The following is a 56,762-nucleotide window of genomic DNA, read 5'->3' as shown; positions in this document are numbered from 1 at the left end:
TGATATATTTGGCTTGGGTAAGAAAATTATAAGAGAAATGGGGGAATTTACTTGTATAACGTGAGAAACGTATTGAATATGAAGAAGATTGTTAGTACAGTCATGGCTGTCGGTGTATTTGCCGGTGCTCCTGCTGCAGGTGTATTTGCGCACGGAGGTGGTTCTCAATCGGGAACGGTCCAGACGCAGAATGCTTGGGCGAATGTATTTTCTGACCAAGCCCTGAAGGGGAAAAACGGCACGGCAACACAAGAGAATCCAAACTCCTTGTTCTCCAGCCAAACAAAGGCGCCAAAATCCAAAGGCTCCCAAACACAAACGTATGGCGTGGACACAGTTCAGGGCCAAGTAACAAGCAAGCGCACCAAAGGTGCTGTGCTGAGCCAGGCAGCTGGAAATGATGCAACCCAGAACCAAAGCACGGCTGGAACCAATGACCAGCAGCAGACATATGGCGGCCAAGCAAACCAACAGCAGGGTGCAGCAGGCAAAAAGAATGTCCTGACGCAGGGCACAGCTAACAGCCAAGCGCAAGAGCAAACTGCGGAAGGTGTAAGAAACAGCCAGACGCAGGATGCGAATAACACAGGAATTCAGTTTCAGGATGTAAGCGGTGTAAAGAACAATTCCACACAGCAGGCTGATAATACAGGCAGCCAATCTCAGGGAGTGGAAGGCCGCGGCAACAGCCAGGCAAGCACAGCGAATAATGCACAGGAGCAAGTGCAGTGGGCTTCCGGCGCTAAAAGCATGCAATCACAGCAAGCGGGCTCTGACAGCACGCAGGCACAAGGTGCAAGCGGTGCAGGCAATGAGCAAGTGCAGTATGCAGGCGGTACAGACACAGCAGGCGGCTACGGCTATGGAGAGGAAATGCCAGGTGTACCGGCATATGTGCTTCAAACGCAGGATAGTGTAGCAGGCGGTGCTGCACAAGTACAAGATACGAACAAGACTGTTCTGCAAGGGCAGCTTGCAGAAGGCATCCATAATGAACAGCTTCAGGTGGAAGCGCAGCAGCAGACGCAAGATCAGCTTGCATTTGGTGCAGGTGAACAAGCACAGCAGGCTGTAAGCAACACAGCGCAAGGCAGCGCAGCTGTCGGGTTTGGCAATGGACAAGGACAGCTTGATGCAGGTGCTGTTTCCCAGACACAGACAACTGACTCCGCATCCCAAACGCAGACTGCTGCGAGCAATACAGCGCAAGGAACAGCTGCCCTGGGCATGGGAAATGCGCAAGGACAAGCTGAGGTTACTGTAGTGGGCCAATCCCAAGGAGCGTTGGAAGGCATCCAGACACAAAGTGTGGAGAGCGGCTTGCTGCAAGGATCCTTGGTAATCGGCGAAGAGAATTTCTCCGGCCAGGTTTCTGCGGATATGACAGGACAGACACAGAACGGCAACGGTCAGGAAGGATCTGCTTCCGGTGCTGAGCAAACACAGGCTGTCAGCAGCGGCACTGTGCAAGGAACAGCAGCGATTGGCGCTGGAAATGGGCAATTGCAGGCAGAAGGCAATGTAGTGGGTCAATCCCAGGAGGCACAGGCAGGCAGCCAGATACAAAGTGTGGAAAGCGGTTTGCTGCAGGGATCCTTGGCAGCAGGTTTGGACAACTCCTCCGCTCAAGCTTCTGTGAATATGGCAGGGCAGACACAATCCGGCAGCGTTCAGGAAGGGTCTTCCTCTGATGCGGCACAGCAAGCACAGGCCATCAGCAGCGGCACTTTGCAGGGAACAGCAGCAATTGGCGCTGGAAACGTGCAAGCGCAGGTCGGAGGCAATGTAGTGGGTCAGTCCCAGGAAGCACAATCCGGCACTCAAACACAAAGTGTGGAAAGCGGCTTGCTGCAAGGCTCCTTGGCAGCTGGTTTTGATAACTCTTCCACACAAGCTTCTGTTACTGTGGCAGGGCAGACACAATCCGGCGGCGTTCAGGAAGGACCGGCAGCCGGCGCTGTACAGCAAACACAAGCTGTCAGCAGCGAAACAGCACAGGGAACAGCAGCTGTCGGCGCTGATAACAGCCAAACTCAGGTGTCTGCAACGATGGCGGGACAAGCACAAAGCGGCACGGCTGAGCAGTACCAAGGAAACCTTGGACAGACAGCACAGGGGGCTGCAGCTGTGGGTGTGAACAACAGCCAAGAGCAGGTTTCCGGCAGCATGAATGTCCAATCTCAATCTGGCAATGCAGGCGCATCCCAAGGTCAGGTGAATATGGCGAATACAAGCCAAACAGCCGTTGTTCTGGGAGACAACAATACAACAGCACAAGGTGCAGTTACAGGTACAGAACAGGTACAGACTGCTTCCGGCAAAGCTGACCAAACGCAAGCAACCTCCACTGAGGTTTCCCAGGCTACAGCAGCAAAAGGTACAAACAACACACAAGTACAGCAGGCTGTGAACCTGATTTCCCAGGCACAGGCAGGCAGCGGCAAAGCTTTACAGACACAAATGGCGGGAACAAGCGTAAAGCAGACAGCTTCTGTAAAAGGAACAGGCAATGTGCAGACGCAATCCTCCTCCTTCGTGGTAGTACAAAAACAGAGCTAATGACGGCATAATATCCGGTTTCTGAAAAGGGACATGGATCTATGTGCACACCAGAAAGACCATAGCAATCACAGGACGGTAAAGGGATTCCCTTCTGCTTAGCGGAATTCCTTTACTGTTTTTTATTTTGAATACATCAATGTATTTGAAAATATTTCCTTTTGTGAAGAATCAAAGTATAATGGCATTTCTGGCAATATATATGTCTGACAGATAGGGAGGCGAGTGGATGAGGAGCATATATGGCCTGAAGAGCATAGCGATTGCTGCTTCTGTACTCATGTTGTGGGGATGCGCGAAGGAGGAGCCGAAGGAAGGAAAGCCGACAAATGCGCAAGCCTCTGTCAAGCAGGGGAAACAGGATGACCTGCTGAAGGACACACAAAAGGTTGGTACGCCTGAATACGGCTATGTATACGTGCCGAAGGATTGGGCCCATTTTAAAGATGTGGACGGCAATAACAGTCTGCAAATGAGCAAGGGGGACGGGTCGCAAATTCTTTCGCTCAATATTGTAAAGGGACCGGAAACGGCCTCCCTGCAGGATTATGCAAATTCCCTGGCCAAGGGCATGGAGGGCAAGGGCATTACTGATATAAAGGGAGCCAAAACAAAAATTAAGCAATATGACGCCCTGCAGCTATATGGCACCTACAAGAATGGCGCCAATTATCTCATCGTTTGGGTGTTCAAGCCGGAGGATGGGAAAGCGCACTATATTGCGCTGGAAGGCCCGAAGGATCAAATCATGCAGCAGGTCCGCCTGATTGAAGAGGGCGGTTGGTTTTCAAGCTGATAGAAGGCTGTCAAACTCGTGCTGGATCTGCTGCCCATATAGGCAACAGATCCAGCTTCTGTTTGCTGCTATGCCTCAATCCAAAGACTCCGGAAATCGGCCCAGCCAAAGCCATTCAGGTTGACGCCGTGCAGCGCATCCGGCAATACGCGTGTCTTTCGGACATGATAATTAAACAGCATGACATATTCCCGCTGCAGAAACAGTTCAATTCCGCGCATCAGCTGCTCCCGCTCTGCCAAATCATCTGTCACAAACAAAGGGGCGAGCAATTGATTTAATTCCTTGCGATGGGCGTCTGACATGAAACGGGAGATGAAGCAGCTGTCATTCTGAAATACTTGCATAAAAGAAAGCTCCGTATCCGTTGAGAACACCTCGCCCATCAGCAGCAGGTCTGTCTGGGTAAATAATTCCTCCCGATAGTAGTCCCTGAGCGTGAAGGGATGGAGTTCCACTTGAATGCCCACTCTGATACAGCGCTCCTGCAGCCAAAGTACATCCTCCAGGCCATCCGAAAAGCCCAAGTGGGAGATACGGATCGTCTCTCCTTGATAGGAGCTGAGCCGCAGGTGCTCCCTCGCTGCCTCCAGTGACTTAGATGCATGGCAGGTGCGGCTGATGGCCGGGAAGAAGCTGTGTGCGGGGCCGGTGCGTCTGCCGCCCAGCTCCCGGCAGAGCAGTTCACCGTCCACGATCTCTGCCAGCGCCCGGCGAAAGTGGAGATCCTGCAGAGGCCCGGGCTTTCTCAGGTTGAAGGCAGTATGCCGGCAGCCGATTTCCTCCATCCAATAGGTCTGCGCCTCACTGCCGGTCTGCGCCGGCAGCTCATAGTCAAATGCATACAGGGCATCCGAAGGGAGCAGCAGCAGTTCGATGCGGTCCAGGTGCGCCCGTTCCCGGAAATAGTCGGGAAATGCCTCCAGGACAAGCAGCTGCCCGGTATAATGCTTCATCATGAAAGGGCCGGTCCCTATCAATCTTGTTTCCGCAAACGGCACATCCTGCGGCAAAATAGCACAATTGGAGGTGGCCAAGAAATGCAGAAACAACCGGTTCGGCCGGCGCAGACGGAATGTCACCTGCAGCGGGGACACAGCTTCCACATGAAGCATTTCATCTATCATCCACCGGTTCACAACCGGCAAAGCGGGGTCCATCAGCCGCCGGAAGGTATGGACAACATCCTGGGCAGTCAGTGTCCGGCCGTGATGAAAGCGGACGCCCTTTCGCAGGAAGAAGGTCCAGACGGTCCCATGATCCTCCTGCCGCCAATAATGGGCCAGCTGCGGCTGGATGGTTTTTTGTTTCTCATTAAAATGGACGAGCGTATCAAAGATTTGGTGCAGCAGGTGGCTTTCCGCCGTAATGGATACAGAGGCGGGGTCCAGCTCGGTGAGCTTGCGCCGTATGGGAATGCGCAGCACATCCCGTGAGGCGTTGCCGGATTGATAGCCAAACAGGCTGTGCAGCTTGCCGGCCAGCTGCTCTTTGATCTGCTGCGGAAACGGCTCCCGCAGCAGAGCCGCCGCTTCCTCCAGCCTTCCCTGTTCAATCAGCAGCTCCCAGGCGGCATCCGCCGCCACGGCCAGCGGTTTGACAAACTGCAGCTGCGAGACATTTCCGCGCCCCCGTCCCCGTGTCCATACGAGCCAGCCCTCCTCTTCCATCCGCTTCAGCACCAGCTTGGCATTCTTCCCCGTACAGCAAAGCTGCGCCGCCAGCTCCTTTATGCTGATCTGCAGCTGCTCCTGATCCGGATCGGCAAGCCGCAGCTGCAGGTAATAATCTAATAGCCTCATAGAGTACCCTCCCAAAAGGGGAAATTCTTTTCTTAAGTTTACCCTTTTTCTTACCCTTTTGATAGGTAAAATGAGGAAAAGAGGGAGGGAGTTTCATGATGTTTCGTTCGCTTCACCGCAACATTCAAATTCGTATCATTACTTCATTTTTAACAAGGGCAGTCGGCTCAATGGTCTTCCCGTTCATGGCCATCTATTTTGCTGACAAAATGGGGAAATCCACGGCGGGCCTGCTGCTGTTCCTCAACGTGGTGGCAACGTTCATTACCAGCTTGTACGGCGGCTATGTCACAGACCGGATCGGCCGTAAAAAGGTGCTGGTTGCCGGGCAGTCCGTGCAGGTCCTGTCTTTTGCTTTCATGATTGTGGCGAACCTGCCGCAGGTGGACTCCGCCTGGCTGATGTTCTGGATGATGATGCTGAACGGCGTCAGCGGCGGGCTGACAAATCCGGCTGCCGAGGCGATGCTGATTGATGTCAGCACAAAGGAAACGCGGAAATTCATGTACAGCTTAAACTACTGGGCGATCAACCTGTCCATTATGATTGGCGCGCTGCTTGGGGGTCTTCTGTTCAAGACGCATCGGATGGAGCTGTTCATCGGCTTGACAGCGGTTTCCCTGCTGACAATGTATCTCATGGTGTTTCATATGACGGAGGTATTCAAGGCCGAGCCCAAGCGGGAGAAGAAAAATGTGTGGCGCGATATGCTCGACAACTACCGGGTTGTGATGAAGGACCGCCGTTTTCTGCTGTTCTCGCTGGCAACTGTGTTTATCCTGTCGCTTGAATTTCAAATGAACTCCTACATTGGCGTCCGCTTGCACGAGGAGTTCCAGACGGTCACCTTCCCACTGTGGGGCGGGAACAGCTTTACCCTGGACGGCATCCGCATGCTGAGCTGGATTACGACCGAAAATACCATGCTGATTGTATGCTTTACCGTGCTGATGAATCGCTGGATGGAGCGCTTCCCGGACCAGAAGGTGCTCTATATCGGCATCGCGATGCAAGCGTGCGCCTTTGCGGTCCACGGCTCCGCAAACCTTTGGATGCTTCTCTTATTTGCAGGCTTGTTCCAGACAGCCGGCGAAATGATGTATGTGCCGGTGCGGCAGTCCATTTTGGCTGACATTGTGGATGAGGACTCCCGCGGTTCCTATATGGCGGTGAACGGCCTCGTGTTCCAGACTGCCAAAATGGTGGGTACACTCGGCCTGACAGTGGGGGCGCTGATCGGCTCCTACGGCATGAGCCTGTTATATCTCCTATTAGGGATGATCAGCATTCTCCTTTTCAAGATTTCAGTGGGCTCCATGTTGCACGCTGTACCGGTGGAGCATAGACAGGAGGCAAGCCGATGATCTACCGAAGAAGAATATATGAAGTGAATCCTGAGAAGCTGGAGGCTTTTAACGATTTCTTTCACACGTTCCTGCTGCCGAACCAGCTGAAGCAAGGAGCCCGCCTTGTGGGAAGATGGGCAACGGCGGACCGGACAGAGGTGACGGCCATTTGGGAATATGCATCTCTGGAGGAGTATGAGCGGATTGAGGCTGCAGTGCGGCTTGATCCACTGCATGGGCTGGCGCAGCAGCACAAGCATGTGCTGGCCGGGGTAATTTTAGACAAACGGGAGGATTTCTTGGAGTCTACCGGTGTGTATGGCTTTCCGAAGCAAATTGTCTCTGTATCCGCCTGTGTTACGAACGATGCCGGAGAGGTGCTGCTCGTAAGGACCAACTGGCGCACTGACACCTGGGAGCTGCCCGGTGGTCAGGCGGAGCTCGGGGAATCGCTGGAGACCGCCGCAGTGCGCGAGGTGTTTGAGGAGACTGGCCTGAGAATTGAAGTGCGGGAGCTGAGCGGGATGTACCACAACCTGAACAGCAACATCCTGAACGTGGTGTACCATGCCCGGGTGTCCGGCGGGGCGCTCTGTCCGCAGCAGGGGGAAATTCTGGCTGCGGAGTTTGTGCCGCAAGCAGAGGCGGGAGCACGTGTCACCCGTCCGCAGCAGCTGGAGCGGATTTTGCATGCCATGCATGAAAGTGCGTTCCAGTACCAGGCTTTTCAGCTTCGTCCGTATGAAGTCATTTGTATCAGCAAGGGGTGAGTGTCATGCAATTTTTTATCGGAATTGTGCCGCACGCAGAGCAGGAGGAACGGATCATCTCATTTATGCGGCAGTATCACCCTGACTACAGCCTGCCGCATATTACGGTAAAAGCGCAGGGCGGCCTGGCGCCGGAGCGGGATTGGCTGGAGCGGGTTGAGGCTGTATGCCGTGCGTTCCCGGCCTTCCGGGTCGCGCTCGGTGCGCCGCAGTATTTTGGTAATAGGGTGCTGTATCTGGGCGTGGACGCGCCGGAAATCCATAATCTGCACCGGCAGCTGGTGGCGGCGGTGAACCCGCCGGAGGAGCTCATCGGGAAGTACTTTGAGCGGGAGCAATACGTGCCGCATCTGACGCTTGCGCAGGCAAAGCACGGTGTGGACTTACGGGAAATAGGCTGCAGGGCAGCTGAGGAGCTGCAGCCGTATCCGGCGTTTCAGGCGGAATTTGTCAGGGTCTATTGCCAGGAACGAGAAGGGGCGGCTTACCTGCTGCTTTGTGACATTCCGCTGCAGGTTTGATTGAGAGAGTGCGCGGAGTAACCAAGAGAAAACAGCATGAAATAAGAAACCGGCCTCATGAGGTGCCGGCTTCTTGCTTGTTCAGCCCGCAGGCTGCGTGGAAATCTGCCAAGTGATGCCGAACTGGTCTGTCAGCTGGCCGTAGCCTGGGCTGAAGAAGGTTGCCTGAAACGGCATCCGGACCTGTCCGTCCTCCTGCAGCTTGTCAAAGGCTGCCTTCGCAGCATCCGCCTCGCTGAAGGTCAGGGCAATCGTCACCTGAGAGCCAAGCTGGTACGGAGTCCCAGGGAAGGTGTCGGACAGCATGAGGTCCAGTCCCCCCACCTGCAGATGGGCATTCAGGACGCGCCCCTTCGCTTCCTCGGGCAGCGGGTTGTTCGGGTTCGGCGGCATATCGCCAAAGGTCTTAACTCCCAATACAGCAGCATGCAGTGCATGCTCGTAAAACTTGACCGCCTCTTGCCCGCGGCCGTCAAATACCAAATACGGATACATTCCAGTAATCATCTTGGCACCTCTTATGTAAAATTTTGTTACCCCTATTATATAAGAACGTTTGTTCCTTTTCAAGCTCATATCCTACTATTCATTCATTCGAACTTATGATAGCCTTAGAGAGGGAAATTATAACAGAAATGTGGGGGAGTTATGAAACGATTGGCGGTGTTTTTGGCAGCGGGGCTTTTGGTCGGCTGCGGCGATGGTACATATGATAAGGCGATGGAGCAGGGGAAGCTGGCTTTGGCTGACGGGCAGTATGAGAAAGCGATGGCCTCATTTGAACTGGCGCTGAAGGAGAAGCCGGGGGACAAGGAGGCCAAGGCATCCTATGAGGAGCTGTCCTTGCTTAACAAGGTAAAGGGCTATATGGGGGAGAAGAAGTGGGAGGATGCCCTGGCAAGCGCAAAGCAGCTGCAGGGTGAGAAGGACCTGCCGGTAAACGTAAAAAAGGCTGTAGAGGAATATATGAAAACAGCGGAGACAAATCAAAAGCAGCAAGCCGATGTGGCGGCGCAAGTCGAGAAGCTGAAGAGCCTGCAGGCGCAGAAGCAATATACAGAAGCGCTCGCTCTTATCAGCAGCTTGAGGCAGAATGCGGCGATGGGGGATGCGGTCGCTGCGTTTACATCCCAAATTGATGGGGTGGAGACGGCCATTAATCAGGAGCTGAGCAAGCAGCAGGAGGCTGAGCAGCAGGCGGCAAGTCTCAAGAATACATACAATCAGAAGCTGACAGAGGTGGAACGCAGTGTGACAACTCTGACGAACAATGCACCGAACAGGACGACTGTGGAAATCAAAGAGACTGTATCTGCAGCTTGGCAGAAATGGGATGCTTTGCTGAATGATATATACGGGGCGCTCAAGAAGCAGCTGCCGGCCAATGAAATGGAGCAGCTGAGAGGGGAACAGCGTGACTGGATCAAATATCGGGATGCGACAGCCAAACAGGAGTCGGCTGAGTTTGAAGGCGGCACCTTCGAAGGTGTTCAGTATCTCTCTACATTGGAGAGACTGACGAGAGAGCGGTGCTATCGTCTGGTGGAGCTGTACATGAAATAAGAGAGGCGGCTGCCTCTCTTATTTGTGTAGGAACTGCTTCCCAAACCAAGCCGCTGCCGCATCCACTTCACTGCGGGTCAGCTGATGGCCGTGGTATTCCCAATGAGTATGCACATGGGCGCCCGCCCCGATCAGCAGGGCTTCGAGGTCCAATGTCTCCTGTGCCGGACAGATGGGGTCATTGTGGCCGGCGCTGATGAACACCGGAAGCTCCCGTTGCGGAGGCAATTCGATGCCGCGGCGCGGCACCATCGGGTGGTGCAGGATGGCGCCTCTTAGGGCGTCCTCATAGTGGAACAGCAGGCTGGCGGCAATATTGGCGCCGTTGGAATAGCCGACAGCGACAATATTCCGGCGGTCAAACTCGTATTGGGCCGCTGCCCGGTCGAGGAAATTGGACAGCTCGCCAGTGCGGAACACCAAATCCTCCTCATCAAATACGCCTTCCGCAAGACGGCGGAAGAAGCGCGACATGCCATTTTCCAGAACATTTCCGCGCACGCTCAGCACGCTGGATTCCGGGGAAATCAGCTGCCCCAATGGCAGCAGGTCATGCTCAGTCCCGCCTGTGCCATGCAGCAGCAGCAGCACGGGCGCGCTGAGATTCGTTCCTTTTTGAAAAATGTGAATCATGCTTTATCCTCCTCCAACACCCGCACCTCTGCCGGCACCAGGATGTCTTCAATCTCCGTCCGCTTTGGCTCCAGCCAAGGCGGCAGTAATAGCTTCGACCCAAGCTCGTCAAAGGATTCATCACGCAGGAAGCCCGGCGGGTCAGTTGCAATCTCAAATAGGATGCCCCCATACTCGCGGAAATAAATCGCATTGAAATATTGCCGGTCGATGACCGGCGTAACGTGGTAGCCCGCCTGTCCAACGCGCTCGCGCCACGCTTCGTGGTCGTTGTAGTCATCCGCCCGCCAGGCAATATGATGGACTACGCCTGCCCCCATGCGTCCCATGGGCAGCGGCGTCTGCTTCAAGTCGATGATCTGTCCGAGGTCACCGTTGGCCCGGAAGCGGATGAAGTCTCCCTCCGCGCCGAAGCGGGCGAGTCCCATGACGTTCTCGAGGACATGGGCTGTCTTGTCCGGTGCCGCGCTGAACAGGATGGCGCCGCCGAAGCCCTTAATGGCATGCCGGGCAGGGACGCCGCCGAAGGACCACTTGCTGTCCGGGCCTTCCCCGCGTTCTGTCAGCTCCAGCAGCAACCCATGCGGATCCGCAAAATGCAGCGAAGTCTCGCCGAAGCGCACCTGCTTTTCATAATGGACGTCAAACTTTGCCAGACGCCCTTCCCAGAAGGAAAGGGAGCCTGGCGGGATGACAAAGGTGGTGACGCCGACCTGCCCGGAGCCGATGCGGCCGGGCCGGGCATCAGGCCACGGGAAGAAGGTCATGATCGTGCCAGGGCTGCCCTGTTCATTGCCGAAATACAAATGATACGTGCCCGGGTCGTCGAAATTGACCGTTTTTTTCAATAAGCGCAGTCCGAGCACACCGGCATAGAAGTCGATGTTCTCCTGCGGATGGCCGACAATGGCGGAAATATGATGAATGCCGGTCGTGTGCTTCATGGATTGTACACCTCACTCAGATATCTTGAATTCGAGATAATTATTTATAATAAAGTATACGCGCCTGGACCAATCAATGCAACGCCGATGACAACAGCAATTAAAACCACATTGTACTCAGAGCCGTTTTGCGTGACCCAATAGCCGTTCGGCGCATGCACCTTTGCAATGGCAACGAGCATTGTAGCGGCCAGCAGAATCGAGCCAACCCATGTCAGAATGCCTGCAGCGAACAAAAATCCTCCGACAAGCTCAGCCGCCCCTGCGATGAAGGCCATGGCCACACCCGGTTTTACGCCGATGGAATCAAGCCAGCCGCCTGTTCCCTTTAAGCCATAGCCGCCAAACCAGCCGAACAGCTTCTGTGCGCCATGCCCCATAAATGTAATCCCTACTACCAAACGAATGAGTAAAAGTCCCCAACTCATCAAATTCATCCTCCTTATAAATGTTATCAACTTACTTTATGTTAGTTATGATACACTTATTACTTACTTTTGTAAAGTTAATATAAAAGTATGTAATCAACTTATTTTACGTGAGGTCTGATATGCCATATACTTTTGTTTGTAAAGCTGCTATAGAAAAGTATGGATTGTTTCAAGCGGCAGCGGCACATATTAGAGTTGATAAGGAGGAATGAACATGAATGAAACATTTGCATCCCTGTTCCAGCCGTTTGCGCTTCGCTCAGGCGTAGAGCTGAAAAATCGCGTCCTGATGGCGCCAATGACAAACTTCGCTTCCAATGAGTATGGCACAGTATCAGAAGAAGAGCTGGCGTACTACAAGGAGCGCGCCGGCGGTGTAGGGGCCGTCATTACAGCGTGTACATACGTAACGCGTGACGGCAAGGGCTTCCACGGCGAGTTTGCCGCAGACACTGACGAGTTTATCCCAAGCCTGCGCCAGCTGGCGGAGACCATCCAGGGCGAAGGTGCGAAAGCCATCCTGCAAATCTTCCACGCGGGACGCATGGCGCCGCCTGAGGAGCTGCTCGATAACCAGCCGGTCAGCGCCAGCGCGGTTGCACCGGAGCGTGAAGGAGCTGTCACACCACGCGAGCTGACTGCCGAGGAAGTGGAGAATATCGTAAAAGCCTTCGGCGATGCGACAAGACGCGCCATCGAAGCGGGCTACGATGGTGTGGAAATTCACGGTGCGAACACGTACCTGATTCAGCAATTCTTCTCCCCGCATTCCAACCGCCGTACAGACAAATGGGGCGAGCGCACGGCGTTCCCGCTGGCAGTTGTGGCGTCTGTAAAAGCTGCGGTTGCCGCCCATGCGAAGGGGCCTTTCGTAGTCGGGTACCGTCTGTCCCCTGAGGAGCGCGAGAATCCAGGCATCACGATGGAGGACACCCTGCAGCTTGTAGACCTGCTGGCTGGCCAGGACCTGGACTACATCCATGTATCCACGCAAGACTTCTGGGCAGGATCCATGCGGGATGAGGACACTCGTTCGCGCACGCTGCTGATTCAAGAGCGTGTCGGCAGCCGCATCCCTGTGATTGGCGTCGGGTCCGTGCACACGCCGGAGGATGCCGTGAAGGTGCTGGAGACGGGAGTCCCGCTTGTGGCCCTGGGCCGCGAGCTCATCATGGAGCCGAAGTGGGTGCAGCTCGTGCAGGAAGGCCGTGAGTCCGAAATCCGCACCACGCTGTCCAAGCAAAGCAAGGAAGAGCTGGTCATCCCGAATTATCTGTGGGGTGCCATCATCAATTCGCCGGGCTGGTTCCCGGTTGTAGACTAAAGCAAAAGGGGATGACCTGCATAAGGGTCATCCTTTTTTATGTCCATGTGCACGGACATAGCGCCCAATTGCAGGAAACACAAAATGAATTGTAGGAAGGTCGCTCTGATTTGTGGGAAACCCTGTCTGACTGCCGGGAATCCACCGCTTTTTTCACGGCTGCGGAAGTGGATGGAAGCAAATGTGTGCGGTATGATAGAGGTAAGAAGTGGGCGGCATTGTCCCATACTAAGGAGTGAGAGTGCGTGAAAAACATTTTATTCGTTTGTACAGGCAATACGTGCCGCAGCCCGATGGCCGAGGCGGTGCTCCGGCATCAAAGCAAGGGCCGGTTTGAAGTGAAATCGGCAGGGGTGTTCGCGGCGGTGGGCAGCGATGCTTCCCAGCATGCGAAAAGCGCACTGGCCGAGCAGAGCATAGACATCAATCATACCTCCCGGCAGCTGACCGAAGAGCTGATCAAGTGGGCGGATCTTGTCCTTACTATGACACGAGGCCATAAGGAAATTGTGATGCAATCCTTCCCGGGAGCGGCCGATAAGGTGTTCACCCTGTACGAGTATGCCGGGGAAAGCGAAGAGGATGTAGCTGATCCGTACGGCGGTTCCCTGACAAGGTATCAGCGCACGCTGGATGAGCTTGTGCGGCTTGTGGGACAGCTCGTGAAAAAACTTGAGGACGAACAGCAATCGCTATAATGTTTCGTGTATAATGTAGAGTTGGATACAATACAGGGAGGAAGATACGATGAAGGTAGTAGTGGCATCCGACCATGGCGGCATCAATATTCGCCGGGAGATTACAGAACTGTTGGACGAGATGGGCATCCAGTACACAGACCTTGGCTGCAACTGTGAGGCCGGCTCTGTGGACTATCCTGACTTTGCATTCCCGGCAGCGGAAATGGTGGCAAGAGGCGAAGCGGACAAGGGCATTCTGATTTGTGGCACAGGCATCGGCATGAGCATTGCAGCGAACAAAGTCAAGGGCATCCGCTGTGCGTTGGTGCATGATACGTTCAGCGCCAAAGCAACGCGCGAGCACAACGACAGCAATATGCTGGCAATGGGCGAGCGTGTCATCGGACCTGGCTTGGCGCGTGAGGTAGCACGGGTATGGCTGACAACGGAATTTGCCGGCGGACGCCATGAAACACGGATCGGCAAGATCAAAACCTACGAAGCGGAGTAAGAATTTTGCCGCTCTCTGTAGGAAAAAGAGGGACAAATCTTACTTTTTAGCGTAATACAGGCATGATATAATGAATGGATCAACCCTGCGAAAGGAAGAATCGTAATGGATGATGTACAAAAGCTGAAGGAGCACATGCGTGAGGCCCTTTCCGATTTTCAGGAGCAAACGTCATTGGCGGCAGGCAAAATCTTTGTGGTGGGCTGCAGCACAAGCGAGGTCATTGGCGAGAGAATCGGCACATCCGGTACCATGGAGGTTGCTGAAGCGATTTTTAGAGAGCTGGAAGCGTTTCAAGGGCAGCATGGCCTTGCGTTGGCATTTCAGTGCTGTGAGCACCTGAACCGGGCTCTTGTAGTGGAGCGGGAGACAGCTGAGAAATATAACCTGGAGCTTGTAACGGTAACGCCGGTGCGGTCTGCGGGCGGCGCGCTGGCAACCTATGCGTACCATAATATGAAGGATGCGGTTGTGGTGGAGTTCATCAAGGCGGATGCCGGCATGGATATTGGCGACACCTTCATCGGCATGCACCTGAAGCATGTGGCTGTCCCGGTCCGCACGAAGGTGAAGCAAATCGGAGAAGCGCACATGACGATGGCAACCACGCGCCCGAAGCTGATCGGCGGCGCGCGGGCTGTATATGCGACGAAAAAAGAAACCGTTTCTTGTCAATAATCGACCATCCTGCGATGGTCTTTTTTGTTTTGTGTTTGGAAACGATTTATTGTCCTCCGGCTTTCGCTGTGTGCTATTTTAAGGAAAAGCCTCCCTCGTGACGATTTTTCTTGCTTTCACGTCCCCATACATTCATGTTAGAATAAAATTGACAAAAACATGAATGTTACCTGGAACGGTATGTTTAATTTTCGTGTTTTATGGATAAAAGCATAGTTTTGGACAAAGAAGGGGGATTTTCATGGAGCATTTGAAGCAGCAGGACGTAAAAGTATTTGAAGCGATTCAGGCAGAGCTCGGCAGACAGCGCGATAAAATTGAGCTGATTGCCTCCGAGAACTTTGTCAGCCAAGCGGTAATGGAAGCACAAGGGTCTGTTTTGACAAACAAATACGCGGAAGGCTACCCGGGCAAGCGCTACTATGGCGGCTGCGAGCACGTGGACGTGGCTGAGGATATCGCACGCGACCGCGCGAAGGAAATCTTCGGCGCTGAGCACGTGAACGTACAGCCTCACTCCGGTGCCCAAGCGAACATGGCAGTCTATTTCACTGTGCTGAAGCCAGGCGATACCGTGCTGGGGATGAACCTGTCCCATGGCGGCCACCTGACGCACGGCAGCCCGGTGAACTTCAGCGGCGTGCAGTACAACTTCGTGGAGTATGGTGTGGACCAAGAAACGCACCGCATCAACTATGAAGATGTGCGCCAAAAGGCATTGGAGCACAAGCCGAAGATGATCGTGGCAGGCGCAAGTGCTTACCCGCGTGAAATTGACTTTGCGAAGTTCCGTGAAATTGCAGATGAAGTTGGCGCATACCTGATGGTCGATATGGCCCACATTGCCGGCCTGGTCGCAGCTGGCCTGCATCCAAGCCCAGTTCCTCATGCCCACTTTGTCACAACAACTACTCATAAAACACTGCGCGGACCTCGCGGCGGCATGATTCTCTGCAAGGAAGAATTCGGCAAAGCCATCGACAAGTCCATCTTCCCTGGCATCCAGGGCGGCCCGCTGATGCACGTCATCGCAGCGAAGGCGGTATCCTTCGGCGAAGCGCTGCAGGACAGCTTCAAGGAATACGCGCAAAGCATCGTAAGCAATGCGCAGCGTTTGGCAGAAGGCCTGCAGAAGGAAGGCTTGACGCTCGTATCCGGCGGCACTGACAACCACCTGGTGCTGATCGACGTGCGCAACCTGAACCTCACAGGCAAAGTGGCGGAGCACGTGCTGGATGAAGTCGGCATTACAGTGAACAAAAACACGATTCCATTTGACCCGGCAAGCCCGTTCGTCACAAGCGGCGTCCGCATCGGCACGGCGGCTGTGACATCCCGCGGCTTTGGTCTCGAAGACATGGATGAGATTGCGTCCATCATCGCTTACACATTGAAAAACCATGACAACGAAGCAGCCCTGAAGGAAGCGGAAGCACGCGTCAGCGCCCTGACAGCGAAATTCACTCTCTATCCGGAGCTGTAAGAACAGCAGAGGGATGACTCCAAGTGGGTCATCCCTTTTCTGATTTGCGGGAAAGAGGCGGCGAATTGTAGGAAACGTCAACTGAATTGTAGGAAAAGCAATTTGAATTGTAGGAAAAGCCGCCCAATTGTGGGAAAGTGGTGGTGAATTGTAGGAAAAGCAATTTGAATTGTAGGAAAAGCAATTTGAATTGTAGGAAAAGCATTCTGATTTGCAGGAAACCTCGTTGGGCATTGTCTTGGTTGGAATTTCGGTTCTGACCTATCGTACCTTTTTGTTCAGCACCTTAACGTATACCTTCATCTATCTTCACATGCTCATTCTCCTTGTCGGCGGACCTATCGCGAAAATGATGACAGATGGCACTTTTACAGCATCTTGGACGATTTTACCAACTCCCAATTTGCCGGAGAAGTGCACTGCACAGACACACCATCGAATCGCGCAGAAGCTTTTGCGGATACGAACGAACAGCAATATACTTATTTGAAAAACAGTCTCCAATCAGGGCCGCTTCGGACTGTTGGCTATCATCCCGTTCCCCCCACGGCTAAAAAAGATAAAAATGGTATTTACAGGAAGGGGAAACCATGATATATTTTCTTCATTAAATAGTCAACGTTGATTATGTAACGTTGACTAAAGGGGGGTTGTATGTTGGAAGGATTCATTGAACGACAGTACTGGAAAGGGATGAGCAAGAAGGTGGAGGCGGGCATGCTGAAGGAGATGCAAAGCAGGTATCCGCGCATCCGCGAGGAGAACCAGCATTGGGCCACAGACCGCCCGACCGCCTTCAATCTGATGTTTGCCTCGCTGGTGCTGGCATCCTTTCAGGTCATGCGTGAAAGGGGAGTTGCCGACTGGGAGGACATTCTCCGCTACAGCCTGATTGAGCGCACACGCAAGCAGCAGCAGCTCTGGATGAAGCTGTACCTGCTGATCGACCGCAGCCCGTTTCGGCGCATCGTCTGGATTTCGAAAACAAAGCAGGTGAAGCATTACGGCAAGGAGCATTTTACCCATGAGATTGTGAAAGACACAGGTCGCAGCTATCATCTTCATATCAAAAAATGCTTCTTCTTCAGCTTTTTCCGTTCAAACCAGGCTCTTGAGGTGATGCCTTTGTTTTGCGCGATGGATGATGTGTGGGGCGTCCTGCTGAAGAGTGGGAAGCATGGAGTCAGCTTCCGCCGGCCGCAGCTGCTGTCAAAGGGAGATGCGCATTGCTTTTTTGAGTTTGAGAAGCTATAACGGGCTTTACAGCCTCAGCCTGTTTTTATTATAATAGTCAATGTTGAGTATATAAGGTTGAGGTGGGGACGATGACACGTTTAATGGTGCTGGGGCTGCTGCGGATGAAGCCGATGTCCGGCTATGAAATGCAGCAGCTGCTGCAAACAAGTGCAACAGACCGCTGGGCAGGGATCCTGCCGGGCTCTATCTATCATGCTTTGAAAAAGATGGATGGAGAGGGCCTGGTCAGAGTCGCTTCGGTCGAGACGACCGGACACCGGTCCAAAGCGATTTATGAAATTACAGAGGCGGGTCGGGAGGAATACGGCAGACTGCTGGTAGAGTCATTCCGGACGCCTTCCGTGCATTTGCCTGTCGGCTTGTATACAGGCTTGTCCCTGCTGTACATGTCGCCGGAGGCTGAGGGGATTGAGGAGGCATTGCAGGAGCAGCTGCAGGCGCTCATACAGCAGCGGGAAGCGCTGGAAGCAGGCTTCCGCATGAAGGCGGAACACATGCCGCCCAACCGCATGATGGAGCTGACGGTACAGAATATGCTGCAGCAATATGACCTGCAGATTGACTTTCTGCAGCAAATCCTGCTGGAGCCGGGGACAGACACTTGAATCTTGTCCCCATTTTCTATACAATCAGAAATAGTGTTTTAGAGTCCATTATGGAAAAGGAGCAATGCCCAATGAGTAAATTGTTCGTATTTGACCACCCATTAATTCAGCATAAGCTTACATACATCCGCGATAAGAATACCGGCACCAAGGAATTCCGCGAGCTTGTGGACGAGGTTGCGAGCCTGATGGCGTTTGAAGTCACGCGCGATCTGCCGCTGGAGGAAATTGAAACAGAGACGCCGGTGGCTGTGGCAAAGACAAAGGTATTGTCCGGCAAGAAGCTTGGCTTGATTCCCATTCTGCGCGCCGGCCTTGGCATGGTCGATGGCATCCTGAAATTGATTCCAGCTGCGAAGGTGGGGCATATCGGTCTGTACCGCGATCCGGAAACGCTGCAGCCGGTTGAATACTATGCGAAGCTGCCAAGCGATATTGAAGAGCGTGACTTCTTTGTTCTGGACCCAATGCTTGCGACAGGCGGTTCTGCTGCTGAAGCCATTGCTTCCCTGAAAAAGCGCGGTGCGAAGAATATCCGTCTGCTTTGCATCATTGCTGCGCCTGAGGGTGTGGAGTTCGTGCAGAAGGCGCACCCTGACGTGGACATTTATGTGGCGGCGCTGGACGAGAAGCTGAACGACCATGGCTACATCGTGCCGGGTCTTGGCGATGCGGGCGACCGTCTGTTTGGCACAAAATAAGGTGAGAGAGGACCATCATGTATGGTCCTTTTTGTATGGGAAAGGGGAGAGCTGTCTTGGATTACATTTCATATTTACGAAGTATGGTAGGCCACAGCAAGGTCATCATGCCGGTGGCCGGAGTCTTTGTGATGGATGGGGAAAACCGTGTCTTGCTGCAGCAGCGTGCGGATAATCAGGAATGGGGGCACCCGGGCGGATTCATGGAGCTGGGAGAGACCGTTGCGGAAACAGCCCGCCGCGAGATCTTTGAAGAAACCGGGCTCCGTCTCGGCCGGCTGGAGCTGCTCGGCATCTATTCCGGGCCGGAGCACGAGCGGGTGCTGCCGAACGGGGATGAAGTGGCATTAATTAAGATCATGTTCATTTGCCGGGAGTATGAAGGAATCCTGCATGCCCGTGACGGCGAATCTCTCGAGCTCAAATTTTTCCCGCTCGACCGGCTGCCGTCCGTCTGGCCCGCACAGAAGCAGGCTTTCGCAGATCTGGCCCATGCAGAGAACGCTCCATTCATTAAATAGGATATAAAAGGAAAGGAAGGACAGACTAAGGAAAAACAGGGAGGCATGAGCCATGCTTCGTGCTCTGACATTCTTAGGTTGTTTCCTTCTGGCAGTAGATGTGCAGGCTATGAGATTTCCGGAGCATCCCGCTCTTCCGGCAGATTATGAGAATGAACAGGAAATTGTTATTGTCGAGGTGGCTCCGGCACAGCTTCGACAGGTGCAAGCTACTATTCGACAAAAGTTTCCCGGCATTGTGGTGCGGCAGGTGTATGAAACGACGCTGTGCGGCCTCAGTGTAAAAGGGAAGAGATATGATTTGCGCCGGCTGGAGCAGCTGCCGGGGGTGCAAAGAATCACACCGGTATCTGTGTACAACCCCGAGGCAGAGAGCATTCCTTTCATTGGCGGGACAGAGGCGCGCGGCTACTTTGATGCAAAAGGGCGCCGCCTCATGGGCAGCGGTGTAAAGGTTGGCGTTATTGATACAGGCATTGATTACCAGCATCCGGACCTGCGGCGAAGCTATGCCGGCGGCTATGACACGGTGGACCGTGACCATGACCCGATGGAGTCGGTCAGTGTCGGGCCCACGCAGCACGGAACACATGTGGCCGGGATTATTGCGGCCAACGGTAAAATGCAGGGAGTTGCACCCGGTGCGCGCATTTATGCCTACCGCGCTCTCGGTCCGGGCGGCTCCGGCTCCACCGAAACTGTACTGGCGGCCATCGAACGGGCTGTGCGGGACAGGGTGGATGTGGTGAATCTTTCCCTGGGAAATGAAATTAATGGACCGGACTGGCCGACAAGCGTGGCGCTGAACAGGGCCGCTGAGAAAGGCGTGCTCTCTGTAGTGGCTTCCGGCAATTCAGGCCCGGACATTTGGTCTGTCGGATCTCCGGGAACAGCTTCAAAAGCCATTTCAGTCGGTGCTTCTTCCCCGCGTCTTCGCATTCCCTGCTTAACCTTGCAGGGCCGGGAACTGAAGCTTACACCGCTGGAGGGCAGTGCGGATTGGAGCATGCCGGGGGCGGAGCGCTGGGCCTTCGGCGGGCTCGGCAAGCCGGAAGAATTGCGGGATGTCCGTGGCAAAGTGGCGTTGCTGGAGCGCGGGGAACTGCCGTTTGCAGACAAAGTGCGCAATGCCGAGAAGGCGGGAGCGCGTGCTGTTGTTATCTATAACAATGAACCAGGCGCATTTTCCGGAAGCGCGGAAGGCGCTTTCATTCCGGTGGCCGGCATCTCCAGGGAGGAGGGGCTGTGGCTGCGGCAGCAGAAGGATTCGTTCCTGCGTTTTACGTTCCGGGAAGAGGCAGATACGATTGCTTCCTTCAGCTCGCGCGGACCCGTCATCTCAACCTGGGAAATCAAGCCGGATGTGGTCGCCCCGGGGGTGAGCATTCACAGCACGGTGCCGGGCGGCTATCTTTCCATGCAGGGAACAAGCATGGCGGCACCGCATGTGGCCGGGGCCGCAGCCTTGCTGAAGCAGGCGCATCCGGACTGGGGGCCGGAGCAAATCAAAGCCGCACTCATGAATACAGCAAAAACTCTATATATAGGAAGAAAGCCGTATCACATCTATGAACAGGGGGCGGGGCGCATCCAGCTGACGGAGGCATTGCAGCCAAGCTCGCTCGTGTATCCGGCCTCCTTGCCGCTTGGGCTCGTCCATAAAAAGGACAGCCATACGGTGCGGGAGCTGACTGTTACGGTAGACAACCAGACAAATAAGCCGCAAGCATACGTCTTTTCCCAGCCGCCGGCGGAACGGGGCATACAGTGGCATATGCCGCATACATTGTATATGGGTCCCCATGAAAAGAAGCATGTGAACATACAAGCAATCCTGAATCCATCGTTTTTAAAAAGCGGGATTCATGAAGGGTATATGCAGGTGCGGGATTATCATCGAACGATTCAGCTGCCATACTTATTTTTTGTGGAAGAACCGAATTATCCAAGAATCATGGGCTTCCAGTTTGGCAAGGGGAGTCAGCCTGGATTGTATAAATATGCGATCTATGTACCGGGCGGGGCGGATGAAATGGGGATTGTGCTGTATGATCCGGCCACTTTTCAGTATGTGGACTTCCTGGATTACCGTCAAAATGTGACAAGCGGCATGAAAAGGCAAACTATATTGGCAAAGCATTTCCTGCACGGGACCTATAAGGCACTTGTTTTTGTGAGAAAGGGGAAAAAGGAGGACACCATCGAAACAACTATTAAATTGGAATAGGTAATGCTTTCATTTCAAAATGTTCAATTCTTATGACGAAATTTTTCGCTTTTTTTCGCATTAGTCGTTGACACTTTTTAATACACTATTGTATGCTAACTAAGGGATAGATGGTAGGGCTTTCAGTTACATTTTTTGTCATATTTTCAAACTGCGAGGTAACATTCCTTATCTGTCTATGCCATACTCCGCAAAAGTACCTAATTTGCACATCACACTGTATATTCTGCATACACTCCTCGCCATCCGTTGTTTGGAGGGATAACATTTGCAGGGGAAACAACGTAACCCGATGCGGGCTTATGCCCTAATGACAGGCATTCTTTCCCAGTTGGTCGGTTCCATTCTCGTTGGAATCTTCTTGGGCAAATGGATTGACAGCAAGCTTGGCACATTTCCTTTATTTCTCATAATCGGGCTTTTGCTCGGCCTGGGTTCAGGCACCTACACCATGATTCGGCTCATTCGACATTTTGAATCAGGAGAACAGTAATGATCAGCATGAACGAACTCGTCCAGAGACAGAAGAAATACATGTACTATCTCCTGGCAGTGTTTGTCGTAGGCTGGGGCTTTACACCGTACCAACGGGTCTTTCTCGGACTCTTTCTGGGTGCGACTGTGAGCTTTTTCAGCTTGCGCCTTGTTGCGCGCAGGACGGACAAGCTGCTCGACAGAGTCGTGAAGGGAGACACAAAGGTCCGCTTGAAGGCCTCAGCTGTCAGCACATACCCGCGTCTGGCAATCATCGGTTTACTTATCATTTTTGCAGTGCGGTACGAACACCTCATTGAATTATGGGGGCTTGGCATTGGATTGATGACAGGTCAGCTTGTCATGATCATAGATTTTTTCTATTTACAGTACATTAATCGCAGGGAAGAGAGGTGAATTACTAGTGGAACACGGTAAGATGATTACGTTATTTGGCTTCTTGACATTTGATGTGTCCACCGTGCTGATGACTACAATCTCATCCATCATTGTGTTTGTGCTTGCAGTAGCAGCAACGCGTACATTGGCGCTGCGCCCGACAGGCATGCAGAACATCATGGAGTGGGTGGTTGATTTCGTAAAAGGAATCATCAACAGTACAATGGACTGGCAAACAGGAGGACGCTTCCTCACATTCGGCATGACCTTACTGATGTACATCTTTGTGTCTAACATGCTCGGTCTTCCGTTCATGGTCGGAACACACGGTGAAGAAGGTCACCTGACATGGTGGAAATCTCCGACGTCAGACCCGACTATTACTTTAACATTAGCCGTGATGGTAGTTGCCCTCACCCATTATTATGGTATTAAGATGAAGGGTACAAGCGGATATGTGAAAGGCTATTTCCAGCCAATGTCTTTCTTGTTCCCGTTGAAGATCATAGAGGAGTTCGCGAACACGCTGACGCTCGGTCTTCGTCTATTCGGTAACATTTATGCGGGTGAAATTTTGTTGGGCTTGCTTGCAGGCCTTGGAGCAAGCGGAGTCGGCGGCGCTCTTGGCGCGGCACTTCCAATGCTGGCCTGGCAGGGCTTCAGTATTTTCGTTGGCGGTATCCAAGCGTTTATTTTCACTATGTTAACAATGGTTTACATGGCTCACAAAGTCAGTGACGACCATTAATAATAATTTTAGTAAAAACTACTTTTCTAAATATGAGGGAGGACTATTAAAATGGGTTTAATCGCAGCTGCAATTGCAATTGGTTTGGCGGCACTGGGTGCTGGTATTGGTAACGGTTTGATCGTATCTCGTACAGTTGAGGGCACTGCCCGTCAACCGGAACTTCGCGGTGTTCTTCAAACAATCATGTTCATCGGTGTTGCGTTGGTAGAAGCACTTCCAATCATCGCGGTAGTTATCGCGTTCATCGTACTAAACAAATAAGGGCTCTTTCCCTTACAGCAATGGCGAAGATCGTGTGCAGCCTTCTTCGCCATTCGTTTATGAACAGAGTTTTTGTATAATCGGAGACTAGATTTTTGAAGGGAGTGAATCCTTGTGCTATTAGGAGAAATTGCATACGGCAATATTGTGTTTCAATTAGTGATGTTTATTATCCTGTTGGCCCTGCTTCGCAAGTACGCGTTCGGTCCGCTGATGGGCATGATGAAGCAGCGTGAAGAGCATATTGCAAACGAAATCGAAGCCGCTGAAAGAAACAACGCGGAAGCAAAGAAGCTTGCGGAAGAGCAGCGCGCATTCATCAAGCAATCCCGCGTGGAAGCGCAAGAATTGATCGAGAGAGCAAAGAAGCAAGCTGAAGATCAAAGAGAAGGCATTGTCGCCGCTGCGAAAGCAGAAGCCGAATCCATCAAGGAATCCGCTGTGAAGGAAATCCAGCGCGAGAAGGAGCAGGCAATCTCTGCATTGCAGGCACAAGTTGCGACTCTTTCCTTGCAAATTGCTTCCAAGGTAATTCAGAAGGAACTGAAGGAAGAAGACCAGGCAAGCCTCATCCGCGACTACATTAAAGAAGTAGGCGAAGTACGATGAGCATGGATATTGTAGCAAAGCGTTACGCAGTCGCTCTTTTCAAGCTGGCGAAAGAAAAGCACATGCTTGAAACGTTCGAAGAAGATCTGAAAGCAGTGCAAGAGGTGTTCACGTCCAACCAGACATTGAACACATTCCTCGCACAGCCCAATATCTCCAAGGAACAGAAGAAGAGCTTGGTCGGCCAGGCATTTGCTTCTGTATCCCAACCAATCTTGAATACATTGTTCCTATTAATTGACAATAAGCGTGAGAGCATCATTACAAGCCTCGCTGATGAATATTTCGCCCTTGCGAACGAAGAGCGCAATGTTGCAGATGCGATCGTGTACTCTGTCCGTCCGCTGACAGAAGACGAGAAGGCTGCTTTGGCGGAAGTATTCGCGAAGCGCGCCGGCAAAGATGCAATCCGCATTAAGAACGTAATAGATACTGATTTACTTGGCGGCGTAAAAGTCCGCATCGGCAACCGCATTTATGACGGAAGCCTGCAAGGCAAGCTGGCACGCATTCAGCGCGAACTTTTGAACAATAGATAGGGGTGAAACGCATGAGCATCAGAGCTGAAGAAATTAGCGCACTGATAAAGCAACAGATCGAGAACTATCAGTCTGAGATCGAAGTAAGTGATGTGGGTACAGTTATCCAGGTTGGTGACGGTATTGCACGTGCTCATGGTCTTGATAACGTAATGTCCGGAGAACTAGTAGAATTCTCCAACGGCGTTATGGGACTGGCGCAAAACTTGGAAGAAAACAACGTAGGTATCGTTATCCTCGGACCTTACACAGGCATCCGTGAAGGTGACGAAGTACGCCGTACAGGCCGTATCATGCAGGTTCCAGTAGGTCCTGAGATGATTGGCCGCGTTGTAAATCCGCTTGGACAGCCTGTTGACGGCCTTGGTCCAATCAACACAACAAAAACTCGTCCAATCGAGAGCCCGGCTCCTGGCGTAATGGATCGTAAATCCGTTCACGAGCCGCTGCAAACAGGTATCAAAGCGATCGACGCTCTTGTACCAATCGGCCGCGGCCAGCGTGAGCTGATCATCGGTGACCGCCAGACTGGTAAAACAGCGGTTGCGATCGACACAATCCTGAACCAAAAAGACCAAGATATGATTTGTATCTACGTTGCAATCGGACAGAAAGAGTCCACTGTACGTAACGTAGTTGAAACACTTCGTAAGTTTGGCGCACTTGAATATACAATCGTAGTAACAGCGTCTGCTTCCCAGCCGGCACCGCTTCTGTACCTGGCTCCTTACACAGGCGTAACAATGGGCGAAGAGTTCATGTACAACGGCAAGCACGTGCTTGTAGTGTATGATGACCTGTCCAAGCAAGCAGCAGCATACCGTGAACTTTCCTTGCTGCTTCGCCGTCCTCCAGGCCGTGAAGCATACCCTGGTGACGTATTCTACTTGCACTCCCGTTTGCTTGAGCGCGCAGCGAAGCTGAGCGACGCAAAGGGCGCAGGCTCCCTGACAGCACTTCCGTTCATCGAGACGCAAGCGGGTGACGTATCTGCTTATATCCCAACGAACGTTATCTCTATCACAGACGGCCAGATCTTCTTGCAATCTGACCTGTTCTTCTCCGGCGTACGTCCTGCAATCGATGCAGGTACATCCGTATCCCGTGTAGGTGGCGCAGCGCAGATCAAGGCGATGAGCAAGGTATCCGGTACACTTCGTCTGGACCTGGCTTCCTTCCGTGAATTGGAAGCATTCGCAGCGTTCGGTTCCGACCTGGACAAAGCAACACAAGCGAAGCTGAACCGCGGTGCCCGCACAGTAGAAGTACTGAAGCAGGACCTGCACAAGCCGCTTAAGGTTGAAAAGCAAGTTGTGATTCTGTACGCATTGACTCGCGGTCTGTTGGATGATATCCCAGTAGGCGACGTTCGCCGCTTCGAAGGCGAACTATTCGACTGGATGGATGCAAACCGTGCAGAAGTGCTGGACGAAATCCGCACAAAACGCCAGCTGCTTGACGATGCAGTCATGACTGGCGCAGTGAACGACTTCAAAAAGACATTCGTAGTGTCTGAATAATAGACGAAACATTGCGGGGAAGAGAGTAGTTCAGTCTATTCTCTTCTCATCATGCCTACTTTCGAATACAAGGTGGTGAGAACCTGTGGCATCTTTACGCGATATTAAAACAAAGATTGGCTCCACGAAGAAAACAAGCCAGATTACAAAGGCGATGGAGATGGTATCCGCTGCAAAGCTGAACCGTGCTGAGCAAAGCGCGAAATCCTTCGTTCCGTACATGGCAAAAATTCAAGAGGTAGTCGGAAGCATCGCAAGCGGCAGCAAGGGTGTAAACCATCCGATGCTGACATCCCGTCCTGTGAAGCGTACGGGCTATATTGTTATTACCTCTGACCGTGGATTGGCAGGTGCTTATAACAGCAACGTCCTCCGTGCGGTAAGCAAAACGATTCAGGAGCGCCATAACGCTGACCCGAATCAGTATGCGGTTATCGTAATTGGTAAAGTGGGACGTGACTATCTGAAGCGCCGCAAGTTCAACGTGATCGATGAGATTACCGGTCTTTCCGATCAGCCGGCATTTGCGGACATCAAGGATATTGCCTCCCGTGCAGTTTCCATGTTTGCAGATGGCGCGTTCGATGAACTGTATATGTACTACAACCACTTCATCAACAAAATCCAGCAGGAAGTAACGGAGACGAAGGTGCTTCCGATTACGGATGTGGCTGCTGGAAAAGCAACAACAATGTACGAGTTTGAGCCATCTGAAGAGGCGATTCTGAATGTCTTGCTTCCACAGTATGCGGAAAGCTTGGTATACGGTGCTCTGCTGGACGGTAAAGCAAGCGAGCACGCAGCGCGTATGACAGCCATGAAAAATGCGACAGACAACGCGCAAGAGGTCATCGACACGCTTACACTTTCTTACAACCGTGCACGTCAGGCAGCGATTACGCAGGAAATCACCGAAATCGTGGCCGGTGCTTCAGCACTATAATGGCATGAACTGCCTCTTGGCAGCTTCATAAATCGGGTTCTTAGAACAGGATGAAACGAGACTCTCATTTTCGTATGGGAGACAAATGAATAGGAGGGAAACCGATGAATAAAGGACGTGTTATCGCGATCATGGGTCCGGTTGTAGACGTGAAGTTTGAAGACGGCAAGCTTCCTGCGCTTTACAACGCCCTGCGCGTGCAGCATTCAGCAGCAAACAAAAACGAAACTAGCATCGATTTGACATTAGAAGTAGCCCTTCACCTGGGCGACGACACAGTTCGTACAGTAGCGATGGCTTCCACTGACGGTTTGGTACGCGGTATGGAAGCTGTTGACACAGACGGACCAATCTCCGTACCAGTTGGTTCCGCAACACTGGGCCGCGTATTTAACGTACTGGGCGACGCAATTGACTTGAACGAGCCAGTTGCGGCAGACGTGCGCCGTGATCCAATCCACCGTGCGGCTCCTTCATTCGAAGAGCTTTCTACAAAAGTAGAAATTCTTGAAACAGGCATCAAAGTAGTAGACTTGCTTGCTCCTTACATCAAGGGTGGTAAGATCGGTCTGTTCGGCGGTGCCGGTGTAGGTAAAACGGTACTGATCCAGGAATTGATCAACAACATCGCGCAAGAGCACGGCGGTATCTCCGTATTCGCAGGTGTTGGCGAGCGTACTCGTGAAGGTAATGACCTGTACCACGAGATGAGCGATTCCGGCGTTATCAGCAAAACAGCGATGGTATTCGGCCAGATGAACGAGCCGCCAGGTGCGCGTCAGCGTGTTGCCCTGACTGGTTTGACAATGGCGGAATTCTTCCGTGATGAGCAAGGACAGGACGTACTGTTCTTCATCGACAATATCTTCCGTTTCACGCAAGCAGGTTCCGAGGTATCCGCGTTGCTTGGCCGTATGCCATCCGCAGTAGGTTACCAACCGACACTTGCTACTGAAATGGGTCAATTGCAGGAGCGTATCACATCCACTAACAAAGGTTCCATTACTTCCATCCAGGCAGTATACGTACCGGCGGATGACTACACTGACCCGGCTCCGGCAACAACGTTCGCTCACTTGGATGCAACAACTAACCTGGAGCGCCGTCTGACACAGATGGGTATCTACCCTGCGGTGGATCCATTGGCTTCCACTTCCCGTGCGCTTTCTCCGGAAATCGTTGGCGAAGAGCACTACAATGTTGCACGTAAAGTACAGCAAACCCTGCAGCGTTACAAGGAATTGATGGACATCATCGCGATCCTTGGTATGGACGAGCTGTCTGAAGAAGACAAGCTGGTTGTACACCGCGCTCGCCGTATCCAATTCTTCTTGTCCCAGAACTTCCACGTAGCGGAGCAGTTCACAGGCCAAAAGGGATCTTACGTACCGGTTAAAGAAACAGTACAAGGCTTCAAGGAAATCCTTGAAGGCAAGTACGATGATCTTCCGGAAGATGCTTTCCGTCTGGTAGGCCGCATTGAAGAAGTCGTCGAAAAAGCGAAGACGCTAGCCTAATCAGGTCTAAGGAGGGCTACCCATGAAGACAGTTCCAGTGAGTATCGTAACACCTGACGGACCGGTTTACGAGAACAACGTGGAAATGGTAAGCGTGAAAGCAGAAAGCGGGGAAATGGGGATCCTGCCGGGCCACATTTCTACGGTAGCTCCGCTGCAGATCAGTGCCGTGCGCCTGAAAAACGGCAACAGCACTGACTATGTGGCAGTGAGCGGCGGCTTCATTGAAGTCCGCCCTGACAAGGTGACAATCCTTGCACCGTCCGCAGAGCTTGCGAACCATATTGACGCACACCGTGCAAACGAAGCGAAGCGCCGTGCTGAGCGCCGTCTGCAGGACCGTCAAACAAACGTTGACTTCAAGCGTGCTGAGCTTGCTTTGAAGCGTGCCATCAACCGCTTGAACGTAACTAATACGAAGTAATCGATAAGAGGATGATTCAAAAGACTGCCTGTGGGGCGGACTTCTGGGTCATCCTTTTTTATGTGTACTACTTGGAAGCACGCGCAATTGTAGAGAAGTGCAGCTGATTTGTAGGAAACACGTTCTGATTTGTAGGAAACACATTTTGAATTGTAGAAAGTCCGTTCTGAATTGCAGGAAAAGCAGCTAGACTGTCGGGAAACGTGCGCAATTGTAGAAAAGTGCAGCTGATTTGTAGGAAACACATTTTGAATTGTAGAAAGTCCGTTCTGAATTGTAGGAAAAGCAGCTAGACTGTCGGGAAACGTGCGCAATGACAGAAATGGAAGCGAGCAGGAAGCTTGTCCCAACGGCTTGCAGCCTTGGTCATATCCACAGCCGTACGCGAATATATTGAACTGTGCCTTGTCACAACTACACTGCAGGGAGGACACATATGACAGGTCAACTGAAGCGGGCGGCATTAGCATCTTTAAAGGGGAATTGGGGACTGGGGGTCGGGGCAGTCTTGCTGGCGCAAATTGTGGTCGGCGCCGGCTCGTCCATGGTGTATTTTCCGTTCATGATTGCCATGATGCCGTTCGTGGCAGCAGGTGCGGCAACAGAGGGCGACGAAACTATCAGCGCCATAGGGATCATCCTTATGCTGCTGTTGTATATTCTCTACATACTCGTCACCTTATTCCTATCAGGCATTATGGCGATGGGGCAATACCGAATATTTCTGACGCTGGCCAATGATGAGAAGGCGACTGTGGATGAGCTGTTTTCCTATTTCCGCGGCTGGAGCCGGATGTGGCAGGCCTGCAAGGCCGTGCTGCTGCCGTCTATTTATACGATGCTGTGGAGTCTGCTTTTGATTATTCCAGGGATTGTGAAAAGCTTCTCGTATGCGATGACCTATTTTATTTTGCTGGATCATCCGGATTATACAGTGAATCAGGCGATTACAGAAAGCCGCAGGCTGATGGACGGCCGCAAGAAGGACTTGTTCGTGCTGTACTTGAGCTTCATCGGCTGGTTCCTGCTCGGCGCGGTTACCTTTGGCTTGGCATTCCTCTGGATTGTCCCTTACATGACGACAGCCGCTGCCCATTTCTATCGAAAAGCGTTGGCAGAGGCGAGGGGCTGATAAGGCGGACCCAAGGGCAGTACAGACTCTTGGGTCCTTTACACTTTGAAGCTTTGGGCAAAGGGAACGCATTGCTCAGGCGGCAGCGGTTTGCTGAAATAGTAGCCTTGGATTTGCCGGCAGCCCTGCGCCAGCAGGAAGCGCAGCTGTTCCCTTGTTTCCACGCCTTCCGCAATGACAGATAAGTTCAAGGCATGGGCAAGCGAGAGAATGGCCGCTATAATCTCCATACCCTCCTCCTTGTGCTCAGCCATGACCACCAGCTCGCGGGCAATTTTCAGCTTGTCGATCGGATAGAGCGGCAGGTAGGACAGGGAGGAGTAGCCTGTCCCAAAATCATCAATCGAAAGCTTGACGCCTTGCTCCTTCAAATAGCGGAGCTTTTGCAGAGTGTCCTCTTCATTTTCCATGGCAATGCGCTCTGTCAGCTCCAGCTCCAGATAATGGGGCTCCAAGTCGGTTTCCTGTAAAATAGCAGACACGGACGCCAGAAAAGATGCTTCACGAAATTCCTTCACAGAGAGATTCACGGCCACATGCCAATCCCGATAGCCGAGGTCGCGCCAGATGGCCATTTGCCTGCAGGCGTGCCGAAGCACATATTGGCCCAGCTGTAAAATCAGCCCGGTTTCCTCCGCGACAGCAATGAATTCTCCCGGCGAAATCCAGCCCATTTCCGGATGCTGCCAGCGTACAAGCGCTTCCCAGCCGACAATAAGTCCGCCGGCTGCCTGTATTTGCGGCTGATACACGAGCGAGATTTCCTGGCGCTCCAAGGCCTGGTACAAATCCTTCTCAATCTGCAGATGCCGATGCCGCTGCTCGCTGATGCCCAAGCTGTACACAGCATAGTTGTTCTTGCTGCCGCTTTTGATGCTGTACATGGCCAAGTCCGCATGGCGCAGCAGCGTGGTGGCATCCTGGCCGGCCTCCGGATAGAGGGCAATGCCGATGCTTGGTGTGACCTGCAGACTCTGCCCCTGCAGCACAACAGGCTCCTGCAGGGCAGCCAGCAGCCTTCCTGCCGCAGCTTCCGCCTCGGCATAGGTGTGGCAGCCGGCTGGAATCACAACAAACTCGTCCCCGCCCAGGCGTGCCAGAATGGAGTCTGGCGGTACAGACTGCTTCAGCCGGTAAGCGACTTCGACCAGCACTTGGTCACCGGCATCATGCCCGAGCGTGTCATTGATGGTTTTGAAACGGTCCAAATCCAGGAACAGCAAAGCAAAGGGTTGTTTTCTTACGATAAAGACCTCCAGAGAGGCAGTAAAGCTGACCCGGTTGTACAGGCCGGTCAGGGAATCATGATAGGCCAAATATTGAACGCGCTCCTGCTGCATTTTCAGGCTGGTGATGTCCTTGACCATAAAATAGATGCCTTCCAGCTGCTCCTGCAGCAGAATGGGAACTGCCGTGACACTGAGATGGTAGATATGCCCGATCTTATGCTTGCCCCGGAGCTCTCTTGTGATGGCTTGTCCTTGCACTGCCAGCTCAAACATTTCGTGTGCCTTGTGCAGGTCTTCTTCATAGATGAAATATTCGTAGGGAATGCCCAAGAAATGGGACCCTTCATACCCCAGAAGGGTGGTTCCCGCCTGATTTGTCTGTACCAGCATACCGGTTAAGTCGATCACATAGATAGGATCAGGGTGGTGCTCAAACAAGGATTTAAAGCGCTGCTCACTGCTGAACAAAGCGGCGGTGCGCTGCTGAATGCCAAGCTCCAGGCGGGAGGCATTCTCTTCCTGCTCCTGCAGCAGCTGCTTGTTCAGCTGTTCTGTCAGGATGTGGCGGAGCAGCACAAAACCGAAGTTCAGGCAAAGGCCGACCACAAGCGGCCGCTTCATATCCGGCCGGAATAACACGAACAGCCCCAGCAGGATGGAGGCTGCGTACGGCAGCGCCCTCCGCATGTTCTCCTCAGTCCGGCGGCTGATCAGCTGCGGAATCTGAATGTGCTGCCCGGTTTCATTCCAGCTTCCGGCTATGGCAGTCAGCAGCAAGAAGATCTGGTACACAGGGTCCAGCAGCTGGACAGGAAGCTGCGGATGGTACAGACGCAGGTAGTCGTACATAAAGTCCGTGAGCGGAATTCCGATCATGACGAGAATGAGCAAATACAGCACATTCTTGGAAGCGAAGAACACAGGCCGGAAGTACATGCTTAAGCCGAGTAAAAGCAATACCAGGTCCGAAGCGGAATAGGACAATTGAGTCAGCCGGGAGAAGGTGGACACATGCTCCAGCGAGATAATCTTCTGGACAATGATGTAGTAGTGCAGAGTAGCGACGACAATGGTGACAATCGCCAGGTCGCAGAGAACAAACAGTCTGCCCCAAAAGTCATATTTATGCATCAGCTTGTGCGAAAAAGCCAGTGCATAGCAAAGCATGAATGCCAGAAAAAACAAGTCGTTCCCGTTTGTTTCCAGACTTTCATTGTACAAAATGGAGCGTTTGTAAAATAAAGTGGCATCCCCAAGCAGAAAAATGAAGCAGCCTGTGGTCAGCAGCAGCCAAAACAGCTTTTCGGCAGCGGGAGTGCTATACCAGGAAATGAATAAGCTGATAAAAACAACGATATCCACGGCCAGGTAGGAAAAGCTTGCGGCATCATCATCTTTCCAGGAGCTTGTATGCCAGTCGTACAGCCAGCCATAGTTGAAAGCGAGAAAGCCGGCCAGCAGGGCAAGCAAAAACATGGTTTTCACGTGAAAGGTTCGATTCATTGAAATATCACCTAATTTTCTTTTGCAGGAAAATAAACTGTCCCCGTCTGTCGTAAGATTATATCTACTATGTAAGTCTCTGTAGTATATGGAAAAGCTTTTGCAGTAATACTTTTGTGCGAAATATCACAGGAAGGCCCCTTCATCATTCAACAAGTTTCTTTTCCTTTCTGCAATAGGTCGACACGGCAAACGGGTATTTGTTATAATTGAGTACGGTTACATTATTTAGAAAAATAAAAAAATGATGTACGTATTTTTATGAGCAAACTGAACGACACAGGGGGGAGAAACTGATCATGTTCAATTTGTATCAGAACAACTACGTGATTGTGGTTGTCTTCTTGCTTCTCGGTATTTTGCTGCCGGCTGTCGCGCTGACGGCGGGGAAAATTCTTCGTCCGAATCGCCCGACTGAGGCAAAGCAGACTACGTACGAGAGCGGGATTGAGCCGTTTCATGAGGCGAACGTCCGATTCCACGCCCGCTATTATATCTTCGCTCTGTTATTCGTTATTTTTGACGTGGAAACAGTGTTTCTGTATCCGTGGGCAGTAGCGTATGAGAAGCTGGGCATCTTTGCACTGATTGAGATGCTGATTTTCGTCATCTTGCTGTTGATTGGACTTGTCTATGCTTGGAAGAAGAAGGTGCTAAAATGGCTATAAATTTCGAAGACATCCATCCAGACGAGCGGGCAGAGCTCGAGCAACATATTTTCTTCACGACTTTGGAGCAGGTAAAAGGCTGGGCGCGCAGCAATTCACTCTGGCCGATGACCTTCGGTTTGGCATGCTGTGCGATTGAGATGATGGGCGTCGGCTCTTCGCACTATGATGCGGACCGGTTCGGTTCCTTTTTCCGTACGTCGCCGCGGCAATCGGATGTCATGATTGTATCCGGCACGGTGACGAAAAAGATGGCACCCATCGTCAGACGTCTATACGACCAGATGCCTGAGCCGAAGTGGGTGATTGCCATGGGCTCCTGTGCAACAGCAGGCGGTCCGTATGTGAAATCGTATGCAGTGGTCAAAGGGGTAGACCAGATTGTGCCTGTCGATGTATACATTCCAGGCTGTCCGCCAAATCCGGCGGCACTTCTGTACGGCATTAACAAGCTGAAGGAAAAAATTCGTTACGAAGCTAAGACAGGGAAGCAGGTGACGAACCAATGAGCGACAAGACTCCTGAAGAACTGAAGCGCGAGGCGGCAGCGCGCGCGAAAGAGGAAGCGAAGCGAAAGCTGGCGGAGCGTCAGGCGGCTGCCGGGCAGGAAAAAGAGAAAGCGCTGTCAACAGAGCCGGAAGCTGCAGCTGTAGACCCTGCCGAAGCGAAGAAACGCGCGGCAGCGGAAGCGAAGGCGAAAGCAGCCGAGGCAGCGAAGAAGCGGGCCGCAGAAAAGGTGGCAGAAGCGGGCGGCGAGGCAGCCGGAGACGATGCCAAAGCGAAAGCCATCGCAGCAGCCAAGGCGAAAGCGGCAGCGGCAGCAAAAGCAAAGGCGGCAGCCTTGGCGAAGCAGGCTGGCGGAGAAGAGCCGGCCGGCGATGACGAGAAGGCAAAAGCGATTGCAGCCGCGAAAGCAAAAGCAGCAGCGGCAGCCAAGGCAAAGGCCGCAGCAGCTGCGAAGGCGGGCGGAGCAGCCGGCGGCGATGACGAGAAAGCAAAAGCCATCGCAGCAGCCAAAGCGAAAGCGGCGGCGGCCGCGAAGGCACGGGCGGCAGCCGGCGCCAAGGAAGAGGCTGCGCCGCAGGCAGAAGCACCTTCTAAGAATCAGCCATACTTGGATAAGTACACGGCGGTCATCCGGGAGCATCTCGGAGCCGATGTTTTGGAAGAGTCTTATATTAATAGAATCTCGAAGGACGTGCCGACGCTTGTGGTGAAGCACGACCAGTACTATAAAACGATGCAGTTTTTGAAATACAATGAGCAGCTGGCGTTTGATTATATGTCCGAGCTGCATGCGACAGACTTCGTGACACATATGGAAGTGTATGTGCACCTGTTCTCGTACCGCAACAGGCAGTCTGTTGCTGTCCGGGTGAAGCTCGACCGGAACGAGCCGAAGCTTCCTTCCGTCGCGAAGGTTTGGGAAGGGGCCAACTGGCCGGAGCGCGAGGCATATGACCTTTTGGGCGTCGTGTTTGAAGGGCATCCGAACCTGGTGCGCATCCTGATGCCGGATGACTGGATTGGATACCCGCTTCGCAAAGACTATGAGCCGTTTGACGTGGAGGTGTAGCAAGCATGATACGCACAGAAGAAATGCTGCTGAACGTCGGTCCGCAGCACCCGAGTACGCACGGTGTATTCCGTCTTGTTGTGAAAATTGACGGGGAGACCATTACGGAAGCGATACCGGTGATCGGTTATTTGCACCGCGGCACCGAAAAGCTGGCGGAAAGCCTGCAATATACGCAGATTATTCCTTACACAGACCGCCTCGACTACCTGTCGGCAATGACAAACAACTATGTCCTCTGCCATGCGGTGGAAACGATGATGGGACTGGAAATTCCAGAGCGCGCGGAATACCTGCGTGTCCTTGTCATGGAGCTTGGCCGGATTGCCAGCCACCTTGTCTGGTGGGGCACCAACCTGCTCGATATCGGTGCGGTCAGCCCGTTCCTGTACGCGTTCCGTGAACGTGAAATGATTATCAACATGCTGAACGAATTGAGCGGCGCGCGCCTGACATTCAACTACATGCGTGTCGGCGGCGTGAAATGGGATGCGCCGGAGGGCTGGATCGAGAAGGTGCGCGACTTTGTTCCGTACATGCGCGAGCAGCTGAAGGGCTACCACGACCTTGTGTCCGGCAACGAAATCTTCCTGAACCGTGTGAAGGGCGTCGGCATCTATTCCGCGGAGGAAGCCATTGAATACTCCCTGAGCGGCGCGAATCTGCGCTGTACGGGCGTGAAGTGGGACCTGCGCAAGGATGAGCCATACTCCATCTACGACCGCTTTGACTTTGACGTGCCGGTCGGCAAAATCGGCGATGCCTGGGACCGTTATACGTGCCGGATGCAGGAAATTGAAGAATCTCTTAAGATTATCGAGCAAGCGGTCGCTCAGTTCCCGGCGGAAGGCCCGGTTATGGCGAAGGTGCCAAAAATCATCAAGGCGCCGAAAGGGGAAGCCTTTGTCCGGATTGAATCACCGCGCGGCGAAATCGGCTGCTACATTTCAAGCGACGGCAAGAAAGAGCCGTACCGCCTGAAATTCCGCCGTCCGTCCTTCTACAACCTGCAGATTCTGCCGAAGCTTTTGAAAGGCGAAAACATCGCAAACTTGATTACCATTTTGGGTGGGATAGATATCGTCCTTGGGGAGGTTGATGGTTGATGGTACAGAGCCTCTTGGAAGGAGCACCAAGCTGGACGACGTTTTTCATCTTTTTCGGGCTCGCAACGGTGCTGCTCTTTGTGATTCTCGGCTTCGTAACCTACGGCATTTTGGCGGAACGGAAGCTCATGGGCTTCATGCAGGGCCGGATCGGACCGAACCAGGTCGGCGGCCGCTGGGGTCTGTTGCAGACCGTTTCTGACGTACTGAAGCTGCTTTTAAAGGAAGATACCATTCCGAAGGCAGCCGACAAGCCACTGTTCATCTTGGCGCCGGTAATCGCCTTTGCGCCTGCGTTCATGGTTGTGGCAGTCATTCCGTTTACGCAAAATCTTCGTTTTTCTGATATGGGCGTCGGCCTGCTGTACTATATCGCCGTTTCCGGGATTTCCACCATCGGCGTGCTGACAGGCGGCTGGGCTTCCAACAATAAATACTCGCTGCTCGGCGGCATGCGTGCTGCGGCGCAGATGATTTCCTATGAAATTCCGCTCGTCATGAGCGTAATCGGGGTCATCCTGCTGACAGGCAGCCTGAACCTGAATGATATTATCGCGGCTCAGGAAAAGGTATGGTACATTTTCGTGCAGCCAATCGGCTTCATCGTATTCTTTATCGCCGCCATATCCGAGCTGAACCGGACGCCGTTTGACTTGCCTGAGGCTGAATCCGAGCTTGTATCCGGCTTCCATACAGAGTATTCCGGCTTCCGTTGGGCCTTCTTCATGCTGGCGGAGTATGTCTACCTGTTTGCCATGTCCGGCCTGATTACGGTTCTGTTCCTGGGCGGCTGGCAGCCGATCGCGTTCCTGAGCTTCATTCCGGGGGCCGTCTGGTTTGCGCTGAAATTCAGCCTTGTCGTGTTCCTGTTCATGTGGATTCGTTACACATTCCCGCGTATGCGCGCGGACCAGCTGATGGAATTCGGCTGGAAGGTGCTGCTGCCGGTGGCCTTGGCGAACATCTTCCTGACGGCGCTGTTAAAAGAACTATTCTTCTAGAATACAAGGTCTTCATGGACGAATCGGGAGAACAACAAAGGGGATGAGAAGAAATGCTGGGGTTGTTTAAAGGTCTGAAATATACCCTCAACAACTTAACAAAACAGAAGGTCACGTATGACTATCCGAACCAGCCGCTGCCGCTTCCGGACCGTTTCCGCGGCATCCAGAAGTTTTATCCGGAAAAATGCATTGTGTGCAACCAATGCGCGCAAATTTGCCCGACAGACTGCATTCAGCTGACAGGCAAGAAGCATCCGGATCCGGCGAAGAAGGGAAAAGTCATTGATACGTATGATATCAACTTCGAAATTTGCATCCTGTGCGACTTGTGCACAGAGGTATGTCCGACAGAAGCGATTGTCATGACAAACAACTTCGAGCTGGCGGAATACACACGCGACGACTTGTTCAAGAACCTGCAATGGCTGGACGAGAACGACATGAATGTCAGAAGGGAGAATAAAGCATGAGCGGCGAATTGATAGCATTTATGGCTTTGGCCTTGATCGCGATCATGGGTGGCGTGCTGATGCTCAACCTGACGAAGGTCATGCATATGATGCTGGCCCTCGTGTTCACCTTCCTCAGCATTGCCGGCTTGTACATTATGCTTTCGGCTGAGTTCGTCGGCGTGGTCCAAGTGCTGATCTACTCCGGTGCCATCGCGATCATCATGGTATTCGGCATCATGCTGACCAACCATGATGACGAAACAGACACGAAGGGCAAATGGCGCGGCTTCCTTGTATTCCTGGGTGTGCTGGCATTCGGCGGCGTCATGTATTTCGCGGTCAATCGAGTGGATTTTGCGGCAAACGGTGTGGCGGAAGCAGCGCTGCACGAGCAAAACACAAAGCAAATCGGGGAGCTTTTGTACACGAAATATATCATTCCGTTTGAAGTAACATCCGTACTCTTGCTGGTGGCGCTTGTCGGCGCGATTATCCTGGCGAAGAAGGATGACGAAGGGGAGGGACGCTCCGATGAGTAACGTTCCGGCATCAGCTTACTTAGTGCTTGCCATTATTCTGTTTTGCATCGGCTTGTTCGGCGCGCTGACGAAGCGCAACACGGTAATTGTCCTCATCTGTATTGAATTGATGATGAACGCGGCCAACCTGAATCTGGTGGCCTTCAGCAAGCTCGGGCTGTTCCCGAACATGACAGGGCAAATCTTCACGCTGTTCACCATTGCGGTGGCGGCAGCTGAAGCGGCAGTCGGCCTGGCGGTCCTGATGGCGCTGTACCGCAACCGCCCGACAGTCAATGCGGACGAAATGGATTCGTTGAAGCACTAGTAAGAAGGGGGAAAAAGACAATGATGGACTACGCCTGGCTAATACCGCTTTTCCCGCTTGTATCCTTTGCCCTTTCCTTACTGGTCGGCAAAAAGCTGAAGGAAGCAACGAGCTTGATCAGCATCATGCTGGTGCTGCTTTCCTTCGCGGGTGCGGTTGTTGTATTACTGGAACGCCTATCCAATGGCACGGTGAAGCATGAATGGACATGGCTTCATCTGGGGGATAAGGCCATCCAGTTCGGCTTTGAAATTAACGCGTTGAACGCGCTCATGCTGTTCATCGTGACACTGGTGAGTCTGCTTGTACATATCTACTCACGCGGATATATGCACGGAGACGAGCGTTTTCCGGTGTTCTACGCATATCTCGGTCTCTTTACATTCGCGATGCTCGGGCTTGTCATCTCGACAAACCTGCTGCAGCTCTATATCTTCTGGGAGCTTGTCGGCTTAGGCTCCTTCCTGCTGGTGGGCTTCTACTTCTATAAGGAGTCCGCGAAGGCGGCGGCCAAGAAAGCGTTCATCATGACGCGCATTGGCGACGTAGGGCTGTTCATCGGCATGATTCTCTTATTCTGGCAGGTTGGCAGCTTCAACTACAGCGATATTTTCGCGGCAGTGAAGGCAGGGGACATCTCAGGTACGATGATCACGCTGACAGCCATTCTGATTTTTGTCGGGGCTATGGGTAAATCCGGCCAATTCCCGCTGCATACATGGCTTCCTGACGCAATGGAAGGCCCGACGCCTGTATCCGCCCTCATCCACGCGGCAACGATGGTTGCGGCCGGGGTATACCTGGTGGCGACAATGTTCCCGCTGTTTGAGGCAAGCAGCACAGCCATGAATGTTGTGGCAATCATTGGCGGCATCACCGCCATTTTCGCAGCCTCCATCGGCCTGGTGCAGACAGACATCAAGCGCGTGCTGGCATACTCTACGGTAAGCCAGCTCGGCTATATGATGCTTGCGCTCGGCTCTGCCGGCTATGTGGCAGGGGTATTCCACCTGACCACGCACGCGTTCTTCAAGGCGCTTCTGTTCCTTGCGGCGGGCAGCGTCATTCACGCGGTGCATACACAAAACATTGAAGAAATGGGCGGCCTCTTCTCAAAAATGAAGACAACAGCAACCCTGTTCCTGATCGGAACCATGGCCATCAGCGGCGTGCCGCTTCTGTCCGGCTTCTTCAGTAAAGATGAAATTCTCGTCGCGGCTTGGGAGCATGGCAACTATGGCGTGTTCACGCTGGCAGTCATCGCGGCTTTCTTCACCGCATTCTATATGTTCCGTCTCTTCTTCCTCGTGTTCACCGGGAAGCCAAGAGGGGAGCAAAAGGGCGTTCACGAATCTCCAAGCGTCATGACGCTGCCGATGGTTGTGCTCGGCGTGCTGGCGGTTGTCGCGGGCTACGTGAACACACCTTGGTTCGGCACATTCCTTGGCGACTGGCTGACAAAGGATGCCCCGTTCACGGTGCATGAAGGCCACGGCCCGGCTTGGATTATGATTGTGGCGACACTTGTGTCCCTCACCGGCATCGGCTTGGCTTACTTGATCTACGGAAAGGGCTCTCTGTCCCGCAACTGGCTTGTCGGACAAGATTCCTTCTCCTATGATGCTTTGAAAAATAAGTACTATATTGATGAATTATACGGCATCACCATTGTACCGCTGACAAAGGGAATTGCCCATGTGCTGCAGTTTGTGGAGACGTATATCGTCGAAGGCCTGGCACAGGTCATCGCCGGTATTGTCAAAGGCACAAGCAGCATCGGTTCCCGCCTGCAAAGCGGACAGGTGCAGACATACGGCGCGGTCATGTTCGTCGGCCTGGCTGTTCTGCTTGTCGTTCTGGTAGTGACAGGGGGGTACTTACAATGAGCTTTCTCTTAACCTTTTTCATCTTCTCCCCGCTGCTCGCTGTTCTGGCGCTTGCCTTCATCCCGAAGGCATCCCATGGCACAGCGCGGCTGCTTGGCACGCTTGGGGCGCTGCTGCCGTTCGTGAGCGCTGCCATCATGTACGCAATGTACCTGGGCGGCACAGGGCTGTCCGAGTTTTCACAGCAAGCGGACTGGATCCGCTTCGGCCGCTTTGACAGCGGCGCGTTCACTGTCGCTTACGAGGTGGGTGTGGACGGCTTTGCCTTCATCATGATGCTGCTGACGGCTGTGCTGGGCCTGCTGGCGGCTGTAACAGCGTATTCCATCCAGCAAAACACAAAGAGCTTTTACATCCTCTTGCTTCTATTGGAGATGGGGATGCTCGGCGTATTTGCGGCGCAAAACCTGATTCTGTTCTTCTTCTTCTTTGAGCTGACACTGCCGGCGATGTTCTTCCTGATCGGCAAATGGGGCAAGTTCGAGAGCGAGAAGGCAGCCTACAGCTACCTGGTGTACAACGGAATCGGCTCAGCGATTTTGCTGGTCGTGTTCGCCATCCTGTTTGCGAAAACAGGCACAACGAATTATGAGCATCTGTACAGCATCATGCAGTCTGCGGATGCGCCTTTCTCGGAAGCCTTTAAAACAGGCATTGTCATTTCCCTGTTGATTGCCTTCGGAATTAAGCTGCCGGTGCTGCCATTGCACCGCTGGATGGTGAATGTGCACGTACAGGCGCCGCCGGCTGTGGTCATGCTGCACGCGGGCGTGCTGCTCAAAATCGGGGCATACGGTCTTGTCCGCTTCGGTCTTGGCATGTTCCCGAAGCAGTTTGAAAAATTCGCGTTCCTGCTGGCGCTGCTTGGCGTCATCAACCTGCTGTACGGGGCGTTCCTGGCGCTCATTCAGACAGACTTCCGGAAGGTGCTGGCATACTCCAGTATCTCGCACATGGGCATCGTGCTGATCGGTCTTGGCGCGCTGAACATGTCCGGCGTGAAGGGCGCGATTTTCCAGGTTGTATCGCACGGCTTGATTGCCGCGCTGCTGTTCTTCCTGCTTGGCATTATGGAAAACCGCTACGGCACGTCTGAGCTGAAGAAGCTTGGCGGCCTGGCAAAGCAAGTGCCGCTTCTGGCAGGCTTCCTGCTGGCGGGCGCCATGGCATCTCTCGGCCTGCCGGGCATGTCCGGCTTTGTCAGCGAGTTCATGGCCTTCCTAGGCCTGTTTGACAAGTATCCGGCCGTGGCGGCTGTCGGTACGCTCGGCATCATCCTGACGGCTGTCTATCTGCTCCGCTCTGTGCTTGGCATTACGTTCGGCGCATATGAGCTTGGCGAGCAGCGTGACGTGCGCGGCTGGGAGTTCATCCCGGTGACGGTGCTTCTGGCTATCATCATCATCATCGGTGTTTCGCCGGAGGTGCTCGGCCATCCGATCAGCTCGACATTAGAATTACTAGGGTTAAGGGGGTAGGATAGCATGGATCTCAAAACACTTCTCAGCTTCCAATGGAGTCTCATGACCCCGGAGTTTATCATCACGGGTGCGGCCATCCTGTTATCGCTCCTTGATCTCTTTGCGAAGAAGACGTTCAACCGGACCATCCTGGGCTACGGGGCGCTGGCGGCAGTCGCGGCGGCGCTCGTGTCCCTGGTGACGCTGTACAGCCATGAGGCAGGCGAGATTCTGGGCGGCAGCTTCGTGCTGGACGGCTATGCGAAAGCCTTTAAAACACTCATCCTGCTCGGCGGCGCGCTCGTGCTTCTTTTGGCAGTCAGCAATCATAAGCAGACGCCGATCCGCGATAAGGGCGAGTACTACTACTTGCTTTTAACCGGCCTGCTTGGCGCGATGTTCGTCACATCCAGCCAGGATTTAATCATGCTGTTCGTTGGTCTTGAACTGCTGACGCTCTCCTCCTACGTTTTGGTGGGCATCCGCAAGGACAACAGAAAAGCGAATGAAGCTGCGATGAAGTACGTCATCAACGGCGGTATCGCAACAGCGGTGACGGTGTTCGGTCTTAGCTATATTTACGGCCTGACAGGCTCCACCAATGTGCTGGAAATCAACGCGGCCCTGCAGCAGAATGCCGGAAACAGCGGCGTGGAGCTCCTGCTCATGCTGGCCTTCCTGCTGACGTTTGTCGGCTTGTCCTTCAAGCTGGCGGCAGCGCCGTTCCATATGTGGGCGCCTGATGTGTACCAGGGCGCGGCGACTCCGGTCACTGCCTTCCTCGGTACCGTATCCAAGGTGGCAGGCTTCGCCTTGGTCGTGCGCTTGTTCCTGTTCATTTTTGCAAGCGTGCCGGCCCACGGCGGAACAGGCATGATTTTAACAAATGTACAGCAATATATTGCTGTGCTGGCAGGCATCACGATGGTAGTCGGCAACTTTGTTGCCTTGAAGCAGACGAATGTGAAGCGCATGTTCGCATACTCCGGTATCGCACACGCGGGTTATCTGCTCGTGCCATTCGTGGCGCTGTCCGATTTCACCTTCGACAGCATGTTCTTCTATATGCTGGCCTATATTCTGATGAATATCGGCGCATTCGCAGTCGTGCATGCCTTGTCGAAGGACAATGACAACGAGAATCTCAGCATGTTTGCCGGCCTGTTCCAGCGCTCGCCGCTGACGGCGGTGCTGATGACGGTCTTCATCCTGTCGCTTGCCGGCATTCCGGGCACAGCGGGCTTCATCGGGAAGGTGAACATCTTCCTTGGCGCCTTCGCGCTGTCCCATTACGTGCTGCCGTCCATCATGATGGCAACGACGGTTGTATCCTTTGTCTACTACTTCCGCATTCTGCAGCAAATGTTCTTCCGCAGCGGCGAAGAGACAAAGGTGGTGGTGCCGGCCAGCCTGCGGGCAGCCATGCTCATCTGTGCCATTCTCACGGTCGTGCTCGGGATTCTGCCGTCCCTTGGCTACAACCTCTTCTATGACCAGCTTGTCGCCGTGAAGGATTTCCTCTTCACCGGGGCAAACTGACAACAAACGTGCTATAATCGGGGCTGGCCTCATCTCTTGAGGTTGGCCTTTTTTACATAAAAACAACCATGACCTTACCCTCATCAAAAGGGGAACTGGGTGAGACAGCCTGCATGTGTCCGCTTCGTTCTGCCGAAGCACTGTCAAACCAGCCGGCGAGGAGGCATATTGTGGTTTGACCGCTCTCCGCAAGGTTATGTCCACTTACGCCCCGATGAAAAAGAGGGGTTTGGTTTTTTCGTGTTTACACCTTTTCCATAGAAAAAGCTTAGAAAGGAGGAACATACGTTGCAATTTCTGGGTCAACATGCACTGATTGCCATTCTTGTGCATTTACTGTTTATTACCCTTACCTGGTGGGCGCTGCAGGCGCTCAATTATGAAGCGCTGCTCAAAAAGGGGAAGGTCGTGCAGGCGAGAGTTCTGCTGATTCTTCTGACCATTGCGATCGGCTCGGCTGTCAGCAGCTTTTTTCTGGACTACCTGGGCTATTCCAACAGCCTGACATACCTGCTGAAGTAGGCGGCTTTTGTCGAGTATGCCCCCTCCTGTTCCCGTCAAGAATGGTAGTACAAGGGAGGGGTTGCAGTGAAAAAGTATGTACAGGTCGTATTCATCCTCATGGTGGGGATTGTCATATGCTTTGCCGGCTATCAACAGACAAAAGCCATGAAGCCGGAACAGAAGCTGCAAACGATGGTGCGGGTGTTGGAGAAGAATGGTGTGCATGTCCAAAAGTGGTCCTGGCTTGCGAAGGCAGAAACAGAACAGGTGCATGACGAGCGGTCTTTTCATCAGCTGCTGGATGAGCTGAAGCGGAAGGCAGGCGCGGAGCGGTGGAATGTGGAGCAATCGCAGGAAGGGTATAAAGCCGAGGCTGTAAAAAAGTTTCCCGGCTATGAAGAAAGACTGGTTGTAACCTGGGCAAACGTGAATACTAAGGACAGAACCTTTATCCTCTATGAAGCAAAAGGGACAAAATGGGATGAAGCCATTGTACGGAGAACTGGCGAAATTTTTAGCCAAAAACCTACAATTTATACTTGTGCTTGGGGCGAAATGGGTGATAAGATTAAAGGTGTTTTGCAAAAACAAGCTGGTGAAATACTGAAAGATTTATCGGCGAAGCCCATTGAGCAACTAGAGGAAATGGCATTTGTCTCGGTCTCCGCATATACTGGGGAGTGGAATGATGCTCTTATAGTGAATAGAGAGAAAATCAATGTGCAGGTCGCCTTGCGCAGCGCTGGAGATAAGACGGCTGTTGTGGTAGGCACACCGATTATAACATCTGAATATTGATGATAAATGGATAAAACCTAGGACACGGAGGGGAATAACTTGGAAAAGATCATCGTCCGTGGCGGAAGAAGGTTGAACGGCACAGTGCGTGTGGAAGGCGCCAAGAATGCTGTTTTGCCTGTAATCGCTGCAGCCTTATTAGCTAGTGACGGAAAAAATGTAATATGTGATGTACCTGCTCTTTCCGATGTATATACAATTAATGAAGTGCTGCGCCATTTGAACTGTGATGTCGCGTTCGAGAACGGCCAAGTCATTATTGATGCATCGAAGGAACTGAACATCGAGGCGCCATTTGAATATGTACGGAAAATGCGTGCATCTGTATTGGTGATGGGACCGCTTTTGGCCCGCAAAGGACGCGCGCGTATTGCGCTGCCAGGCGGCTGCGCCATCGGTTCACGCCCAATCGACCAGCATTTGAAGGGCTTTGAAGCCATGGGTGCCAAGGTAAAGGTTGGGAATGGTTTTGTGGAGGCATATGTGGACGGAAGACTTCACGGAGCCAAGATTTACTTAGATTTCCCGAGTGTCGGAGCGACAGAAAACATCATGTCCGCAGCTGTGCTGGCGCAAGGGACAACGGTGATTGAAAATGCCGCGAAGGAACCGGAAATCGTGGACCTGGCGAACTTCCTGAATGGAATGGGCGCGAAGGTGCGCGGCGCCGGTACGGGAACGATCCGCATCGAAGGCGTCGATACATTATATGGCACACAGCACCACGTTATTCCTGACCGCGTGGAAGCAGGAACATTTATGGTGGCTGCCGCGATTACAGGCGGAAACGTCTTGATTGAAAATGCAGTTCCGGAGCACTTGAGCTCCATCACGGCGAAGATGGAAGAGATGGGCGTTACCATTATCGAAGAGGAAGAAGGCGTCCGTGTCATCGGGCCGGAGCGTTTGAAGGCTGTGGATATTAAAACAATGCCGCACCCGGGCTTCCCGACTGATATGCAGTCCCAGATGATGGCTCTTCTGTTGAAGGCGGGCGGAACCAGCATGATTACGGAAACGGTATTCGAGAACCGTTTCATGCACGTGGAAGAATTCCGCCGCATGAACGCGGATATTAAGATCGAGGGACGTGCCGTCATCATGAACGGACCGTGTGATTTGCAGGGGGCGGAAGTGGCGGCAACAGATTTGCGTGCAGCAGCCGCATTGATTCTGGCCGGCCTCGCAGCTTCTGAAGGCTATACGCGTGTGACAGAGCTGAAGCATCTGGACCGCGGCTACGTAAACTTCCATGGCAAGCTTGCCGCGCTTGGCGCCGACATCGAACGTGTCAGCGATAAGCCGCAACAAGTGCAGCCGGAACAACAAGTATCTGACCTTCATGCGTAAGGTCACGACAGCTCTATGAGACATAGGGCTGTTTTTTTTATGCCAAGGGCCGCTTCCAGTGGAAGTCGGCCCTTGTGCTGTTTGTGTGTCACGGCACCTCGCGCTTCGGAGGGGGAAACCGGGCATTTGGTGCCGTCCCTTCAATCGAGAAGAGCTTCACACTATCGTTATGGGCAAAAATCGCAAGGAATATGCAGCCATTCGGAAGAATTTTGAAAATTTTCCGTGCTGGGGAGCCGCGGTGTACGAGAATTGACCAAGAGACTGCGCAAACTGACCAAGAGACTGTGGAAATTGACCAAGAGAGAGCAGGAACGGGCCGCCTGCGGTTTCTGTTCTAAATACTTGTCCCATTCCATACAATAAAACGTAAAGAGAATCCGATGACGGAGGTTTCTATGAAAAAAAACAAGCCCATTTTCCTGCTGATTACCTTCCTCATCGCCCTTGTCATCATCGTGCCAAGTCTGCTGGTGCTGCCATTCCACGCGAAGACAAAGGAACGGGCCGCCCCGCCGGCCGCTGCACCGGGAGCTGCCGCTTCAGCTGCGCCGGCCGCCGTGCAAAGCAACATAGCAGTCGCCGTGCTCCGGACCAAGCAGAACAAGGTGGAAACGGTGCCGCTTGAGCAATACGTAGCCGGTGTCATCTCCGCGGAAATGCCAGCCAACTTTGAGCTTGAGGCACTGAAGGCGCAGGCCCTCACCGCCCGTACATATGTATTGCGCAAGATGCTCGGCAGCCCGCTGTCAGCAAACAAGGCGAATGTGACGGACACAGTCGCCGACCAAGTGTACCGCAGCACGGAGGAGCTGAAGGAGGCCTGGGGCAAAGACTATGATTGGAAGATGAAGCGCATCCAAGAGGCCGTCCAAGGGACAGCCGGCCAGGTGCTCTCTTACCACGGGGATTTGATCACTGCATTCTTCTTCTCCATGAGCAACGGCCAGACTGAAAACTCAGAGGACTATTGGGGCAGCCCGTACCCATACCTGCGCAGCGTTGCCAGTCCGTGGGATAAGGATGTGCCGAAATTTGAGATGGAAAAGGAGTTCTCCGTTTCCCAATTTCAGAAGCTGCTTGGCGTGCAGACCATTGGAAAAGTGACCGAGAAAACAAGCGCAGGCCGGGTGAAGACGGTCGACTTCGGCGGGAAAAAGCTGAGCGGCCGGGAAGTGCGTGAGAAGCTGGATTTGCGCTCCGCTGATTTTACCTGGAAGCAGTCCGGCGACAAGGTGATTGTGACGACGCGGGGCTACGGCCATGGCGTCGGCATGAGCCAGTACGGGGCCAACGGGATGGCGAAGGAAGGAAAGAACTATCAGGATATCGTGAAGCACTACTATCAAGGAATTGAGATTACAAGCGTCAGTCAATACGAACAGAAGCTGACAGCAAAGCGATAACCGGGCCAAGGGCCCGGTTATTTTTGTGGAGAATGGTAGGACAGCCCGCGCCGGAAAACTGGCTGAATTGCAGGAAAGGGCGTTTGAATTGTAGGAAACGTCTTCTGAATTGTAGGAAAGAGCCTCCGAATTGTAGAAAACTCCGCGCGAGTGTCGGGAAACTAGCTGAATTGCAGGAAAGGGCGTCCAATTTGTAGGAAGCGCCTGCTGAATTGTAGGAAAGAGCCTCCGATTTGTAGATAACTCCGCGCGAGTGTCGGGAATCACACGGAAGCAGCCGATCTACTAAGCCTGAGCGCGCAGCCGTTCCTCCACCTGCTGCAGCACCTCGCCGGCCTTGCCGCGCAAAATGAGGTCAAACTGGCGGTCAAACGGAGTTTCATCCAAATTGAGGATGGCAACCCGTCCCCCAGCCGCTTGCGGCAGCTGGTTCACCGGCGATACCTGCAGGCTTGTGCCGATGACGAGCAGCAAATCCGAGCGGGAAATCTCCTGGAAGGCCCGGCTCCAGGCCGCTTCGGGCAGCATTTCCCCAAATAGGGTGATGTCCGGCCGCAGCACGCCGCTGCAGTCCCGGCAAGGCGCCAGCTCCAGGAAGTCCTCCCGTGTGGCCGGCAGCCCGCACATATGGCAATGAATCTTCAGCAGATTGCCGTGCAGGTGCGTCACCTCCGGGCTCCCGGCGCGCTGCTGCAGGTTCTCCACGTTCTGTGTGGCCAAGAACTGCAGCAGGCCGTCCTGCTGCCAGCGGGCCAGCACACGATGTCCCGCGTTCGGCTCCACCTTGGCAAGCTCCCGGATGCGAAACGCATAAAACTCCTGAAACGCCTCGTAGTTTTGCTCCAGCGTGTCGACATGGGAAACGACAAAAGGATCAAATTTCGTCCACAGGCCTTTGCTGGAACGAAAGTCCGGCACGCCGCTTTCTGTGCTCATGCCGGCCCCCGTCAGCACAGCCATATGCTGCGCCTCCCGGATCCAGCGGGCTAACGTATCAAGTTCTTGCATGCTTCTCCCTCCTTTCTTCAAATAATTCGACCTTGTGCCAGCTGCCTCCTTTTATGAAAAGGAGGGCCGCCGCAGGGAGCACGCGGAGGCTGCCTCCTGCAAAGCCGGCGCATAGAATGCCAGCTTTTTTACAAAATAGCAGGTCTCCGGAAAATGGTGCTCCAAAAAGCGCAGCGTTGTCCGCGAAAGCACCTCTGTGTTCCGGAATCGCGCAACCGTCTGCTGAATCATCCCGTTCATCTCCAGCGTAGTTTGCCCGACCTCGAGAGCAAGTGCTGTCTGGCGCGGGAAGTTCGGCTCCGTAAAGCGAAGAAATTTCCGCATATGATGATTCTGAAGCAGATAGGATTGAAAGCGGGCGATGTATCCGTCCAGGATGCGAATCAGGGAACCCTCGGATGGGTCCAGCACATTGCGCAGCAGCACAGCATGCCCGAGCTGGTCCTCCAGCCATAGGTCCAATACATCAACAAGCGGCTGCAGCGGCGCTGTCCGTCCTTGGGCCATATAGGGCAGCATCCGCAGATACTCCTGATTTTCGCCAAGTGTGCCATTGAGATAGGTTGGAGTCAGATTCAGATTGATTTGGTTGGCAATCCGCAGCTTTTGCAGCTGCCCCTCCAGCTGGTAATAGCCGCTGGCAGCCGGCCAGGCAGCCTTCGCCAGCTCCTGCATATCCGGGTGGCTGACGTCCAAATGGGGGTCAAGCTGCTGCAGCCGCTGCAGCACACCTTCAAAAGCCTGGATATATTGCTGGGCCGCCTGTACCCATTGTGCTTCAGACGGAGAAAGGTGATCCCGGACAAAGTAAGCGTGATCCTGCAGAACTTCCAGCCAAAATAAGTGCTCTTCCCACGGTGATATCATAGCAACGCCCCTCTCCCTATATGGATTTCTTTTCATAATGTATGGAGGAAAGAGGGGAGACATGACTCAGCGGATCCGCTGCTTCAGGAAGGTCAACGCTGCCAGAAGGAGCGGAACAGCCGCCTGAAGGGGAACATGCATATAGTAGGGAACGATTTGCAGCCCAATTTCAATATGGTCCGCAAAGCTGGCTGACATTTTCACAGAGTAGATGACCGACGCGGCTGTCAGCAGGACGGTCAGGAGGGTCATCCATTTTTTTTGTTGAATATGAAACAAATCCTTCGTGCCGAGCAGCCCCGCGTAGAAGAAGAGGAGCACCTTGAAAAAGCCGCCGATAATCAGCAGGGAAATGGCAATTACGTCCAGGCGCTGCAGCGTATCGGCAAGGTGCACCTTGCCGACGGTTTTCAGCAGCGGGAATTGTTCGAGGCTGGCCTTGGATGCTCCTAATACCATAATGTTGGCTATTACAATCAGGCAAAGCGTCAGGCCGCTTATGAGAATCGCGAGCATCCCAATTTGTCTGGCTTTGGTTTTGTCATACAGAGCCGGCAGCAGCATGAGAAACACAACCGTTTCGCCGAAAGGAAAGGTTGCGGTAAGAGGGAAAGCCGTTTTGAGGACTGGCAGCCAGCCATTCTCCAGCACAGGGGCAAGGTTCTCAGGATGCAGCACATCTGAAGACAGCAGGGCAAGCGCTCCAATCAGCACAAGCACAACCAACACAACAGCAAAAATCTGACTTGTCCGGCCAATGACCTCGATGCCATGATAAGCAGCCCAGCCGACGACGATCATCATGAGGGCGGCAGCCGCGCTGATGGGAGTCTGATTTAAGGTGGAGGTGACAAGCAGCTCGGAGAAATCCCGCAGCACCCTGGCTGAGATATAAAAGAAATAGAGCACGTAGACAAAGCCGAGCAGCCAGCCAAGATGCTTGCCGAGCAGCCGGCGGGCAAATACGGTCAGCGGCTGTCCATCATGCTGCAGATACAGATAGCTGTACAGCAGAAACAACAGCAAGCCTGTGCCCATGCCAAGCAGGATGGCAAGCCAGGCGTCCTGCTTGGCATCCATGCCGAGATTCACCACAGCGGCGCTGCCGATTTCAAACAGGAAGATGAGGACAAACAGCTGCCAGGGACCTATTTTATCCGGCATCCGCGGCAGCCCCCTTTCTCCGCCGCTTACGCCACATGTCTGCCGCCAGCAGCAGCAGCGGCAGAATGAGCCCGTACAGCAATACGCTCAGCGTCCAAATTTCCGAGACAAACTCCATAAAGCTGATGAGCCCCTTGAACATCAGCAGGGAGAAAGGAATGCTGAACATGCCGAAAGGAAGTGTCAAGGTCTGATAATTCTTCAGATCAAACAGGTCGGCAAGCCCGAGCATAGTGGCATGAAAGCAGATGATGATTTTGAAAAACATGGTAATAAACCAAATGCCGCCCACCACCACTTCAATTCGCTGAATGAAGTTGCCGATGCTTACCTTTTGCGCCAGCACATAGACCGGATACAAGGTTTGCTCGGTCATGGCCACGCCAATCACGAGCGGTGTCAGGATGGTGATGAAAACCAAGATGCTGCTGCCGGCAAGGACACCATATAGAAATCCGCGCTTCATGCCCTTGAACGTTTTCACATAGGGTGCGATCATCAAAAAAATAACGAGGTCAAGAAAGGGAACGCCAAAAATGGTGATGGAACCGCGGATCACGGCACCCGGCTTTGCTTCAAACATAGGCATCAGCTTGTCAAAATCAATGAGCGGAAGCAGGCTGGCCACGAGTGCCGCCGTCAGAAGAATCACCCATGGGAAGAAAATCTCTGCACTTCGGACCCAAGACTCCAATCCAAGCCGCACGCCCATGACAATGCCGGTCACAAACAGGCACTCCACCGCATGAATCGGGGTGTCCGCCAAAATCAGCGTTGTCAGCATATCGCCGACCTGGCGGATGAGCCCGCATGTGATCAGGATGAAATAGAAGCAGAACAGGGCAGAGACTGCTTTTCCCAATGTCCTCCCCAGAATGCGTTCCGTGCACTGTGTCAGCGGCAGCCCCGGATGTCGTTTGGCCAGGCTGATATACAGCAGCAGCAGTGGGAGGGAGGCCGCTGTTGCGACTGCTGCGGACAGCCAAACATCCTGCTTGGCATAGGGAGTGACCAGATGCGGGATGAGCAGGGTGGAGCTACTGATAATGAACATAAACACAAGGATAAAAAATTGGAAGGCTGAAATTTGAATTTTTCCCATCACGAATCCCTCTCTACTCCGAGCACATTGTTTACCCAGCCGGCCACTGGTTCAAAGATGGCAATCAGACCATCAACCGGGTTGGGAATGGGAACCCCGAGCACGTACAAAATGCTGAACACAACCGAAATGCCAAGAGCGATATAGAAGCCCCGCAGCTCCCGCATGCTTTGCTTCCGCAGGCGGGGCGCTTCATACACGATGAACAGGAGGGCCAGCGATAGAATGCCGAGCACGGAAGCCATAGGTCTCTACTCCTTTACGTCACTGATGTATGAATTTCCAGTTGTGCCGGTGCGCCGGATTTTTGCATCTGATTTGACATACACCGGAAGCTCCGGAAAGCCCTTTGTATTCCAGTCCTTCTTGAGCTTGTGCCAAGCCTTCGGGTTTGCGCGGTGAATATATTCCCCGAAGCCGAAAATGTCGGCCTGCAGCTTTTGGGCCTGCTTGATGGAAGCATTGAGGATGTCCTCATTTGACTTGGCTGCCATCCCCGCCAGGTCCCGTATTTGCTTCACATCTGTCAGATCCACATTGCATCTGACTTCACCCACATTCACTTCTATCTTGTTGTGCACTACGATGTAAGGCTTCCCATTACGGAAGCGCGCCTGAATCTTTGGTACTGCATTGTAGATCTCGCCGGCAATGGATCCGCCTTTCGGGCAGTTGAAGCTGCCGACGGTATTCTGCACCTTGCCGTCCAAGTAGCTGAGCCCCTTGCTTTGCTTCTCATCCAGCCACCCGACAAGCTTATCGCCTCGCAAAACCGCCAAGTTGGTATATTTCAGGTGCGCTGCCATCTTTGTGCGCTCCACGTTCGCCTTTGTTTGTCCTATTTTCTGATCGCCTGTATATTTCACAACTGTCAAAACGGGCGCCTTCCCGTCGCTCATCATGCTGGAGATCAAATCATCCAGCTGTACGGTATGGGCAGGGGCCCAGACTTTTTCCGCCACCTCTAATGACTTGTACAGCTTCTGCGCCGGGATTTTCTCAATCGGGCTGACAAACTTCAAAATCATATTGGCCGGCACGTTATGGGCCAGGATGAGGAAAAAGTCAGTGCGGACTTCGTGGTCCCGTGAAAGGAACTCAACTGACTTGGCGATTCCTTCTCTTGCCACCGACTCACCAATTACAACAATCCGCAGGTGCGAGAGATAAATTTTCCGCGGGGAAATCATCGTAATTTTCCGCAATGCTTCGAACACAGTGTCGGACTCCTGCTGATAGACTGTGACAGGCGCCCGTCCCGAACCGCCTTGGCGCGAACCGACCTCTCCCGGGTCCACCACCTGTACACTCACCAAATATCGGTTGTCCCCCACCTTATCGATGGCCAGCCCAACTGCGATGGCCAGTTCATTCAGCTCCCGCCGGTTCCAGCAGCCTGTCAGCGGCACGAGCAATACAAGCGATGTCAGGACGACAAGCAGCTTTCTGATCATGATTGTTCTCCTTCCGGGCGCGGCGGTGCGGGAGCCGGTGTGGCATCCCGCACCGGATTTTCCTTTGAAATCATAGCTGGCCGTTTGCGGAGACTCCAGTGGGGCAGACGGAAAATCATATCCTTTTGGCCGGCAAGCCGGATCGGGCTGAAAGGCGCCATATATGGGGCGCCGAAGGACCGCAGCGAGCAAAGGTGAAGAACCATCCCGAGCAGCCCCATGGTAATGCCGAACAAGCCAAAGGAAGCAGCCAGCAGCATCATCAGGAAGCGCAGGACCCGGATGGGGATCGCCATCTCATAGGATGGAAATACGAAGGTGGAAATCGCTGTGATGGACACGACGATTACCATTGCCGCTGATACGAACCCTGCTTCTACGGCTGCTTGTCCGACTACGAGCGCGCCCACGATGGAGATGGCCTGACCCATCGGGCGCGGCATGCGGATTCCGGCCTCGCGCAGAATTTCAAAGGTCAGCTCCATAATTAAAGCCTCCACAAAGGCCGGGAACGGGATGCCTTCGCGCTGGGAAGCGAGGCTGATGAGCAGCTGTGTCGGCAGCATCTCCTGGTGGAACGTAGTTGCCGCAATATATAAGGATGGCGCCAGCAGGGCGATGAAGAAGCAGACATACCGCAGCAGCCGGATTGCGGTCGCAATCATAGAACGCTGGTAATAATCCTCCGCAGATTGGAAGAACTGGCCGAACAGGACGGGAACCAGCAGGGCAAACGGTGTGCCGTCCACCAGAATGGCAACACGCCCCTCCAGCAGGCCGCCAGCCACCACATCGGGCCGTTCTGTATTATAAGTGAGAGGAAACGGCGTCAGGTAACTGTCCTGAATAAATTCCTCAATATAGCCGCTTTCCAGAATGCCGTCCGTATCAATCCGTTCCAGCCGTTCAAACAGCTCCTTCACAATCTTCTCATTGGCGATTCCTTCAATATACATCACGGCAATATCGGTTTTCGTGATCCGGCCGATAGCCTGCTGCTCGCAGTGCAGATTTTCATCCTTGACTCGCCGGCGGACGAGCGCTGTATTGGTCCGCAGCGATTCAGAAAAGGCTTCGCGGGGGCCGCGGATAACGGTTTGGACAGTGGGTTCCTGCACGCCCCGGTCCTTCCAGCCGCGTGTGGATACCATCAGCGCCTTGGCGCAGCCATCCAGCAGCACGACCGTCTCCCCGGCGAGCACAGCCAAATACAGCTTTTCAAAATCGGACAGCGGCTTCACCTCGCCGCCTGCCAGAATGGATGTCGACATGAGCTCGAACAGCTTTTCCGGATTGTGCACGCCCTCCACCTTTGGCGTATGCACCAGGAGCGCGTCCAGGATGAACCCGCTCACGGATTGGGAGCTGGCCAGCCCGTCTGTATAGACAATGACAATCGGGATGTTTTTATCCTCACCGATCCGCAGCTCCCGGATCACTACGTCGTGGCTTGTCTGGAAAACGGTCCGAATGCGGCGCAGATTTTCATACAAGCTCTCGCTCAGAGGAGAAGAAATGGTCTGTTCTTGTTTTTCTCTTTCCTTAAACTCCTGCATGATGTCCGCCTCCTTCCATTTGTTTCATTATTTGCAAAGGGAAGGAGCATTATGAAAATATCGTAAGAGCATCATAATAAATTTTTTTGTATAAAGAAAGGCCGCCTACTTAACAAACAGGGGGAGTTCTTGCTACAATAGAGAACAAAGTTATAAAACAATTCGTATAATCGGATTTATGTAAACTAAATACAATTTTTCGGCTATACCGATATCCCGGTTACATTTGCAGGATAGGAGGAATATTCATGATTGGCGAACGGATTAAACAGCTGCGGCTCCAGCGCGGGTTAACGATGACGGAATTGGCAGAACGTGCAGGAATTGCGAAATCATATATCAGTTCCATTGAGCGCAATTTGCAGACAAACCCGTCCATTGATTGTTTGACAAAGCTTTCCGGTGTGCTTCGTGTTCCGGTCAGCGCCCTTGTGCAGGAGAATGCAGAGGAGGAGGTTCTCCTCGATGCGGCTTGGACAGAATTGCTGCGTGAGGCGATGGATTCCGGTGTTTCCACTGAGGAATTCCGGCAGTTTTTAGAGTTTAATAAGTGGAAGAAACAGAATGTAACAGCATGAAGCTACAGCCTGCGGGCTGCGGCTTTTCTGTTTCGCCCGTTTCTTTTAAATTTCTACAAAAAAAATATGCATAAAATGTTGGTTATGTCGAAAAATAACCAGTTAGGCTGTGTATAGTTTGTCCGTATTCTGTTCAGAATGATTGCTGAGGTGATGATACAATGAGAGATGGAGAAAAAAAGCAATCTCAAAAAGTTGTGCGCTTATTCCAAAAGCGCTGGGTATTCCCAACCCTGTACATCGTTTGTGCAGCGGTGATTCTGACAGGAGCTCTTTGGTACCAGACGACGAAGGACACGCAAAACCAAGCGGCCAAGAAGCCTGGCAGCAAGGTGACGCAGCATGAAAAGGAAGCAACACCGGTAGCCAACCTGACTGAGACAGTCAAGATGCCTGCTGATGCGGCCCAAGTTTCCGTGAAGAAGAAATTCTACGAGGACAATGCCAAAGCTGAAGACCAAGAACAAGCACTCGTATTCTATAACAACACATATTCTGCAAACACTGGTATTGACCTGGCTGCCAAGGATGGCAAAGCATTCGATGTAACAGCGGCTCTGAGCGGTACAGTCACAGAAGCCGAGAAAGACGCGCTGCTTGGCTATGTGGTCAAGGTTGACAGCGGCAACGGCGTTGTTTCCTTCTACCAAAGCATGGCTGACGTGAAGGTTGAAGTGGGCGATTCCATCGCACAAGGCCAAGTCATCGGCACAGCGGGCCTGAGTGAAGTGAACAAGGAAGCTGGCACACACGTACACTTTGAAATCCGCAAAGACGGTGTGGCTGTGAACCCTGAAAAGTTCTTCGACAAGTCTGCGGCTGACATCAAGGCAGATGCTTCTACAAAGCCGGCCAGCACAGAGGCAAAAGATCAGACTTCCGACAAATCAGAGAAGAAGGCTGCTGATGAGCAGTCCACTGACTCTCAAAGCCAAGACTCTACTGGCACACAAAAGCAAGAGTCTACTCAAAACTAAGTGAGCCCCAATCAGTCTCCCAACGCTATAACGCTTGGGGGGCTGATTTTTTTATTTGGGGGAAAGCGGCGGCGAATTGTAGGAAATGTCTTCTGAATTGTAGGAAAGATGTGCTGAATTGTGGGAAAGGCTTTCTGAATTGTAGGAATCGTGTCCAATTGTAGGAAAGGTCTTCTGAATTGTAGGAAAAATCCTCTGCATTGTAGAAAAGCCCCCTCTGATTTGCAGAATCCCCCGCCGGACTGGCCGACGGGGGTTCCCATGCTATTTCCGCGTATAATGCAGCTCGACAAACTGCCCGAAGCGCCGCGTTCCCTGTAAAAGGAGCTCCGTCTGTACATCCATCTGCTGAAACAGCGGAATGCCCTTGCCAAGCAGCACCGGCGCCACTGTCAAAATCAGCTCATCCACAAGCTGCTCCCGCAGAAAGTCCTGCAGCAGATCCCCGCCGCCGACCACCCAAATCCGGCCGCCGTCCTGCTGCTGCAGCTGCGCGACCAAGGAAGCCGCGTCACGATCAGTGAAGGTTACGTGCTCATTCCGGCCCTGCCGCGTGCGGGAAAAGACATAGCATTCCTTTCCTGTGTAAGGGAACCGCCCTTGTTCCGCTTCCATAATCCAATCATAGGTCCTTCTCCCAAGCAAAATCGTATCCACCGTTTCATAAAAGGCGCCGTATCCATTGTCGCCCTCGCCTTCCACCCGAAACAGCCAGTCCAGAGAATCCTCCGGGTCAGCGATATAGCCGTCCAAGCTGGCGGCAATATACAGTACAACATTTCTGCTCATTCTTCTTTCCTCCCAATCT

Annotated in this window: 59 protein-coding genes; 45 read left to right on the top strand and 14 right to left on the bottom strand. The window is 53.1% G+C overall.

Annotated features, from left to right (window positions below; all coding sequences use genetic code 11):
* The first annotated feature begins 51 nt into the window (after positions 1–51).
* Together NK662_RS05190 and NK662_RS05185 are read left to right on the top strand one after the other, a co-directional pair.
* A complete protein-coding gene (locus NK662_RS05190) occupies positions 52–2,559 on the top strand; it encodes a beta strand repeat-containing protein (RefSeq protein ID WP_254757838.1) in 2,508 nt (835 codons plus the stop codon).
* Positions 2,560–2,788: 229 nt separating this feature from the next.
* Positions 2,789–3,355: a hypothetical protein gene (locus NK662_RS05185; protein ID WP_254757837.1), complete on the top strand. Its 567-nt coding sequence runs from the start codon at positions 2,789–2,791 to the stop codon at positions 3,353–3,355.
* A gap of 68 nt (positions 3,356–3,423) precedes the next feature.
* Here NK662_RS05185 and NK662_RS05180 read toward each other — a convergent pair whose 3' ends face one another.
* A complete protein-coding gene (locus NK662_RS05180; protein ID WP_254757836.1) occupies positions 3,424–5,157 on the bottom strand; it encodes an SgrR family transcriptional regulator in 1,734 nt (577 codons plus the stop codon).
* A gap of 95 nt (positions 5,158–5,252) precedes the next feature.
* Between NK662_RS05180 and NK662_RS05175 the strand changes: the two genes are divergently transcribed.
* From NK662_RS05175 to NK662_RS05165, 3 genes are read left to right on the top strand one after another with little or no spacing between them, the layout of a single operon-like run.
* On the top strand, positions 5,253–6,521 hold the full coding sequence (locus NK662_RS05175; RefSeq protein ID WP_254757835.1) for an MDR family MFS transporter: 1,269 nt from the start codon (positions 5,253–5,255) through the stop codon (positions 6,519–6,521).
* Positions 6,518–7,273: an NUDIX domain-containing protein gene (locus NK662_RS05170; RefSeq protein WP_254757834.1), complete on the top strand. Its 756-nt coding sequence runs from the start codon at positions 6,518–6,520 to the stop codon at positions 7,271–7,273. The genes NK662_RS05175 and NK662_RS05170 overlap by 4 nt, the downstream gene beginning before the upstream one ends.
* A gap of 5 nt (positions 7,274–7,278) precedes the next feature.
* Positions 7,279–7,794 (top strand): 2'-5' RNA ligase family protein, encoded by a 516-nt coding sequence (locus NK662_RS05165; RefSeq protein ID WP_254757833.1) that lies wholly within the window; start codon positions 7,279–7,281, stop codon positions 7,792–7,794.
* An 81-nt stretch (positions 7,795–7,875) separates the two neighbouring features.
* Here NK662_RS05165 and NK662_RS05160 read toward each other — a convergent pair whose 3' ends face one another.
* Positions 7,876–8,301, bottom strand: coding sequence for a VOC family protein (locus NK662_RS05160; protein ID WP_254757832.1), 426 nt, complete (start codon positions 8,299–8,301; stop codon positions 7,876–7,878).
* A gap of 141 nt (positions 8,302–8,442) precedes the next feature.
* Here NK662_RS05160 and NK662_RS05155 point away from each other — a divergent pair, with 141 nt between their 5' ends.
* Positions 8,443–9,357, top strand: a complete 915-nt coding sequence (locus tag NK662_RS05155) for a lysozyme inhibitor LprI family protein (RefSeq protein ID WP_254757831.1) — start codon at positions 8,443–8,445, stop codon at positions 9,355–9,357.
* 18 nt (positions 9,358–9,375) lie between these two features.
* On the opposite strand, the gene NK662_RS05150 is transcribed toward NK662_RS05155, so the two are convergent.
* From NK662_RS05150 to NK662_RS05140, 3 genes are read right to left on the bottom strand one after another with little or no spacing between them, the layout of a single operon-like run.
* Positions 9,376–9,990: an alpha/beta hydrolase gene (locus NK662_RS05150; protein ID WP_254757830.1), complete on the bottom strand. Its 615-nt coding sequence runs from the start codon at positions 9,988–9,990 to the stop codon at positions 9,376–9,378.
* Complete coding sequence (locus NK662_RS05145) at positions 9,987–10,934, bottom strand: ring-cleaving dioxygenase (RefSeq protein ID WP_254757829.1); 948 nt, start codon at positions 10,932–10,934, stop codon at positions 9,987–9,989. The genes NK662_RS05150 and NK662_RS05145 overlap by 4 nt, the downstream gene beginning before the upstream one ends.
* Before the next feature lie 44 nt (positions 10,935–10,978).
* Entirely contained in the window at positions 10,979–11,362 is a 384-nt protein-coding gene (locus tag NK662_RS05140) for a DoxX family protein (protein ID WP_254757828.1), read from the bottom strand.
* Positions 11,363–11,579: 217 nt separating this feature from the next.
* Here NK662_RS05140 and NK662_RS05135 point away from each other — a divergent pair, with 217 nt between their 5' ends.
* The 22 genes from NK662_RS05135 to NK662_RS05030 all read left to right on the top strand — a co-directional run bounded on the left by NK662_RS05135 (position 11,580) and on the right by NK662_RS05030 (position 29,921).
* Positions 11,580–12,689 (top strand): NADH-dependent flavin oxidoreductase, encoded by a 1,110-nt coding sequence (locus tag NK662_RS05135; RefSeq protein WP_254757827.1) that lies wholly within the window; start codon positions 11,580–11,582, stop codon positions 12,687–12,689.
* 245 nt (positions 12,690–12,934) lie between these two features.
* Positions 12,935–13,387, top strand: a complete 453-nt coding sequence (locus tag NK662_RS05130) for a low molecular weight protein arginine phosphatase (protein ID WP_254757826.1) — start codon at positions 12,935–12,937, stop codon at positions 13,385–13,387.
* 49 nt (positions 13,388–13,436) lie between these two features.
* A complete protein-coding gene (gene rpiB / locus NK662_RS05125) occupies positions 13,437–13,880 on the top strand; it encodes a ribose 5-phosphate isomerase B (RefSeq protein WP_254757825.1) in 444 nt (147 codons plus the stop codon).
* Between the two features lie 105 nt (positions 13,881–13,985).
* On the top strand, positions 13,986–14,558 hold the full coding sequence (locus NK662_RS05120) for a TIGR01440 family protein (RefSeq protein ID WP_254757824.1): 573 nt from the start codon (positions 13,986–13,988) through the stop codon (positions 14,556–14,558).
* A gap of 241 nt (positions 14,559–14,799) precedes the next feature.
* On the top strand, positions 14,800–16,041 hold the full coding sequence (gene glyA, locus NK662_RS05115) for a serine hydroxymethyltransferase (protein WP_254757823.1): 1,242 nt from the start codon (positions 14,800–14,802) through the stop codon (positions 16,039–16,041).
* A 378-nt stretch (positions 16,042–16,419) separates the two neighbouring features.
* On the top strand, positions 16,420–16,635 hold the full coding sequence (locus tag NK662_RS24310) for a YunG family protein (protein WP_438503588.1): 216 nt from the start codon (positions 16,420–16,422) through the stop codon (positions 16,633–16,635).
* 60 nt (positions 16,636–16,695) lie between these two features.
* Positions 16,696–17,295: an L-2-amino-thiazoline-4-carboxylic acid hydrolase gene (locus tag NK662_RS05105; protein ID WP_254757821.1), complete on the top strand. Its 600-nt coding sequence runs from the start codon at positions 16,696–16,698 to the stop codon at positions 17,293–17,295.
* 71 nt (positions 17,296–17,366) lie between these two features.
* Positions 17,367–17,903, top strand: a complete 537-nt coding sequence (locus tag NK662_RS05100; RefSeq protein ID WP_254757820.1) for a PadR family transcriptional regulator — start codon at positions 17,367–17,369, stop codon at positions 17,901–17,903.
* Between the two features lie 71 nt (positions 17,904–17,974).
* Positions 17,975–18,604 (top strand): uracil phosphoribosyltransferase, encoded by a 630-nt coding sequence (gene upp, locus NK662_RS05095; protein WP_254757819.1) that lies wholly within the window; start codon positions 17,975–17,977, stop codon positions 18,602–18,604.
* Positions 18,605–18,660: 56 nt separating this feature from the next.
* The gene (locus NK662_RS05090) at positions 18,661–19,125 is read left to right on the top strand and encodes an NUDIX hydrolase (protein WP_254757818.1); all 465 of its coding nucleotides are present in this window, start codon (positions 18,661–18,663) and stop codon (positions 19,123–19,125) included.
* A 52-nt stretch (positions 19,126–19,177) separates the two neighbouring features.
* A complete protein-coding gene (locus NK662_RS23545) occupies positions 19,178–21,352 on the top strand; it encodes a S8 family serine peptidase (protein WP_279663643.1) in 2,175 nt (724 codons plus the stop codon).
* 310 nt (positions 21,353–21,662) lie between these two features.
* Positions 21,663–21,845 carry an AtpZ/AtpI family protein gene (locus tag NK662_RS05080; RefSeq protein ID WP_438503592.1) on the top strand — a complete coding sequence of 61 codons (183 nt, stop codon included), beginning with the start codon at positions 21,663–21,665 and terminating at the stop codon, positions 21,843–21,845.
* Positions 21,845–22,243 (top strand): ATP synthase subunit I, encoded by a 399-nt coding sequence (locus NK662_RS05075; protein WP_254757816.1) that lies wholly within the window; start codon positions 21,845–21,847, stop codon positions 22,241–22,243. Before NK662_RS05080 ends, NK662_RS05075 begins: the two co-directional genes overlap by 1 nt.
* Positions 22,244–22,250: 7 nt before the next feature.
* On the top strand, positions 22,251–22,973 hold the full coding sequence (gene atpB, locus NK662_RS05070) for a F0F1 ATP synthase subunit A (protein ID WP_254757815.1): 723 nt from the start codon (positions 22,251–22,253) through the stop codon (positions 22,971–22,973).
* A 45-nt stretch (positions 22,974–23,018) separates the two neighbouring features.
* Positions 23,019–23,237, top strand: coding sequence for a F0F1 ATP synthase subunit C (gene atpE / locus NK662_RS05065; RefSeq protein WP_254758035.1), 219 nt, complete (start codon positions 23,019–23,021; stop codon positions 23,235–23,237).
* A gap of 108 nt (positions 23,238–23,345) precedes the next feature.
* A complete protein-coding gene (gene atpF / locus NK662_RS05060; protein ID WP_368736055.1) occupies positions 23,346–23,846 on the top strand; it encodes a F0F1 ATP synthase subunit B in 501 nt (166 codons plus the stop codon).
* The gene (locus NK662_RS05055) at positions 23,843–24,385 is read left to right on the top strand and encodes a F0F1 ATP synthase subunit delta (RefSeq protein ID WP_254757814.1); all 543 of its coding nucleotides are present in this window, start codon (positions 23,843–23,845) and stop codon (positions 24,383–24,385) included. The genes atpF and NK662_RS05055 overlap by 4 nt, the downstream gene beginning before the upstream one ends.
* Positions 24,386–24,396: 11 nt before the next feature.
* Positions 24,397–25,905, top strand: a complete 1,509-nt coding sequence (gene atpA / locus NK662_RS05050) for a F0F1 ATP synthase subunit alpha (protein ID WP_254757813.1) — start codon at positions 24,397–24,399, stop codon at positions 25,903–25,905.
* An 85-nt stretch (positions 25,906–25,990) separates the two neighbouring features.
* Positions 25,991–26,848, top strand: coding sequence for an ATP synthase F1 subunit gamma (gene atpG, locus NK662_RS05045; RefSeq protein ID WP_254757812.1), 858 nt, complete (start codon positions 25,991–25,993; stop codon positions 26,846–26,848).
* Positions 26,849–26,952: 104 nt separating this feature from the next.
* Complete coding sequence (atpD, locus tag NK662_RS05040; protein WP_254757811.1) at positions 26,953–28,365, top strand: F0F1 ATP synthase subunit beta; 1,413 nt, start codon at positions 26,953–26,955, stop codon at positions 28,363–28,365.
* A 22-nt stretch (positions 28,366–28,387) separates the two neighbouring features.
* Positions 28,388–28,789 carry a F0F1 ATP synthase subunit epsilon gene (locus NK662_RS05035; RefSeq protein ID WP_254757810.1) on the top strand — a complete coding sequence of 134 codons (402 nt, stop codon included), beginning with the start codon at positions 28,388–28,390 and terminating at the stop codon, positions 28,787–28,789.
* Positions 28,790–29,225: 436 nt separating this feature from the next.
* Entirely contained in the window at positions 29,226–29,921 is a 696-nt protein-coding gene (locus NK662_RS05030; RefSeq protein WP_254757809.1) for a DUF975 family protein, read from the top strand.
* 38 nt (positions 29,922–29,959) lie between these two features.
* Here NK662_RS05030 and NK662_RS05025 read toward each other — a convergent pair whose 3' ends face one another.
* A complete protein-coding gene (locus NK662_RS05025; RefSeq protein ID WP_254757808.1) occupies positions 29,960–32,653 on the bottom strand; it encodes an EAL domain-containing protein in 2,694 nt (897 codons plus the stop codon).
* A gap of 299 nt (positions 32,654–32,952) precedes the next feature.
* Between NK662_RS05025 and NK662_RS05020 the strand changes: the two genes are divergently transcribed.
* The 15 genes from NK662_RS05020 to spoIID all read left to right on the top strand — a co-directional run bounded on the left by NK662_RS05020 (position 32,953) and on the right by spoIID (position 47,248).
* The gene (locus NK662_RS05020) at positions 32,953–33,321 is read left to right on the top strand and encodes an NADH-quinone oxidoreductase subunit A (protein ID WP_254757807.1); all 369 of its coding nucleotides are present in this window, start codon (positions 32,953–32,955) and stop codon (positions 33,319–33,321) included.
* Positions 33,312–33,830: a NuoB/complex I 20 kDa subunit family protein gene (locus tag NK662_RS05015; RefSeq protein ID WP_254757806.1), complete on the top strand. Its 519-nt coding sequence runs from the start codon at positions 33,312–33,314 to the stop codon at positions 33,828–33,830. The genes NK662_RS05020 and NK662_RS05015 overlap by 10 nt, the downstream gene beginning before the upstream one ends.
* The gene (locus tag NK662_RS05010) at positions 33,827–34,897 is read left to right on the top strand and encodes an NADH-quinone oxidoreductase subunit C (protein WP_254757805.1); all 1,071 of its coding nucleotides are present in this window, start codon (positions 33,827–33,829) and stop codon (positions 34,895–34,897) included. The genes NK662_RS05015 and NK662_RS05010 overlap by 4 nt, the downstream gene beginning before the upstream one ends.
* 5 nt (positions 34,898–34,902) lie before the next feature.
* Positions 34,903–36,003, top strand: coding sequence for an NADH-quinone oxidoreductase subunit D (locus tag NK662_RS05005; RefSeq protein ID WP_254757804.1), 1,101 nt, complete (start codon positions 34,903–34,905; stop codon positions 36,001–36,003).
* Positions 36,003–37,004 (top strand): NADH-quinone oxidoreductase subunit NuoH, encoded by a 1,002-nt coding sequence (gene nuoH / locus NK662_RS05000; RefSeq protein WP_254758033.1) that lies wholly within the window; start codon positions 36,003–36,005, stop codon positions 37,002–37,004. The genes NK662_RS05005 and nuoH overlap by 1 nt, the downstream gene beginning before the upstream one ends.
* A gap of 53 nt (positions 37,005–37,057) precedes the next feature.
* Positions 37,058–37,477, top strand: coding sequence for an NADH-quinone oxidoreductase subunit NuoI (nuoI, locus tag NK662_RS04995; RefSeq protein WP_254757803.1), 420 nt, complete (start codon positions 37,058–37,060; stop codon positions 37,475–37,477).
* The gene (locus NK662_RS04990; protein WP_254757802.1) at positions 37,474–37,998 is read left to right on the top strand and encodes an NADH-quinone oxidoreductase subunit J; all 525 of its coding nucleotides are present in this window, start codon (positions 37,474–37,476) and stop codon (positions 37,996–37,998) included. The genes nuoI and NK662_RS04990 overlap by 4 nt, the downstream gene beginning before the upstream one ends.
* Positions 37,991–38,305, top strand: a complete 315-nt coding sequence (gene nuoK, locus NK662_RS04985) for an NADH-quinone oxidoreductase subunit NuoK (protein ID WP_254757801.1) — start codon at positions 37,991–37,993, stop codon at positions 38,303–38,305. Before NK662_RS04990 ends, nuoK begins: the two co-directional genes overlap by 8 nt.
* A gap of 20 nt (positions 38,306–38,325) precedes the next feature.
* Positions 38,326–40,191, top strand: coding sequence for an NADH-quinone oxidoreductase subunit L (gene nuoL, locus NK662_RS04980; RefSeq protein ID WP_254757800.1), 1,866 nt, complete (start codon positions 38,326–38,328; stop codon positions 40,189–40,191).
* Positions 40,188–41,669, top strand: a complete 1,482-nt coding sequence (locus NK662_RS04975; protein ID WP_254757799.1) for an NADH-quinone oxidoreductase subunit M — start codon at positions 40,188–40,190, stop codon at positions 41,667–41,669. Before nuoL ends, NK662_RS04975 begins: the two co-directional genes overlap by 4 nt.
* 6 nt (positions 41,670–41,675) lie before the next feature.
* The gene (gene nuoN / locus NK662_RS04970) at positions 41,676–43,190 is read left to right on the top strand and encodes an NADH-quinone oxidoreductase subunit NuoN (RefSeq protein ID WP_254757798.1); all 1,515 of its coding nucleotides are present in this window, start codon (positions 41,676–41,678) and stop codon (positions 43,188–43,190) included.
* 288 nt (positions 43,191–43,478) lie between these two features.
* Positions 43,479–43,712, top strand: coding sequence for a DUF1146 family protein (locus tag NK662_RS04965; RefSeq protein WP_254757797.1), 234 nt, complete (start codon positions 43,479–43,481; stop codon positions 43,710–43,712).
* Between the two features lie 99 nt (positions 43,713–43,811).
* Positions 43,812–44,492 (top strand): YwmB family TATA-box binding protein, encoded by a 681-nt coding sequence (locus tag NK662_RS04960; RefSeq protein WP_254758032.1) that lies wholly within the window; start codon positions 43,812–43,814, stop codon positions 44,490–44,492.
* Positions 44,493–44,531: 39 nt separating this feature from the next.
* Positions 44,532–45,842, top strand: coding sequence for a UDP-N-acetylglucosamine 1-carboxyvinyltransferase (gene murA / locus NK662_RS04955; protein WP_254757796.1), 1,311 nt, complete (start codon positions 44,532–44,534; stop codon positions 45,840–45,842).
* A gap of 398 nt (positions 45,843–46,240) precedes the next feature.
* Positions 46,241–47,248, top strand: a complete 1,008-nt coding sequence (spoIID, locus tag NK662_RS04950) for a stage II sporulation protein D (protein WP_254757795.1) — start codon at positions 46,241–46,243, stop codon at positions 47,246–47,248.
* 285 nt (positions 47,249–47,533) lie between these two features.
* Here the strand turns inward: spoIID and NK662_RS04945 are convergent, their stop codons facing one another.
* The 7 genes from NK662_RS04945 to NK662_RS04915 all read right to left on the bottom strand — a co-directional run bounded on the left by NK662_RS04945 (position 47,534) and on the right by NK662_RS04915 (position 54,399).
* The gene (locus tag NK662_RS04945) at positions 47,534–48,256 is read right to left on the bottom strand and encodes an SIR2 family NAD-dependent protein deacylase (RefSeq protein WP_254757794.1); all 723 of its coding nucleotides are present in this window, start codon (positions 48,254–48,256) and stop codon (positions 47,534–47,536) included.
* A gap of 51 nt (positions 48,257–48,307) precedes the next feature.
* Entirely contained in the window at positions 48,308–49,123 is an 816-nt protein-coding gene (locus NK662_RS04940; protein WP_254757793.1) for a DUF2935 domain-containing protein, read from the bottom strand.
* A 66-nt stretch (positions 49,124–49,189) separates the two neighbouring features.
* A complete protein-coding gene (locus NK662_RS04935; protein ID WP_254757792.1) occupies positions 49,190–50,287 on the bottom strand; it encodes a GerAB/ArcD/ProY family transporter in 1,098 nt (365 codons plus the stop codon).
* The gene (locus NK662_RS04930; RefSeq protein WP_254757791.1) at positions 50,277–51,389 is read right to left on the bottom strand and encodes a GerAB/ArcD/ProY family transporter; all 1,113 of its coding nucleotides are present in this window, start codon (positions 51,387–51,389) and stop codon (positions 50,277–50,279) included. Before NK662_RS04930 ends, NK662_RS04935 begins: the two co-directional genes overlap by 11 nt.
* Positions 51,389–51,634 (bottom strand): hypothetical protein, encoded by a 246-nt coding sequence (locus NK662_RS04925; protein ID WP_254757790.1) that lies wholly within the window; start codon positions 51,632–51,634, stop codon positions 51,389–51,391. The genes NK662_RS04930 and NK662_RS04925 overlap by 1 nt, the downstream gene beginning before the upstream one ends.
* Positions 51,635–51,640: 6 nt before the next feature.
* Positions 51,641–52,843, bottom strand: coding sequence for a Ger(x)C family spore germination protein (locus NK662_RS04920; RefSeq protein WP_254757789.1), 1,203 nt, complete (start codon positions 52,841–52,843; stop codon positions 51,641–51,643).
* Positions 52,840–54,399, bottom strand: a complete 1,560-nt coding sequence (locus NK662_RS04915; RefSeq protein WP_254757788.1) for a spore germination protein — start codon at positions 54,397–54,399, stop codon at positions 52,840–52,842. Before NK662_RS04915 ends, NK662_RS04920 begins: the two co-directional genes overlap by 4 nt.
* Positions 54,400–54,647: 248 nt before the next feature.
* Between NK662_RS04915 and NK662_RS04910 the strand changes: the two genes are divergently transcribed.
* Both NK662_RS04910 and spoIIQ read left to right on the top strand, forming a co-directional pair.
* Positions 54,648–54,977: a helix-turn-helix domain-containing protein gene (locus NK662_RS04910; RefSeq protein WP_254757787.1), complete on the top strand. Its 330-nt coding sequence runs from the start codon at positions 54,648–54,650 to the stop codon at positions 54,975–54,977.
* Positions 54,978–55,138: 161 nt separating this feature from the next.
* Positions 55,139–55,954 carry a stage II sporulation protein SpoIIQ gene (gene spoIIQ, locus NK662_RS04905; RefSeq protein ID WP_254757786.1) on the top strand — a complete coding sequence of 272 codons (816 nt, stop codon included), beginning with the start codon at positions 55,139–55,141 and terminating at the stop codon, positions 55,952–55,954.
* A gap of 264 nt (positions 55,955–56,218) precedes the next feature.
* Here spoIIQ and NK662_RS04900 read toward each other — a convergent pair whose 3' ends face one another.
* A complete protein-coding gene (locus NK662_RS04900; protein ID WP_254757785.1) occupies positions 56,219–56,743 on the bottom strand; it encodes a dihydrofolate reductase family protein in 525 nt (174 codons plus the stop codon).
* Between the last annotated feature and the right edge of the window lie 19 nt (positions 56,744–56,762).

This window comes from Ectobacillus ponti, assembly GCF_024294785.1.
Lineage (GTDB): Bacteria > Bacillota > Bacilli > Bacillales > Bacillaceae_G > Ectobacillus > Ectobacillus ponti.
This window is presented reverse-complemented; position numbering and strand designations above follow the sequence as displayed.

Excerpts from the sequence above, each read along its gene's own strand:
- NK662_RS05185 (WP_254757837.1), top strand. The coding sequence starts at position 2,789 with ATGAGGAGCATATATGGCCTGAAGAGCATAGCGATTGCTGCTTCTGTA.
- NK662_RS05180 (WP_254757836.1), bottom strand. The coding sequence starts at position 5,157 with ATGAGGCTATTAGATTATTACCTGCAGCTGCGGCTTGCCGATCCGGAT.
- NK662_RS05175 (WP_254757835.1), top strand. The coding sequence starts at position 5,253 with ATGATGTTTCGTTCGCTTCACCGCAACATTCAAATTCGTATCATTACT.
- NK662_RS05170 (WP_254757834.1), top strand. The coding sequence starts at position 6,518 with ATGATCTACCGAAGAAGAATATATGAAGTGAATCCTGAGAAGCTGGAG.
- NK662_RS05165 (WP_254757833.1), top strand. The coding sequence starts at position 7,279 with ATGCAATTTTTTATCGGAATTGTGCCGCACGCAGAGCAGGAGGAACGG.
- NK662_RS05160 (WP_254757832.1), bottom strand. The coding sequence starts at position 8,301 with ATGATTACTGGAATGTATCCGTATTTGGTATTTGACGGCCGCGGGCAA.
- NK662_RS05155 (WP_254757831.1), top strand. The coding sequence starts at position 8,443 with ATGAAACGATTGGCGGTGTTTTTGGCAGCGGGGCTTTTGGTCGGCTGC.
- NK662_RS05150 (WP_254757830.1), bottom strand. The coding sequence starts at position 9,990 with ATGATTCACATTTTTCAAAAAGGAACGAATCTCAGCGCGCCCGTGCTG.
- NK662_RS05145 (WP_254757829.1), bottom strand. The coding sequence starts at position 10,934 with ATGAAGCACACGACCGGCATTCATCATATTTCCGCCATTGTCGGCCAT.
- NK662_RS05140 (WP_254757828.1), bottom strand. The coding sequence starts at position 11,362 with ATGAGTTGGGGACTTTTACTCATTCGTTTGGTAGTAGGGATTACATTT.
- NK662_RS05135 (WP_254757827.1), top strand. The coding sequence starts at position 11,580 with ATGAATGAAACATTTGCATCCCTGTTCCAGCCGTTTGCGCTTCGCTCA.
- rpiB (WP_254757825.1), top strand. The coding sequence starts at position 13,437 with ATGAAGGTAGTAGTGGCATCCGACCATGGCGGCATCAATATTCGCCGG.
- NK662_RS05120 (WP_254757824.1), top strand. The coding sequence starts at position 13,986 with ATGGATGATGTACAAAAGCTGAAGGAGCACATGCGTGAGGCCCTTTCC.
- glyA (WP_254757823.1), top strand. The coding sequence starts at position 14,800 with ATGGAGCATTTGAAGCAGCAGGACGTAAAAGTATTTGAAGCGATTCAG.
- NK662_RS05105 (WP_254757821.1), top strand. The coding sequence starts at position 16,696 with ATGTTGGAAGGATTCATTGAACGACAGTACTGGAAAGGGATGAGCAAG.
- NK662_RS05100 (WP_254757820.1), top strand. The coding sequence starts at position 17,367 with ATGACACGTTTAATGGTGCTGGGGCTGCTGCGGATGAAGCCGATGTCC.
- upp (WP_254757819.1), top strand. The coding sequence starts at position 17,975 with ATGAGTAAATTGTTCGTATTTGACCACCCATTAATTCAGCATAAGCTT.
- NK662_RS23545 (WP_279663643.1), top strand. The coding sequence starts at position 19,178 with ATGCTTCGTGCTCTGACATTCTTAGGTTGTTTCCTTCTGGCAGTAGAT.
- NK662_RS05080 (WP_438503592.1), top strand. The coding sequence starts at position 21,663 with ATGACAGGCATTCTTTCCCAGTTGGTCGGTTCCATTCTCGTTGGAATC.
- NK662_RS05075 (WP_254757816.1), top strand. The coding sequence starts at position 21,845 with ATGATCAGCATGAACGAACTCGTCCAGAGACAGAAGAAATACATGTAC.
- NK662_RS05055 (WP_254757814.1), top strand. The coding sequence starts at position 23,843 with ATGAGCATGGATATTGTAGCAAAGCGTTACGCAGTCGCTCTTTTCAAG.
- atpA (WP_254757813.1), top strand. The coding sequence starts at position 24,397 with ATGAGCATCAGAGCTGAAGAAATTAGCGCACTGATAAAGCAACAGATC.
- atpD (WP_254757811.1), top strand. The coding sequence starts at position 26,953 with ATGAATAAAGGACGTGTTATCGCGATCATGGGTCCGGTTGTAGACGTG.
- NK662_RS05035 (WP_254757810.1), top strand. The coding sequence starts at position 28,388 with ATGAAGACAGTTCCAGTGAGTATCGTAACACCTGACGGACCGGTTTAC.
- NK662_RS05030 (WP_254757809.1), top strand. The coding sequence starts at position 29,226 with ATGACAGGTCAACTGAAGCGGGCGGCATTAGCATCTTTAAAGGGGAAT.
- NK662_RS05025 (WP_254757808.1), bottom strand. The coding sequence starts at position 32,653 with ATGAATCGAACCTTTCACGTGAAAACCATGTTTTTGCTTGCCCTGCTG.
- NK662_RS05020 (WP_254757807.1), top strand. The coding sequence starts at position 32,953 with ATGTTCAATTTGTATCAGAACAACTACGTGATTGTGGTTGTCTTCTTG.
- NK662_RS05015 (WP_254757806.1), top strand. The coding sequence starts at position 33,312 with ATGGCTATAAATTTCGAAGACATCCATCCAGACGAGCGGGCAGAGCTC.
- NK662_RS05010 (WP_254757805.1), top strand. The coding sequence starts at position 33,827 with ATGAGCGACAAGACTCCTGAAGAACTGAAGCGCGAGGCGGCAGCGCGC.
- NK662_RS05005 (WP_254757804.1), top strand. The coding sequence starts at position 34,903 with ATGATACGCACAGAAGAAATGCTGCTGAACGTCGGTCCGCAGCACCCG.
- nuoH (WP_254758033.1), top strand. The coding sequence starts at position 36,003 with ATGGTACAGAGCCTCTTGGAAGGAGCACCAAGCTGGACGACGTTTTTC.
- nuoI (WP_254757803.1), top strand. The coding sequence starts at position 37,058 with ATGCTGGGGTTGTTTAAAGGTCTGAAATATACCCTCAACAACTTAACA.
- NK662_RS04990 (WP_254757802.1), top strand. The coding sequence starts at position 37,474 with ATGAGCGGCGAATTGATAGCATTTATGGCTTTGGCCTTGATCGCGATC.
- nuoK (WP_254757801.1), top strand. The coding sequence starts at position 37,991 with ATGAGTAACGTTCCGGCATCAGCTTACTTAGTGCTTGCCATTATTCTG.
- nuoL (WP_254757800.1), top strand. The coding sequence starts at position 38,326 with ATGATGGACTACGCCTGGCTAATACCGCTTTTCCCGCTTGTATCCTTT.
- NK662_RS04975 (WP_254757799.1), top strand. The coding sequence starts at position 40,188 with ATGAGCTTTCTCTTAACCTTTTTCATCTTCTCCCCGCTGCTCGCTGTT.
- nuoN (WP_254757798.1), top strand. The coding sequence starts at position 41,676 with ATGGATCTCAAAACACTTCTCAGCTTCCAATGGAGTCTCATGACCCCG.
- NK662_RS04960 (WP_254758032.1), top strand. The coding sequence starts at position 43,812 with ATGGTGGGGATTGTCATATGCTTTGCCGGCTATCAACAGACAAAAGCC.
- spoIID (WP_254757795.1), top strand. The coding sequence starts at position 46,241 with ATGAAAAAAAACAAGCCCATTTTCCTGCTGATTACCTTCCTCATCGCC.
- NK662_RS04945 (WP_254757794.1), bottom strand. The coding sequence starts at position 48,256 with ATGCAAGAACTTGATACGTTAGCCCGCTGGATCCGGGAGGCGCAGCAT.
- NK662_RS04940 (WP_254757793.1), bottom strand. The coding sequence starts at position 49,123 with ATGATATCACCGTGGGAAGAGCACTTATTTTGGCTGGAAGTTCTGCAG.
- NK662_RS04935 (WP_254757792.1), bottom strand. The coding sequence starts at position 50,287 with ATGCCGGATAAAATAGGTCCCTGGCAGCTGTTTGTCCTCATCTTCCTG.
- NK662_RS04930 (WP_254757791.1), bottom strand. The coding sequence starts at position 51,389 with ATGGGAAAAATTCAAATTTCAGCCTTCCAATTTTTTATCCTTGTGTTT.
- NK662_RS04925 (WP_254757790.1), bottom strand. The coding sequence starts at position 51,634 with ATGGCTTCCGTGCTCGGCATTCTATCGCTGGCCCTCCTGTTCATCGTG.
- NK662_RS04920 (WP_254757789.1), bottom strand. The coding sequence starts at position 52,843 with ATGATCAGAAAGCTGCTTGTCGTCCTGACATCGCTTGTATTGCTCGTG.
- NK662_RS04915 (WP_254757788.1), bottom strand. The coding sequence starts at position 54,399 with ATGCAGGAGTTTAAGGAAAGAGAAAAACAAGAACAGACCATTTCTTCT.
- NK662_RS04910 (WP_254757787.1), top strand. The coding sequence starts at position 54,648 with ATGATTGGCGAACGGATTAAACAGCTGCGGCTCCAGCGCGGGTTAACG.
- spoIIQ (WP_254757786.1), top strand. The coding sequence starts at position 55,139 with ATGAGAGATGGAGAAAAAAAGCAATCTCAAAAAGTTGTGCGCTTATTC.
- NK662_RS04900 (WP_254757785.1), bottom strand. The coding sequence starts at position 56,743 with ATGAGCAGAAATGTTGTACTGTATATTGCCGCCAGCTTGGACGGCTAT.